The organism is Dinoroseobacter sp. PD6 (assembly GCF_028807315.1).
Taxonomy (GTDB): domain Bacteria; phylum Pseudomonadota; class Alphaproteobacteria; order Rhodobacterales; family Rhodobacteraceae; genus Dinoroseobacter; species Dinoroseobacter shibae.
Map to the genome: position 1 here is coordinate 1 of NZ_JARAMN010000003.1, position 57,671 is coordinate 57,671.

Below are 57,671 nucleotides of genomic sequence, written 5' to 3' on the forward strand. Positions count from 1 at the left end.
CGGACTCTCCGAAAATCCGGAGGAGAGTCGGGTCTCAGGTCAGCGATATTCGCCTTCCCTATTTTACCACTGACGGAAAGCAGAAATCAGTCAAGCTCGTCCGCATCGAAACCGTTGCAAAGATCTTGGACCAACGGGCGACGGACGCAGAGAAAGAGTTTCAGAAACTCTGGAGCTGATTGTATCGTCAATCGCTTTGGAGCGCGCGCAAGGTATCATTCCAGCCATGCGCGTCCTCCCAAGCCCTCGCCCTCAGAAAAAAAGAAAAGCCATAGACCCCTCGAACTCGCCATCTCGAACAATACACCCTCAGTTCTACCCAGTTACTTCCATCCGCCCTCTCACAGGAATCTCATCATCCGCCGCAAGAATCCGCTTCCTGCTGTTTCCGCCGGAGAGCCGCTCGACCGATTTCCTGATCACAACCCGAGCAGCAACGGAGATCAGGAATGCTTGCCCGCCTCAAATCCCGCTTCGGCAAGGTCGACGCCAAAGCGTCGAAGCCGGACTTTTCAGTCCCGCATGGAGAAACGGCCACTCCGCCACGAGAGCCCACGCCGCTGCCCCACGCGGAGCCGCCCGCCAGTGCCTTCCCCCTCGACTGCCTGACGCCGAAGCTCCGTAGCGCGGCAGAGGCAATCGTCAGCAAGACACAGGGGCCGGCCGCCCTTGCCGCGCAATCCGTTCTGTCCGTGGCCTCGCTCGTTGCGGGGACACCCCCGATCCGGAAAGAAGATTTCTCGGGGCCTTGACTGCCACGAACGGCGTCGACCTCCACAGGAGACCCCCATGTTCAACTTCTCGAGCAATTCCGTCCCGGCGGGCCGCGATCCCGCGCTCGTCGCAACCAGGACCTTCTTCCAGGAGCACGGCTCTGCGCTGCTCAATGCCGCCGCCTTGCTCGGCGGTCCCTCCGCGCACCGTCGCTGCCTCCGTCTTCTGTCCGGAATTTCCGAGAGCTCCTCTCTCACGCGAGCGCTCAGGCAGGAGCTGGTCTGGCTGCATCGGCTTGTCTGCCTCGATTTCGTCGGGGATCCGGAGACCGAGGAAACAGCCCGCTTCGCGATGATCGACCTTCTGGATCCGCGGGTCGAAGAGATCTGCCTCGAGGCCGACCGTCTCTACGATCTTCTCGTCGCGATTTCGGATCTGGATCCCGGGTGCGATGTAATCCTAGGCGAGCTGTTCGACCTCTCTGCTGCATGACGCAGTCGGCCCGCAAGGGCCGGCAGCTTGAAGGCGTGGCAATTCCGCCGCGACCGATTCTTCTGGAGAAAGACATGCAGACCTATTACCAGATGCCCCTCGATGAGGTGTGCTCGCTGCTGATCGGGATGACCCGGGCTTTCATCGACCATTTCCCTGCCAACGAGGTCGCCGCCGATGCGCTCGAGCGCGGATCGCTGCGCCGCACTCTCGAGGCGATGCGCGCCTGTGCTGGGCTCTCGCGTCGCGACGACACGGACGTCGAGCTCCTGTCGGCCGTCCTGGAACGGGAGCGAGAGCGAGAGACCCTGGGCACCTTCATGGTGTTCGATGGCCGTGACGATCGTGATCTCGGCGCCGTCGGGGAAGTGCAGGAGATGCTGGACCTGACCTACAGGAGACAAGCGATCGACGCATGCGTCAGGTCCCTGCGGCGCATCACGCATATCCGCTCCATCTGCCGGGCCCTGATCGACGCCTAGAAGCTGCTGCTGGGGCGGTGAGTCCACCTTCCAAAAGCGTCCCGGTGGCCGGCGGGAATGCCGGCCACAACTCGGGGGTCATGACTTGGGGCTGAGCCGGAAGGCCTTGCGCCGCTTCTTGCCGCTGATCTTCGTGCCTGCGGGAAGCTCCTGGACCCATCCATATTGCATCAGGACGGCCAGCTGCCGATCGAGGGCCTTCAACCGCCGGGAGGCGACCGGCCCGAACTGCAGAACCCGGTCGGTCGCGAACCCGTCGCCGGGCTGCAGGTTCTTCAGTAGCCAGTCGAGTAGGGTCTGGGCCTGGGCGATCTCGGTTTCGTTCGTGGCCGCGATGCACAGGAACTTGTATTGGCCAAGGTAGTATTTGACCATATCGCAGGCGGCTTTCATCACCTCGCCGGATACTGTCACGGCGTCCCGGTCCTCGAAGAGCGTCATTATCGCCGCGAGGCGACAGGCATGTTCCGGTGCCTTCCCGGCGAACCCGGAGATGTCCGCAGCCCAGCCGCCTCGGCCGAGTTCAGTCTCGATCTTGTCGTGAAACTCGACACAGATGGCCAGGGCGTCCTCCGAAAGAGTGAGAAGCCGTTCGGTGGTATCCTCCAGCGTGGTTATCAGCGCGGCCTCCACCTCGTCATGAAAGTGACTCACAGCGGCTTCGTCTTCTTTGTTCGGCCGCCGATATTTTCGGTTGCCCATGTTGCTGACGGGCCAGCACGGCAGCATCCTCGCCAGAATGCCCTGACCGATCAGAAATTCGTCGCCGTAGGTGTCACGGATCAGCGTCGGCTGGAACATGAGGTTGATCGTGGTTGCAGTGGGAGGGACATAGCCGTCGCCCTCCTGACCGGCACGCGGACGGAAGAAGTAATCGCCGTCCCAGAATTTCGACACGATGCCGCTGGTCTTCGCACGTTGGTCTTTTGACATGGAATGGCCTCCCCAGAAGCTGGCCGCTTCGTCGGTGAACCAGCCCAGGAAACCGCATCCGGACGCGATTGCTTTGAAGGCACCCTCGACCGTGGGTTCTGTCACCAGAAAGCTTGGACAGACCGGAGCCGCGGGTTTCTCTTCTCCGCGCCCGGCGCTTGCAACCTCTGACTTGTGCCGCGCCATGGCAATCTCGTGCTCCTTCCGGAGACGCATGATCACCCGGTCGATACCGGTCTTGGCGATCTTGTCTGCTGCGCTCTTACGCTCGCCCGACAATGCGATCGTGACGAAAGCTGCGGTCGCGTTCGAAGGCGATCTGAGTGTCTGGACCTTCGCCCGGCTCTTGCCGGGGTATCGTAGCAGCAGAAGAAGGGGCCGCCTGCTTGGTTGACTTCGTTGATCGCGAGGCGCCGCGTTTCCGTTGGCCGCGCTCTCGCCCCGAGGAGCGCGACCAACGGAATGACGGCGCCCATTCCCTCTCTTCACCCTTGGCTGGACGGTTCCGGACGAGGAATTGAAGAATTCGCAGTTTCGGTCCGGATGTTGCCGCAGGTTGCGGCGGAGGACGGAAAAAATTGAGAATGGGCACTTCCAACCCCGTGCGGGTGAAAAGGACCCGTCTTCAATTGAACCGGAAAATTGAAGATATTACAGTATTTTGCGGCGGTGGGCGGCGGGCCCATCAACACCTGCGATCAGGCTCAGGCACCATCATGTCCGCATGACGGTGACCACTGGGCCCCGCTGGCCGAATACAACTTGCTGGTGATCGAGCTTCCCGCCGATTTCTCGACGCAGAACCCTGGAACCACCCTGACCGCGCAGATCGTGGCGGTATCGAACGAACCGGTGGGGCCGCAAGCCTCCGGCAGCGCGATCCTGACGGTGGACCTGGCCGCCGAGGGCGATATCGAGATCACGGGGCCGGGGACCCTGGCGCTGGCGGAAAACGACGCGCCCGGAGATACCGATGAGGACACGACCTCCCAGGCGCCCTTGCAGTTTCGTCCGTTCGATGCGCTGCAGGCCACTGCGCCGGATGCGGATGGCTCCGAAGCCGTCGCGCAGGTCGATGTCACACTGACCGGCCTGCCCGCAGGCGCCACCTATTCCACCGGGGGCGGCTTCGTCGCGGTCCCGGTGGGCGGTGTCCTGCCCACTTTGACCCCGGCGGACTACACCGCCCTGATCATTCAACTGCCCAGCGATTTCTCGACCGCGTCTCCCGCCGCCACGCTCGCAGGCACGGTCACCTTCCGCACCGACGAAGCCCTTCTGGCGGGGGAGGGCGATACCGGCCCCACCGACGGGGTCGAAACCGCGGGCTTCACGGTCACCGTCACGGATGAGGCGGATGTCGACCTGCGCCTGGCCGACATCACGGTTGCCGAGGATGCGATCCTGCTCGATCCGTCCGTCTCCGAGATCCCGCTCAATATCGACGCCGTGCTTACGGATATCGACGGCTCGGAAACCATCACCGGCGCCTCCATCGCGTTCTCCGGTCTGCCGACCGGTGGCCCGACTACGCTCAGCGACGGTACGGTCCTGGCCGGCCCCGCGGCAACATGGACCGGCAGCTTCGCCGCGATGCAGGGGCTCGGTATCGCGTCATTCCCCGAACACTTCTTGGGCATTGTGACGATTACTCCGACGGTCGTGACCGACGAGGGCGACCCGGCCGGCACCAGCGCGACGTTCCTGCTGAACGTCACGCCCGTGGCCGAACCCGAGGTCACGCTTTCCGTGGACGCCACCGAGGCGCAAGTCACCGCCACCGGGCCCGACAGCTTCGCCGTCAGGGAGGACACGAGCTTCCGGCTCCTGATCGATGCCACGACCCCGGACCAGGACGGCAGCGAGAGCCTGAGCCGGATCGTGATCGACAATGTGCCCGCAGGCTGGTTGCCCGAAGGTGCGGTGCCGCCCGGCCTGTTCGAGACCGGGGGCGGCGACGTGGCAAACCCCACCGTTTCCGGCGGCCGCCTGACCATCACCCTGAACACCGGCGTTGCGAGTTTCGCGGGCGCGCTGCGCGTCACCCCGAGCGAAAACGAGGACCGCGATGTCGAGACCATCGTCGGCGCAGACCTCGCGGCGACGGTCACGGCGGTCGATACGGCGACCGGCTTGCCCGACAATACGGCGACAGCCGGGGACGATACGGATGTTGATCTCGACGCGGTTGTCGATCCGATCGATCTTGCCGTGGCGGATGCAGCGACCGACGAGAACACCGGCGGGCGCGCAACGCGGCAACTGAATATCACCAATGTCGATTTGCGGGACACCGACGGCTCCGAAGCGTTCGAGAGCGTCGAGATCACCCTGACCGTGCAGACCGAAAGCGACCCGTACGACCCCGCCACCCTGGAATTGCGGATCGGGGATGGCGGGATCAGCGGCTTCGTGACGATCACCCAGACCGGCAGTACCGCCGACACCGTGACCTACGAGGTTCTTCCGGTCGCCGGAACGACCTCTGCGCAATTTGCCACCGCCCTCGAAGCGCTCCAGGTGCGGGTGGACCAGAATTTCAGCGGCATCATCGAGACCGAAGGCACGATCTTCTGGTCCGAGACCCAAACCGGCGATACCGAGATCGAGCCGTCCGACAATCCGGCTTCGGAGGATTTTGCCACAACCATCACCTTCCGCCCCGTCGCCGAGGCGGAGCTGAGTGCCTCGGTCTTCGTCACAGACAGTGCCTTCTCCGCCGATGGCACCACGGCCGTGTCCGGCATTGCCCAAAACGCAGACACGCAGGCAAGCGGGACGCTGACACTGCTGGAAAGCACCGATGACGGCTCGGGGCAGGGTCAGGTGTCGGTCCTCGTTGGCATCGACGCCGCAACTCCCGACCCGGACGGCTCCGAGGCGCTGCAAAGCGTGGTGGTCTCGAATATCCCGACCTCCTGGATCGACGAGCGGCTGACTGGCGCCGCCCTCGACCCCAGCGCCTTTTTCATCCAAGACGGGACGGCACCGCTCTCGGCGGCGGAGTTCGCCAAGATCGACACGGCGCTCTACGACCCGGGCACAGGCGCCCTGACCCTGACTTTCGTGCCCGAAGTGACCGCGTTCGAGGCGGCGATCCTGCTGCAGCCAGCCTTGTACGAAGACTACGACTTGGACCGCGCCCCGGGGGACCCGTTTACCGCGGATGGCACCTTCTTCGCCGATGACATCTCGGTGACGGCCACGACGGTCGACGACAACTCCGCGCAGACCGCCACTGCATCCGCCAATGTCGAGCTCGATGTCGATGTCGACCCGGTCAACAACATCGCCACCATTCCTACGATCCCGCTGAATTTCGAGGATGTCGTGGATGCCGCGGGTGGGATCGCCCAAATCCCGCTTTCGCCGTTTATCCGCGACATGGACGGTTCCGAGACGATCACGGCCGTGGTCCTCAAGGACGTTCCCGATAACCTCAGCGTCTATGCCACCGACCCCGAGGATCCGACGGGACCGAAAGTGCCCGTGCTCCCGACCGAGATCAACAGCCCGCCGGGCTTCAACACCTGGAGCCTCGAGAACGGCCAGTGGCTCGATGCCGAGGTGCGCGGCGTCGCCTTGCACGCCGCAGGTGATTTCCCCATCGAGATCGACGTGGTCACAACCGAGGACGACGGGGGCGGGACCGCGGTCACGACGCTCAACACCGTTTTCCGGGTCGAACCGGTCGTGGATGGCGGCGATCCCGGCCGCAGCGTGACGGTGAACGAAGACACCGCCATTCAGGTGCCCATCGATGGCAACCTGATCGACAATCCGAGCAACTCACCCGACTCTCCCGAGGCCATCCTGGACGTGGTCGTCATCCGGGAAGTCTTTCCCGATTCCTTCGGCAGGTATCCGCGCTTTTTCGACGGCGAGCCGGTGCCCGTGCCCGGATCGCCCGGCCAGTTCACGAACGAGTTGGGGCTGACCATCCCGCTCCCGGGTGGGGCCGGGGATTTGACCCTGACCGCGACGCAAGCCAGCAACCTATGGGTTCTGCCGGGCCGGGACAGCAACGAGGATGTCTCCTTCGATGTCCAGGTGACCTATTTCGAAACCATCGAGCCGACACAGGCCACGATCGGCACCGGGCGGGTGAGCCTCGATGTCGTGGGCGTGGCCGACGACCCGATCGTCGACGCGCAGGACGCCGCCGCCTTCCCCGCGCCGGGCCAGATCGATGACGCGGTTTTCCGCCCGTCCGAGGTCGTCGACGGCACTCCGAACTCCGAGCGGGTCTATGGCTATGCCGGGTTCGATGACGGCCCGTTCCTGCTCGACAGCCGCCTGCAGGACAGCGTGATCACCTCTGGCACCCTCTTGCCCAACCCGGATCAGGTGTTCACCACAGACGGGGTCGTGCCCTTGTCGGGGACTGGGACCGAGATCCTGGTGCCCGAAAGTGACCCCGCCGCGGATTTCGACGGCTCCGAGGTTGTCTATTACGTGATCACCGGCGTCCCGGACACGGTGTCGTTTCTGAACGCGTCACCCGTGGACCTCAGCGGGGCGAGCTTTGTCGTCGGCGTTGAGCGGCTCGACCAGTTGGAGTTCGTGCCCGACCAGGGCATCAGCGAGGTAACCTATTATGACATGGCGCTGAACGTTATCGTTCTGGAAGACGACCAGGTATTACCGGATTTTACCGGCCTGACGCCGGAGGAAGTCTTTGCCGAGATCAACAGCCTGCAGGGCGGCTCGGTTCGCTCCACGGATTTCACGGTCGTTGTCGTGCCGACCCCGGGCGGCACGGGGCCAACCCCCTGCACCCCGGAACAGGACCTGCCCCTGCCGGAGTTGACGATCGAAGGCTCCGGTCCCGAAGACAGCGTCATCCCGCTCACGATCACCCTGACCCCCAATCCGCCTTTCTGGAGCACGATTGCCGATGTTTCCACCCTGCCCAACGGGGTGCAGGGCAGCCTCGGCGTGGGGATCAGTGTTCCGGCCGGTGCCGTGCTGTCCTCCTCGGTGCCCGGCGCGGTGCTGTTCGACCCGATCACCGGCCTCTATGTCGTTGATTTCGAACAGCTGGGTGTCAATCCATCGGATCCCACTCAGACTGCCGTGCCGCTCCTGTTCACCCCGCCCGAGCATGAATCGAGCCCCACCAACACTTTCGATCCCGACGATACGTTCGGCCCGGCCGACCCCTATGACGAGCTCGAAGCACTCGAATTCCAGCTGATCCTGAACAATGTCACCTGCGGCACGCAGACCAGCGGCACAGGCACCGTCGACCTGGAAATCATACCCGTCGCCGATGGCCCGCAGATCAGCTTCGCCGCCGCTGCCAGCGTGCTGGAGGACACCGACTATCTGCCGGGCATCACCATCGAAGGGATCGATCCCGGCGAACAGCCCTTCGGACAGGTTTTTATCGAGGTGGATGCCACCAATGGCGGGCAGATCTTCGACGCTGCCGGCAATGCCCTGACGGGCAGTCCGACCGCGGATGGGTTCGTGCGCTATGCCCTCGACCAGGCGGATCTGGCCGGTGTCTCGGTCCGCGCGGCGGAGCACTATAGCGGCCCGCTGGAAATCCGCGTCACCGCCGCATCGCAGGACATCAACCTCGAGACCGCCGAGACGACCGTGTCGCGGGTGATCGACATCATTCCGGTCGCGGACTTGCCCGAGTTCATCTTCGACACCTCGGAAATCGACCCGGACACCGGCGCGCCCTTCGTCGATCCCGCCCAGACCCCGACAGTGATCCAGGCGATCGAGGATGTGCCCTACAACCTGTCCACCGGGTTGCAAGCCTTTTCCCCCGACCGGGACGGGTCCGAGATCGTCTCCATCGTGATCTCCGGCATTCCGTCCTACCTGCTGGTCCAGGCCGGCGCGGGGGCCCCGGCGGGCGGCATCATCAACAACGGCGATGGCAGCTTCACCATCTCCGAAGACGCCTATCCGTTTGTCGAGCTGGTGCTGCGGGACGAACATGCCCGCACGCCCGATCCGCTCGACAGCACCATCGCGGATGGCATCCCGCTGGAGGTTACGGTCAATACGTTCGAGCTCGACAATGCCGATCAGAATACCGCCTCGACCGAGTTCATCTTTCGGGTCCGACCGGATGCTGACGTCCCGAGCCTGACCGCGTCCCTTGAGCCGGAAACCGGCGTGGAAGACGATGGCAGGGCTTTCGAGCTCGTTCTCGCAGGTACCACCCCGGACCCGCATGAGGATATGGAGTTCGTGGTCTCCCTGCCGCAGGGAGGCACGCTCTTTGTCGATGGTGTCGCGCAGACAGCGCAACCCGACGGCACGTTCCTGCTCCAGTCCGGTGTGCCCATCGCGTCCCCGGGCGGCGGGGGGCTCGTCTTCGGTGTTCCGGGCACAGTCACCATCGCCCCCCCCGCTGATTTTTCCGGCGACTTTACGGTTTCGGCTGCCGCCGTCACGCTCGATCAAAGCGTGGATGGCAGCTTCATCGACCGGCAAAGCTCCGATCCCGCCGATCTGGACGTGGTGATAATCCCCGCGGCGGACTTGGTTGTCACGCAAACCAACGATACCCTGGTGATCGACGAAGGCGATCCGCCGGATCAGCCGTCCTTCACCCCTGCCGACGAGATCACGATTGCTGTCACGGATAGGGACGGCTCCGAAACCGTCGACAGCCTCGTCTATACGCTGTCGGGCGTGCCGACCGGAACGACCTATACGGTTGGCGGTACGCAGACGGCGGTCACGGGGCCCGACCTTGTCTTTTCGGGCTCCGAGGCGGAGTTTGCCACACTGGACATCCAGTTCCCCGAGAATTTCGCAACCAACGGCGCCCCCCTTGCCGGATCTCTGGCCGTGACCACCAACGAGGGCGGGGCAGAGACCGTCAGCTTTACCGTGGATGTGACCGGTGAGTTGGACGTCGCGGTCACCGTCACCCCGACAGACCAGGCGCAGACCGGCATGGATGTGACCGTGCCCCTCGGCATCGACGCGGCCGTGATCCTGCCGCAGCCGGGGGATGTGGAAACGCTGGACGAGGTGGTCGTCACTTTCGATACCGCGCTTCCCGCCGGGGCGGTGCCCTCGGCCGGAGGGCTCTCGGGCGACCGCACAACGCTGACGGTGAGCCGTCCTGCGGCGACCAATTCGCTCGATTTCACGATGCTGGTGGCGGCGCTGGCCGTGACCCTGCCGGGCGATTTCTCCGGCCCGCTCTCGGGCGCGGTCACGGCGACGACCACGCATGGCACCTCCGCCCCGGTGGCGTTTACGGCGAACGTGAACGACCAGCCGGTCGTGTCGGACCCGGTCGATCTGGGAGAGACCGCGCAGACCACGCTGGTGGTTCCGGTCGGCACCTTCCTCGGGAATGCCAGTGATCCCGATGGCCTTGCAGGGATTTCGAACCTGGTCAGTGATGTCGGCGACGTGACTGCCATCGTGAACGGCAGCGACGTCGAGATCACCGTGCAGAACGGCTACGCCGGCCCGGTCAGCTTCAGCTACGACATATCGGACAGTGGCAGCCCGGTCGCCGTCACCCCCGCCACCGCGACGCTCGATATCACAGTCGAGTTCGCGCTTGCCTTCTCGGGGGGGCAGACCACCGGCCCGGATGGCACCCTGATCCCGGTTGCCGACGATCTGGACGGGGGCACAGGCCCGACCGATGTGGCCCTCGGCACTGCCGGGGCCGAGGCGGTGATCGTCGATCCAGCCGCGCGGGATTACGCCGGGATAGAGAGATTCTCGATGCTGGACGGAAACGACCTGGTGGACCTGTCCCAGGCGATGACGGGCTTTGCCGTCGATCTCGGGGCCGGGGACGACGCCGTGCGCGGCGGGGCCGGGGCCGACACCCTAACCGGCGGCGCCGGTGCGGACAGTTTCGCGCTCGGCGTGGCCCTTGATATCACGGACGTCATTACCGACTACGAGGCGGGCCTCGACCAGATCGACCTCAGCAGCGTCCTGACCGGCAGCGATACGCTCGACGGGCGTGCAAGCTTTGACGATACCACCGGCACCCTGACCGTGCTGGGCGAGGCCGCGGCGCAGATCACGGCGGCGGGCGGCGGCATTCCCGCCAGCGTCGAAGTTGTCTTCGAAAATGCCAGCGGCGCCCAGACAACGGCCGTGATCTGAAGCGTCAGCGCTCGCGCAAGGCCTCCGCCCGGGCCTTGCGGAATGGCTTGAGCAAGTAGTCGAGCACCTTGCGCTCCCCGGTCAGGATATCGACGCTGGCGACCATGCCGGGCCGGATTTCCAGCACCTCCTGACCGCGGGTCAGCTGGGTCTCTTCGGTCTGGATGATGATCGGAAAGAAGGTCTCGCCGGTGCTGTCGTCCTGTTCGGCATCGGCACCCACGCGCACCACATGGCCCGGCAGGGCACCGTAGATGGTGAAATCGAAGGCGGTGATCTTGACCTTGGCCGGCAGGCCCGGGCGCACGAAGGCAATGTCCTCGGGCCGCAACCGCGCCTCGATCTCCAGTCCGGTGCCTTCGGGCACGACCCGCAACACCTCCTCGCCGGGCGTGACGACCTCGCCCTGACTGCTGACATTCAGCGCCGAGACGACCCCGGTCACCGGCGCGCGCAGGGCCGCGCGGGTCACCACGTCTTCCGCCCGGCGGATCGATTCGAGGATGATCGCCAGATCGTTCAGCGTCTGGCTCCGCTCCGCGTTGATCTCGGCCCGGCGCAGCAGGTCCAGCTCCGTAAGTCGTGCCTCCGCCTCCATCAAGGCGGCCTCTGCCTGGGCGCGACGGCTGTCCAGACGGTCACGCTCGGACCGCATGCCCGTCCGCTCCCGCTCGACCGGAATGATCTGCGCCCGCGGAATGACGCCCGAATTCTCGCGGATCGCGATCTCTTCGTCGAGCAGCGCAAGGCTTTCGTCGCTGCGCGCCAGCCCGTTGGTCAGCTCGGTAATCTCCTGTCGGCGCTGCAGAACCTGCGCCTCCAGTACCGCGCGTTGGCTGACATAGGACGCCCGCCGACTGTCGAAAAGCGCCCGCTCGCGCAGCGCCAGGGGGTCATCTGCCGCCAATCCCGCTGGCGCGAAATCCACCGCCGCCGCATCGCCCAACTCGGCCTCCAGGCGCAGGGCGCGGGCGCGCAAGGCGGCGCGCCGGGCCGCAAGCTCGCCCAGATCGGCCGATGCGCCGGTGTCGTCGATCCGCACCAGTTCCTGCCCTGCAGCCACCCGGTCGCCCTCGGCCACGAGGATTTCCGCGACGAGCCCGCCTTCCAGGGTCTCGACCCCCCGCGCACTGCCCGAGGGCACCACCCGACCGTCGGCGCGCGAAACCTCTTCGATCGTCGCCCAACCGGCCCAGACCAGCCCGACCCCCGCCAGCGCGATGATCAGCAAGAGGATCGCGGTCAGCCCGCGCCGGGGCCGGGCCATGCGTGACGCTTCCGCGCCGATGGCGAACTCCTCCAGCTGCCAATCTCGCGCGTTCATGACGTCCCGCCCTTGAGCGTGGCGAGGATATCCGCCTTCGGCCCGTCCATCTGCACCTTGCCCGCCTGCATCAGCACCACCCGGTCGGTCAACTCCAACAGGCCCATCCGATGCGTGGCCACCACCAAGGTCATCGGGTGCGCGTCCAGCGCGCTCCGCAACCGGTCGATGAACCGCCGCTCCGCCTGCTGATCCATGGAAGAGGTCGGTTCATCCAGCAGCAGCACCTTGGGCCGAGGCAGCAGCGCCCGCGCCAGCGCCACCATCTGCCGTTGCCCGCCCGACATGTTCCGCCCGCGCTCGGCAATGGGCATGGCGAAGCCTTCGGGATGGCTGGCCGCGAGGGCATCCACCCCCGCCAGCCGCGCGGCGCGCAGGATCTCCGCATCGCTGGCCCCGCGTTTGCCGAAGGCGATGTTCTCAGCCAGGGTGCCCGAGAACAGGACAGGTTCCTGCGGGACCAGCTGCACATCCGCGCGCAGCTCCGCCGGGTGCAGCTGGGCCATGTTCAGCCCGTCGATCAGCACCAGCCCCTCGTCGGGCTGGTAGAGACCCGCCAGCAGCCGCACGAGGCTCGTCTTGCCCGCCCCGACCGGGCCGATCAGTGCGACCCGCGCCCCGGCGTCGATCGACAGGGACAGATCGGTGAGCGCGGGCTGAGGCGCATCGCCATAGGTCAGCTTGGCACCGCGCAACTCCAGCGCCCCGTCCGAGACCCGCTCGTTGAGCCGCCGCGCGTCCGGCGTGCCGTCCGACGGCAGCGCCATCAACTCGTCCAGGCTGCGCAGGGTGGAGACCGCGAAGCTCGCCCGCACGAATAGCGCCGCGAGCGCCGCCGTGGGCGCCAGCGCCCGACCCGACAGGATCATCGCCGCGATCACCGCCCCCATGGTGATCTGACCCTCCAGCGCCAGGTACACACCGATCACAACGATCCCGACCGAGGACAGCTGCCCCACCAGCCCGGTCAGCGTCGTTGCCACCGTCGACAGGCGTCGGGCGCGCTCTTCGGCCTTGGCGTTCTGCGTGACCCGCTGCTCCCACCTGTCCTGCATCCGGCCTTGTCCGCCCACGGATTTCAGGGTTTCGAGCTCGTTCATCGCCTCGCTGGCCACCGCCGTCTTCGCGCCGCCAGTCTGGCGCACCGTGCCCACCGCGTTTCGCAACGGGATCAGGACCAGCACCCCGAAGACAAGAACCGTCAAAACCGCCAGCGCCGGCGGCCAGGCCAGCGGTCCGCCGATATAGGCGATCACCGCGATGAACACCGCGGTAAACGCCAGGTCGGTCAGCGTGGCGACCGTTTGCGACGAGAACACATCGCGCACCTGCTCGAAATCCTTGAGCGTGTTCATCAACGTGCCTGCCGGGGCCGTGCGCGCCGACAGTCGCAAGTCCGAGACATGGCGGAAGATCTCCGACGATACGGCCAAGTCCACCTGCCGTCCCACCACGTCCACGAGCCGCGCACGCAGGGCCTTCAGCCCCGCATCGACGATCAGGGCCAGCCCGACACCGATCACCAGCGACCAGAGCGTGATCAGCGCCGCATTGGGAAACACCCGGTCATAGACATTCATGGTGAAGATCGGCACCGCGAGCGCCAGCAGGTTGATCACCGCCGAGGCGAGGATGACCTGGGTATAGGCGGGCCAATGCCGTCGCACAGCCCCCCAGAACCAGTGCCCTTGCCCCGGTATCGCGCTGCCGGGTGCCGGTGCCGCGACACCCGGCTCGGCGCGGATCAGCAATACATGTCCCATGTATACCGCGCGCAAAGCCGCCAACTCGACCGTGATCTCCTCCGACCCGCGGGAGGGCCAGAGCACCCGCACGGTGTCTCCGTCGCGCGCGATCAGCACGCAAGCATCGCGGCCCTCCAGAAACAGGACCGCCGGCAGCACCGCGTCCGGCAGGTGCGACAGACCCCGGCGCACCAGCCGCGCGGCGTGGCTTTGGGCCTCGGCGGCGGCAACGGCGCGGGCAGGCGTCAGCTTGCCATCAGCCGGTAGGGACAGGTTGGCCACCAGGGCCCGCGTCCCCACATCATGCCCGCGCAAGCGCAGAGAACCTCCCAGCGCCTCTGCGAGCGGGTCGAAAACCTGCGGGTCGAGATCCCAGTCCAGCTTTGGCGCCTGCGCGCCGTCCCGCCGCGAAATGGTCAGACGCGCGGTGTCCTTGCGGTCAGCAGGGCGCATCGAACAGCCCCTCCGCAAGCGATCCGATCACTGCTTGAGGCTCTTGCGCCACTCGGCGAAGCTCTTGGAATCCACCGCCTCGGCGGACGGCGCCGCGCCCACATCCGGCGCGCCACCCTGCGCGCGAGCGTAGGCGGCGGCATCGGTCGGCGGCTCGATCCCCAGCGTCGGCAGCAAGACGCCCATCGACGCCAGAATGCGATAGTTGATATAGGTCTGCAGCGATTTCAGGTTCGCCAGGTTGATCTGCGCCTCGAAAAGCGAAATCTGGGTGTTCAGAATGTCCAGCAGGGACCGTGACCCGACCTGAAATTCCTGCTCGTAAGAGTCCAGCACATCTCGCGACAGGCTCACCTGCCGATTCAGCAACTGCACCCGTCGCGCGGCCGCATCGCGGTTCGCCCAGCTCTGCCGCACCTCGCGCTCCACCAGCCGCACCTGGGCAAGCAGGGTGGAGCGTGCCTCGTTCACCCGGCGCACCTGCTCCTGGCGCAGTGCCCGGTTTTGCGAGCCCTGGAACTCGTAGCGCAGCAACAAGCCTACACCGTAATCCTCGACCGACCCCTCGAAGCCGTCCAGGTCCTCGCCCCGGCGGGCGAAGGCCTCCGGGTCGAGCGACGGGTACCGGTTGGCCGCCGCCTTGCGTGCCAGCGCCTCGGCCCCGCCCACATCCGCCTTTAGCAACAGGATGGTCGGGTTTGTCCGCCGTGCAACACCCAACGCGCCCTCCACCGACGCGGGGATCGTGCCGCCAAGGCCCGGAACCCGCCCGAGGTTCTGTGCATCGACGCCGACGACCTTCTGGAAAAATGCCTCGGCCTCCGCGGTGTCGAGCCGGAACACCGTCAGCGTGTCCTCGGCGAGAAAAACACGTTCCTCCACCTGTTGCAGGTCGGAAATGCCGACAATCCCGTTGTCGAACGCCTGCTGGATGCGGCGGAGGATATCCCGGTGATACTCCAGGTTCTGCTGCGCCAACCCGACCAGCGCGCGATTGCGCAGCACCTCGGCATAGACCCGCACCGCCTCCAGCTACAGAAACTCCGCCCGCTCCAGAACGCGCAGCGCGGCCCCGTCCACGCGACAGGCCTGGCGCTCGATCTCCGAGCGGGTGGCGAACCCGTCGAACAGGTTCTGCGTCATCCGCACGCCGACGCCATAGCCGGTGATCGCATCATCCCCCGCGGGCAGGGACGGGGTCGTGGTGCCATTGTTCCGGCTGATCCCGGTTTCCGCCTCTAGCGAAAAGCGTGGCACCCGGAAAGAGCGCGCCTGGTCCAGTTCGAACTCGATCCCCTGCTTGTTGGCCGCAGCTGCGCTGATCTCCGGGTTGGATTCCAGCACGTAAAGGATCGCCTCCTCGACCGTCAGCGCCGAAGCCGCCGAAGCGGAGAGAAACATCGCACCTGACACTGCCAGCCGAACATAGTACCGCGTCTTGCGTGCAAGCTCTCTGGTGCTGGACTTAACTCTTCTTAAGCCTGTTGTTTGTGCCCTGTTCACAGCCGCAGGCCGCTCACCTCGTAAAGAATGCGCCTGGGATGTCATGGCTCGTCGCAACGGTTTTGGGGACCCCGTCTTGATGAAACGCCTCTTGATCCGCCTGATCCTTGCGCCCGTGGTCCTCGTCTGGGGGGCGGTCGCGCAGGCGCAGGATCTCGGAACCGTCCTCTTCGATTTCGACAGCGCCAGCCTCGATGCCGAGGCCGCGACCCAGGTTCGGGCCATCGCCGAGGCGCTGGAGGCGACGCCGAGCTACAAACCGACCATCGTGGTGGGCTATACCGATGCCGTGGGCAGCACCGGCTACAACCTCGCCCTGGGCCAGCGCCGGGCGCAGACGGTCGCCGATGCCCTGACTGCGCAGGGCGTACCCGTCAGCCGGATCGGCACCATCGCAAGTCGCGGCGAGGCGGACCTCGTCGTCGCCGTGGCCACCGCCGAACGCCGCAACCGTCGGGTGAACGTGGCGCTCGACGACATGCTCTCGGCCTGCCGCAGCTACCGCGATATCGACCTCAACCCCGCAGGCTTCGGGGACGCGTTCCAGGTCGACCTGCAATCGCGCCTCGCCGAGGCGGTCAACGCCTACAGCCGCTTCACCGGCGATGGCCAGAACGGTCCCGCGTTCCAGATGGCCGGGGCGGCCAAGTACGATTGCGGCATCGCCGCCGGGCTTGGGCCGAACGAGGATCGCAAACTCGAATACGGCCCAAAGTGCTTTTGCAATTCCGCGCGCCTCCGCGTGGCACTTGGCGGCGCGCGCTAGGGTGCCGCTGCGCGCGGGTTACAAGCCCCTTGTCCCCAAAGCCTGGTGAGTTGAAGGCTGCGAGCCCAACTCCCGTGTGACCGCGATGGGCGATGCGTGCTCACTTGGCCGTCCCGCAAACGGTGCCAGCGCGGTGTAACCGATCCCCCGTGTGATCGTGTGCTCTTTGCCCGCCGGGCTCTTTCGCAGGCTCCGCGACCCCTCTTTGCGACCGGTCAGGTGATCGCCTGCAATCTCACGGTCGCCCTCAGCCCGCCTTCGGTCCGGTTTTCCAGCGTGAGGATCCCCCCATGCGCCAGCACGATCGTGCGCGCGATGGACAGGCCCAGCCCGACACCGCCGGTCTCGGCGCTGCGGCTGTGGTCCCCCCGCCGGAACGGCTGGAACATCTCGTCCATGCGCTCCGGCGCGATGCCCGGGCCGGTATCATCGACCGTCACGATGGCATGCCCGTCCTGACGGGCAAGCGTGACCCGCGCCGCTTCTCCGTAGCGCAGGGCATTGTCGATCAGGTTGCCGATGGCGCGGCCCAGCCCGATCGGCCGGCCCATCACCTGAACCTCGCTGACGCCGTCATACTCGGCACCCCGCTCCCCGCAGAGCTTCGAAAGCAGCCCGCCCAGATCCACGGGCTGCATGGCCTCGCTGTCCTGCCCGTGCCTGGCGTAGCTGACAAGCCCATCCGCCATCACCGTCATCTCGTCGAGTGTGCGCACCATCGCTTCGCGCTGCTTGGCGTCATCGACCATCTCGGCCCGAATGCGCAGGCTGGTCATCGGCGTGCGCAGATCATGCCCGATCGCGGCGATCATCCGCATCCGTTCGGCGTCGAACCGCGAAATCTCGGTCTGCATCGCGTTGAAGGCGCGCGCCGCCGCGCGCATCTCCCGCGGCCCTTCCTCTGGCACCCGGGCGTCGCGGTCACCGCGCCCGGCCGCCTGGGCGGCATCCGACAGGCGCCCGAGGGGCCTGGCGAGCCGCCTGGCAAACACGATCCCCACCGCCAGCACCGACAGCAGCGACAGCGCCAGGAAGGTCAGGAAGGGCCGACTGTCCACCGGGCTGGGCCGGGGCGGGCCGCCACCGGTCGTGACGTTGAGCCACGCGGCCTCGCCCTCCCGGGGGCTCAGCGGCACGCTCACCGCGATCACCCGGCCCGCGCGCGCGCCGAGCGTCCGCTCCGGTGTCGGGCGCGACGCAGGGCGGTCGATGAGGGCCACGCGCAGATCGGTCCGCCCGAGCGTTTCGGCAAGCCCGGCGGCGAGGGATGCCGACCGGCTGTCCCGGCCGGTCCGTGCCACGAGGGGCGTCTGCCCGACCCGGAACCGGGCGAGACGGTTGGACACCTGTTGCGTGAGCACCTGGCGGGTGTCGGCATCGACGGTCTCGAGCACCGGGATCAGGGCCGCGATCCGCGCGATCCAGCGGTCGTCGAGGGTCTGGCGATCGAAGCGCTGTTGTTGCAGCCCGAGAACGACCAGCCCGATCAGGTTTGCCGCAAGGATCGCCGTCGCCAAAAGCAGCACGAACCGCCCCGCCAGCGTGTCGGGCAAGAGCCGCGCGCGCCGCATGGTCATGGCGCGCCCTCCACATCCGCGGCCAACCGGTATCCGCCGCCCCACTCCGTCACCAGGATCTGCGGGTGCTTCGGGTCGGCTTCGATCTTGCGACGCAACCGGCTAACCTGGTTGTCGATGGCGCGGTCATAGGCCTTGGCCTCCCGCCCGGCGGACAGGTCCAGCAATGTCGCGCGGCTCAGAACCGTGCGCGGCTGATCGAGAAAGATGCCCAGAAGCCGGTTTTCCGCACTGGTCAGCTCGGCGCGCCGGCCATCGGCATGGGCCACGGTCAGCGCATCAGGGTCATGCACCCAGCCCGCGAAGCCCCGGCGCGCGCTCGGTGGCGCGGCGATCTCGGGCGGAGCGCGGCGCAGGATCGCGCGCACCCGTGCCAGCAACTCGCGCGGGTTGAACGGTTTGACGAGGTAATCGTCGGCGCCCAGCTCCAGCCCGACAATGCGGTCCGTCTCATCCGCCATCGCCGTCAGCAGCAGAACCGGCGGGCCATCATGGGCGACCAGCCACCGGCACAGGCTCAGCCCGTCCTCCCCCGGCATCATGATGTCGAGCACCACCAGGTGGATCGTCGCCTCGGCCAGGACCTCCCGCGCCTCTGCGGCATGGGCAGCCAGCCGCGTGCGGAACCCCTGCTTGCGCAGGTACTGTGCCAGCGGCTCGCGAATATCGCGGGCATCGTCGACGATCAGGATCTGGGGGGCGATGGGGTCTGTCACGGTCGATCTCCACGGCGGGCCGGACGCCCGCCACAGATCCTTATTGCGCGCGTCGGCACCGGGAAATCAACCGATCGGGCGGCCGTTTCGGATCTGAATTGTCGCAAGATGTATCAGGCCGGGTGCTTGCGACAGATGACGACAAACCGGGGGGCGCGCTGACAAACCTTCGCACGCAAGACCCCCTAGATGAGGGGCACGAAGCGATGAATGCTTCCCCCGAACCCGAAAGGACACGACATGAATTCCTCGATGATCTACCGCAGCGGCCTGCTCGCCACCGCCGTCCTGTTGACCGGCATGACCCTCGCCGTGGCACAGACAGCCGCCGACACCACCCCCGTCCAGGCACCGCAGGCCAAGGAGATGCGCGTCGATTTCCGCATGGAGCGCGGCGCGCGCGGCGGCGGCATGATGGGCCGGATCCTGCAACAGGCCGACGCAAATGGCGATCGCGCCCTCACCCAGGACGAGATCGACACGTTCCGCGCCGCGCTGGTGGCCAATGCCGATGCGTCGGGTGACGGCAACATCTCCCTCGACGAGTTCGAGACGCTCTACCTCGAAGTGACCCGCGCGCGGATGGTCGATGCCTTCCAGGCGCTCGATGCCGATGGTGACGGGGTCGTCACCCAGGCCGAGAGCGACGCGCGGTTCGGCGACATCGTCGACCGGATGGACCGTAACCAGGACGGCCAGATCGACCGCGACGACCGGCCGAGCCGTGCCAGCCGGGACCACGACCGGGACGGGCGCGGCCACGACCGGGATGGCGGCCGCTGGAATGAGCGCCGCGGCTGAACGCAGGGCGGCGGGGGCTGACATCCCCGCCGCGATCCCTCGGCAGCGGTTCGCACAGCGCAGAAAGGCGCGCGGCATCACGCCGGGTGCAAAGGAACTCGAAAATGGCACAGAAAACCAAAACCTTCCGGCTCAAGGACAGCCCCGCGGCATACGGGGCGATCTCCAGGGTCAATCACTGGGGCGTTGCCCTCGGCATGATTGCGTTGCTCGGCTCCGGGCTGCTCATGGCCTACGGACCGCTCACCCGCGAGGCCGTGGCCCCGATCCGGGATTGGCACAAGGCCCTCGGCGTCGTGGTCCTGATCGTCGGGCTGTGGCGGGTGGGCTGGCGCCTGGCACAGGGGGCGCCGAGACCGGCCTCCGACATGCCGCTGTGGCAGGCCCGCGCCGCGAAGGCGGTGCACTGGGGCTTGCTCGCCACGGTGCTCGCGATGCCGATCTCCGGCATCCTGATGTCGGTCTATAACGGGCGGGCGGTCACGTCGCTCGGGGTGGTTATCCCCGCCCAGGACAAGGTTGGCTGGATCGTGGATGCGGCCCACGGGGTCCACCAGTTTGCAGGCTGGGCCCTGGCCGGGCTGCTGGTCGTGCATGTCGCGGGTGCGCTCAAACACCATTTCCTGGACCATGACGCCACCCTGCGGCGCATGTTGCGCGGGGCCGCCTGAAGACCCCGCAAGCCCTGGGCGCTGGTGTTGAAAAGGGGAAGGGCGATGCCACGCATCGCCCTTTTCCCGTGACACGGCCCGCAAACCTCCGGTCCGGTGCCGACCAGCCCGCGGGCCGCTGACCGCCGGGGACCAAGGCTCAGGCAGCGCTGTAGAGCGTCCGGCGCGCTGAGGACCCCACGATCCCTTCGTCGAAGAGCCGCGCGATCTCCGTGTCGTCGAGGCCGGTGACCTCGCTCAGGATCTCCTCTGTATGGCTGCCCAGGGTGGGCGCGGGTTTGGGTGCCTCGCGCGCCAGGGCCGAAAACTCCGCCGCGTGGCCGGGGACCGGGAAGGTGCCCAGCCCCTCCTGGGCCAGCGCGGTAAAGACCGGGTTGTCCGGCGACAGGTCCGGGTCCTGCTCAACCGCTTCCTTGACGGTGCGGAACTCCGACCAGGTCAGCTTGGCATCGTCGAAGATCTCGCCGATCACGGCGGCGGGTCGCGCCGCGAACCACGGGGTCAGGATCTCCGTGATCTCCCGCCGCAGCTCCCAGCGCACGCCCTCGTTGCCCAGATCGCGCCCGGTCGCCCGGGCCAGCTCGGCCATCTCGGTCTGCGTCCCCGTGGTCTTGACCAACCCCGACCATTGCCGCCCGGTCAGCCCGATCACCATGATCCGCCGCCCGTCCGCACACAGGAAATCCTGCCCATAGGCGCCATAAAGCGCATTGCCCGACTTGGTCCGCGCGGTCTCGTTCAGCACTGCATCCCCGATCATGCCCAGATGCCCCAGCGTCGCCGCCGCCACGTCCTTCAGGGTCAGCACAACCTCTTGTCCCACACCCTTGCGCAGCCGGTGCCGCTCGGCGGCCAGCACGGAGGACGCGCACATATGCCCCGCCATCAGGTCCCAGGCCGGCAGCGCATTGGCCACCGGCGCGTCATGCCCCTCCGGCCCGGTGATATCCGGAATGCCGAGCGCGGGGTTGACGGTGTAGTCCACCTGCGGCCGCCCCTGCCGGTCGCCCAGCAGCGTGACCATGATCAGGTCCGCGCGATGCTTGCTCAGGGTCTCGTAATCCATCCAGCCGCGCACCCGCAGGTTGGTCAGGAACACGCCCGCATCGTCGCCCGGCGCGGTGATGGTGCGGGTAATCAGCTCCTTGCCCTCGGGGTGGCTCATATCCACCGCGAGCGAGCGTTTACCCTTGTTCAGCCCCGCCCAGAACAGGCTCTTGCCCGACGGCGCCAGCGGCCAGCGCCCAGAATCGAGCCCGCCCTCCAGCCGGTCGAACCGGATCACATCCGCCCCCATCTGCGCCAGCGTCATGCCCGCCAGGGGCACCGCGACAAAGGCCGAGCCTTCGACCACGCGCAATCCGTTCAGAATTCCTGGCATGTCAGTCCTCCCAGTCTGCACTTGCTGTCAAACCCATGTAGCCCGCATCGGCCACAGTGCACATTTTCAGTGCATGCGCCCCCTCGCGCACCCCGCGCAGGGTCAGCCCGGTGTCGTGAAACATCGGATGCACGCCGCGAAACCGGAACCGGTCCGGGCGGCGCCCCTTCCAGGCGGTCGCCTCCGCCATCAGCAGGTTGGCCTGCAACGGCCCGTGCACCACAAGGCCCGGATAATGCTCCACTTCCTGCGCATAGGGCAGGTCGAAATGGATCCGGTGGGCATTGAAGGTGATCGCCGAATAGCGAAAAAGCAGCGCGGTCGAGACCGGCTGCGTCACGTCGAAAACCAGGCTGTCCACGGGGCCGGGCTTCTTCGGTGGGGGTCGGAACTCCGGCGCGATGGGCAGGTAGACGATGGATTGCGTCTCGCGCACCGCGAGGCCTGCCGCCCCGCGCAACTCGTGCGCGACGGTGACGAAAACCATGCCCCCGGTGGAGCCGGTCTTTTCCTCGACGCCGGTGATGGTGGAGGTTTTCTCGATCTGCTCGCCCACGCGCAGATCGGCGTGGAATTCCAGCGCACCACTGGCCCACATCCGCCGCTCATAGGGCACCGGGGGCAGAAACCCGCCAAGGGCCGGGTGCCCGTCGGCACCCAGATCCTCCATCCCTACCGCCGGGGGGAAGGCATACCAATGCCACAGCGCTGGCAAGACATCGCCCGGGCCGGGGCAGGGGCGGCCCGCGCGCGCAAGCGTGGCGTGGATCATGGTGGCGACCGTGGGGGGCACGCAGCCCGCCACGGTCTCGGTCCGCCCGATCCAGTCGGTCAGCGGTGCGCCGTTTTCAGGCGCGTCAAGCGGCATTGCGCGCCGGGTTCAGGATGCGCGCCACGGTCTCGCCCATGGCAGACGGGTTCGGCGCCACCTCGATCCCGCAGGCACTCAGCAGCGCGACCTTCTCCTGCGCGCTCTCGCCGAAGGCCGAGATGATCGCGCCCGCATGGCCCATCTGCCGGCCCTTGGGGGCCGCAAGCCCGGCGATATAGGCCGCCACGGGCTTGGTCATGTGATCGCGCACATATGCCGCCGCCTCGGCCTCCTGCGGACCGCCGATCTCGCCGATCATGATCACCGCATCGGTCTCCGGGTCGGCCTCGAACAGCTCCAGGATATCCTTGAAGGACGAGCCGTTGATCGGATCGCCCCCGATCCCGATCGAGGACGACACCCCGATCCCCAGGGCCTGCATCTGGCTCGCCGCCTCGTAGCCCAGCGTGCCCGACCGGCCCACGATGCCCACGCGCCCGGGGGTGTAGATATGCGGCGGCATGATCCCCATGAACCCCTTGCCGGGGCTGATGATGCCCGCGCAGTTCGGCCCGATCAGGCGCATCTTGCGCTCCCGCGGGAAGCGGCGCAGGAAGCGTTTGACCCGCATCATGTCCTGGGCCGGGATGCCGTCGGTCACACACACGGCGGTGCGAATGCCCGCATCCGCGGCCTCCATCATCGCGTCCGCAGCCCCCGCGGGCGGCACGAACAAAAGGCTCGCCTCCGCGCCCGTGGCCTCGACCGCCTCGCGCACGGTGTTGAATACCGGCCGGTTGAGCACCGTGGTGCCCCCCTTGCCCGGGGTGACGCCGGCGACGACTTTCGTGCCGTACTCGATCATTTCCTGCGCGTGAAACTGCCCGATCCGGCCGGACAGGCCCTGGACGACGACGCGGGTGTCTTCGGTGATGACAATGGCCATGACTGTGGCTCCTTACTGTGCGGCGATCAAGGTGGGGCGGGCGGCAACGGCGGCCTCGGCCGCCTCGGCCAAGGTGTCGGCGCTGATGATCGGCAGGCCGCTCTCGGCGATCAGCTTGCGCCCGGCCTCCACATTCGTGCCCGACAGGCGCACCACCACCGGCAGCTCGATGCCGAGCTCGGTATAGGCCTTGATCACCCCGTTCGCGATCCAGTCGCAGCGGTTGATGCCGGCAAAGATGTTGACGAGGATCACGCTGACATTCTGGTCCGACAACACCGTGCGGAACGCCTGGCAGACGCGCTCAGGACTGGCCCCGCCGCCGATATCGAGGAAATTCGCAGGCTCCCCGCCCGCCAGCTGGATCATGTCCATCGACGCCATGGCAAGCCCGGCGCCGTTGATAATGCAGCCGATATCCCCGTCCAGGCCCACATAAGCCAGCCCGTGATCGGCGGCGAAGCTCTCGCGCGGGTCTTCCTGGCCCGGATCGCGCAAGGCCGCGACCTCCGCCCGGCGGAAGAGCGCGTTGGTGTCGAACGACATCTTCGCGTCCAGCGCCACCAGCGAGCTGTCCTCGCACACCACCAGCGGATTGATCTCCACCATCATCGCATCGAGATCGCGGTACGCCCGGTAGCAAGCCTTGAGAACGGTCACCATCTGGCCGATCTGCGCGCCCTGCAGGCCCAGCTTGAAGGCCAGCTCCCGCGCCTGGTACTCGGCCAGACCCACGGCGGGGTCCAGAACCATGCGGATCAGGCTCTCGGGGTCTTCCTCGGCGAGGTCCTCGATCTCCATCCCGCCATGGCCCGAGGCCACGATCATGATCCGCTCGGACTTCCGGTCGAGCACGAAGCCGAGATACAACTCCCGCTCGATGGCGGACGCCTCTTCGACCCAGAGCCGGTCGATCCGCTTGCCCGCGGCATCGGTCTGCTTGGTGACCAGCGACGTACCCAGGAGGCTGGCGGCGAAGTCGCGCACCTCCGCCTCACCCTCGCAGAGCTTGACGCCGCCGGCCTCGCCGCGCCCGCCGGAATGGACCTGCGCCTTGACCACGCAGCGCCCGCCCCCCAGTTCGCGGCAGCGGAAGGCCGCCTGTTCGGGCGAGAACGCCACGCCGCCCTTCGGCACCGGCACGCCAAAGCGCGCCAGAATGTCCTTGGCCTGATGCTCGTGAATGTCCATGTCGTCTCCTCCCCAGGGTTGGCTTATTCCGCCGCGACCGCCTTGGCGGCGATGGCGTTGGCGGTGTCGATCACGTTGCGGGCCATCTTCTCGCTGGCCGCGTCGATCATCTTGCCGTCGAGGCTCGCGGCCCCCTTGCCCGCGGCCTCGGCATTGCGCAGCTCTTCGATGATCCGATGCGCCTTGCTGACCTCGGCCTCCGGCGGGCTGAACACGTCGTTCGCCATCTCGATCTGGCTGGGATGAATGGCCCATTTGCCCTCGCACCCCAGCGCCGCCGCGCGGCGCGCCCCGGCCATGTAGCCGTCGGGATCGCTGAAATCCCCGAACGGCCCATCGATCGCGCGCAGCCCGTAGGCGCGGCAGGCAATCACCATCCGCGTGATCGAGGCGTGCCACTGATCCCCGGGGTAATCCGGGTTCAGCCCGCCGATATTCACGGTCCGCGCCCGCATCGAGGCCGCGTAATCCGCCACCCCGAAATGCAGCGCCTCCAGCCGCCCGCCGAACTGGGCGATCGTCTCCACATTGGCCATCCCGAGCGCGGTCTCGATAAGCGCCTCAAGGCCCACCCGGGTCTCCAGCCCGCAGGCCATCTCCGCCTGGTTGACCATCGCCTCGACCATGTAAAGGTCCGCCGTCACCCCGACCTTGGGCACCAGCAGCGTGTGCACCCGGTCGCCCGCCTGCTCCATGATGTCGACCACGTCGCGGTACATGTAATGGGTATCCAGCCCGTTGATCCGCACCGACACGGTCTTGCCCTTGGCCGCCCAGTCGATGTCGTTCAGCGCCTGGATCGCGTTCTTGCGCGCCTGCACCTTCTCGGGCGGGGCAACCGCGTCCTCCAGGTCGAGAAATACGAAATCCGCGGCACTCTCGGCGGCCTTGTCGATCATTGTCGGGTTCGAGGCGGGCACCGCCAGCTCGGACCTCTGAAGGCGCTGCTTGCGCAAGGGGTGAAGCGTATGGGACATGTCAATCTCCGTGCGTGAAAGGGCAGGGGCGGTTCATTCCGCCGCGATATGCAGGAAGGGGCGCTCCGCGGCATCGGCGGCGAACCACGCCTGCGCCGCCCCCACGCCGGAGCCGAGCTGCACCTGCATCCCCGCCCGGTAGAGCGCCATCTCCGCCACCGACAGGGCGGTCAGGCACATCGCCTCGTTCAGATCGCCGAGATGCCCGATCCGGAAAACCTTGCCGTCGAGCGGCCCCAGACCGCTCCCGAAGGAGGTGTTGAATTCCTCGTATGCGATGCGCAGAACCTCGCGGGCGTCGATCTCCTGCGGCACCCGAATGGCCGACACCGTGTCGGAATAAAGCGTGTGATGCTCGGCCACCAACGGCAGCCCCCAGGCCGCGATCCCGCGGCGCACACCTTCGGCCAGCCGGGTGTGGCGGGCGATCACGTTGTCCAGCCCTTCGGTCGCGATCCGCGCCAGCGACGCGCGCAACCCGTGCAACAGGGGCGTGGGCGGGGTGTAGGGGAAATACCCGTCCGCATTCATCGCCAGCATGTCGAAAAACTCGAAATAGGCCCGGCGCATGGTCGCCGACCTCGCAGCCTCCAACGCCTTTTCGCTGACACCCAGAATGCCCAAGCCCGGCGGCAGCATCAGACCCTTCTGGCTGCCCGTGACCACCAGGTCGACCTCCCATTCGTCCATCCGGAAGTCCAGCGAGCCGACCGAGGACACCCCGTCCACGAACAAGAGCGCATCGTGAAAATTCTCGTCCAGCGCCCGGCGCACCGCCGCGATGTCCGAGGCCACGCCCGTGGCGGTCTCGTTATGGGTGACGAAGACCGCCTTGATCTCGTCATGGGCATCCCGTCCCAACCGGCGCGCGATCTCCTTGACCGGCGCGCCTGCGCCCCAGGGAATGTCGATCAGCTCGACCTCCAGGCCCAGCCGCTCGGCCATCTGCGCCCAAAGGGTCGAGAAATGCCCGTGCCGCGCCATCAGCACCTTGTCGCCGGGATTGAGCGTGTTGGTGATCGCCGCCTCCCAGGCCCCGGTGCCCGAGCCGGGAAACAGCATCACCGTCCCGCGTTCGGTGCGCAGCACCGATTTCATCCCCTCGAACAGCCCGAGGGTCAGGTCCCCGAAATCCGCCGCACGCATGTCCTGCATCGGCACATTCATCGCCTGCCGCACCGCTTCGGGCACATTGGTGGGACCCGGAATGAAGAGATGTGTCTGACCTGTTCGCATGAGTTGACCTCCCTGATCGTCGTCTGCCTACCCCGCGCCCTTGCCATGCTGCAAAAGCATTCGGGTCCTGCTGTGAGTGCGAATGTTCACAAAGCACACAAATTGTGAACTTGTGAAATCTGTGATATGACAGGTGCATGAAGACTTTCATCGGACCCCGCCTGCGCCGTCTGCGGCGCGACGCCAACCAGACCCAGGCCGAAATGGCCAAGGCGCTGGGCATCTCCAATTCCTATGTGAACATGCTGGAAAAGAACGAGCGCAGCGTGTCCGTCCCGGTGCTCCTGCGCCTGTTCGAAGCTTACGGCGTCGATTGGCGCGACATCGCCGACGAGGACGATACCGCCACCCTCAACGCCCTGCGCGCCGCGTTCCAGGACCCGCTCTTTCACGATCACAGCCCCGATCTGCCGCAGCTGCGCGCGCTGCTCTCGCACGCGCCGGACGTGGCGCGCAGCTTTTTGCAATTGCACCACGCCTACCGCGCGGCCACCGATCAGCTGCTGGTGCTCTCCAATGCCAGCGAGACCGATCTCGACATCCTGCGCGCCTCCCCCGAGGCGATCGTGCATGATTTCTTTCGCGACAACCGCAACCACTTCCCCGAGCTTGAAGCCGCCGCCCAGGACTTCTGGGCCGGCCCCATGCCCGAGGCCGACGACATCTACGGCGCGCTCAAGGCGCGGCTGAAGGACAAGCTGGGCCTGCGGACCCGGATCGTGCCCGTGGGCGACATGCCCGAGGCTCTGCGCGAATATGACGAGGACCGGCGCGAAGTCCGTCTGTCCGAAGGGCTCGACCATCCCAACCGTGCCTTCCAGCTGGCCCATACGAGCGGGCTGATCGAACAGAGCGCGGTGATCGACGCGCTGCTGTCGCGGCTCGACCTGGACGACCCGTCCGGGCGCAACCGCTGCCGGGTGGAGCTGGCCAATTATTTCGCTGCGGCCGTGCTCATGCCCTATGACGCCTTCCGGGCCGAGGCGCTGGCCTGCAAGTACGACTTCGCCCACCTGTCCCTGCGCTTCGGCGTCAGCTTCGAGCAGGCCTGCCACCGCGCCACCACCCTGCAACGCGACGGGGCGGAAGGCGTGCCGTTCTTCTTCCTGCGCATCGACAAGGCCGGCAACGTGACCAAGCGGTTCAACTCCACCGGCTTTCACCTGGCGGAATACGGCGGCGCCTGCCCGCGGCTCGATGTGCATACGAGCTTCCGCAGCCCCGGCAGCATCGTTCCGCAATTCGTCGAGATGCCCGATGGCGGGCGATTCTTCGTCTTCGCCCGCACGGTCAATCGCCCCCGCTTCTCGCGCCACACCCAGGACAAGCGCCTGGCCATCGCCATGGGCTGCAGCATCGAGCATGTCGCGGCGATCGGCTATGCCGAGGATATCCAGCAAGGCTCCCCGCGTTTCGCAGAGGTCGGGATCAACTGCCGGATCTGCCCGCGCGCCAATTGCGACCAACGCGCCCATAACGCGATGATCCTGAACGAACCGGTGGATGTCCGCCGCCGCGGCCCGACACGCTACGCCAACTGAGGCAGCGCCCCCGGGCGGGGTGAATTCCGTAATGTCTGGTGAAATTGGAGCGGGCGATGAGATTCGAACTCACGACCCCAACCTTGGCAAGGTTGTGCTCTACCCCTGAGCTACGCCCGCGTCCTTGGGTGAGCCGTGGGATACTTCTGACACGCCGCCCCTGCAAGTGAAAAAAGCGGCCAAGGGGGAAAAACTTTGCCGCGGGGGTCGGGGCCAACCGGGCCTCGGGGTGGTTGCTTATTGTAATGTTATACTATATCGAAACGGGCAGCATTTCATAACCACAGGGCAAACCCATGCAGGACCGACTCCCCGTAACCGTGCTCTCGGGATTTCTCGGGGCAGGAAAGACAACACTGTTGAACCGCGTGCTCAACAACCGCGACGGACGCAAGGTCGCGGTCATCGTCAACGACATGTCCGAAGTGAATATCGACGCCGACCTCGTGCGCGCCGAAACCGCGCTCAGCCGCACCGACGAGACCTTGGTCGAGATGTCCAACGGCTGCATCTGCTGCACCCTGCGCGACGACCTGCTGCACGAGGTGCGCAGGCTCGCGGCGGCGGGGAAGTTCGACTACCTGCTGATCGAATCCACCGGCATCTCCGAACCGCTGCCCGTGGCCGCCACCTTCGAGTTTCGCGACGAAGCGGGCGAGAGCCTGTCAGATGTCGCCCGGCTCGACACGATGGTGACGGTCGTGGATGCGGTGAACCTGCTGCGCGATTATGCCAGCCATGATTTCCTGCGCGATCGCGGCGAAACGCTGGGGGAGGCGGATGACCGCACCCTGGTGCATCTGCTCACCGATCAGATCGAGTTTGCCGATGTCGTGATCCTGAACAAGGTCGCCGATGCCGGGCCCGAGCGCACCGATGCCGCGCGCCAGATCATCCGCAGCCTGAATGCCGATGCCAAGATCATCGAGACCGACCATGCCCAGGTCGCCGCGTCCGAGATCCTGGGCACCGGCCTGTTCGATTTCGACAAGGCCCATGACCACCCGCTCTGGGCCAAGGAGCTTTACGGCTTTGCCGACCATGTCCCCGAAACCGAGGAATACGGGGTGGCGAGCTTCGTCTACCGCGCCCGCCGTCCCTTCGTGCCCGAAGCGGCGATGGCCGTGCTCGAGGACGAGATGCCCGGCGTGATCCGCGCCAAGGGGCATTTCTGGCTTGCCACCCGCCCCGACTGGGTGGCGGAGTTCTCGCTCGCGGGCGCGCTGTCCTCGGTCCGGCCGCTGGGCACCTGGTGGGCGGCGGTCCCCGAGGCCCGCTGGCCGGAAAGCGCGGCCGCGCGTGCCTATTTCACACAGCACTGGCAGGAGCCCTGGGGTGACCGGCGGCAGGAGATCGTCTTCATCGGTGTCGGGATCGACTGGCCCGCCCTCAAGGCCCGGCTCGACGCCTGCCTGCTGCCCGAAGACTTGGCGACCGGCCCCGACACCCTGCCGGACCTGCCCGATCCCTTCCCGGCCTGGCGCCGGGCGGAGGCCGCGTGATGGACGGGGGCGGCGTTTCGCTGCACAACGGGATCTGCCCCGGGGTGATCGTGGCAACCGACCCGCAGGGGCTGCGCGATGTGACCGCGCCCACGGGCGTGGGGGCCGCGCTTTGGCTGCGGCGACCGGCGGCCAGCTTCCAGGAGTGGATCGACGGGCTCGACCCGGCGCAGCTGCCATCGGCCCGGGTGGTTTTGACCCCCGAAACCGTGCCCGCGGTGCTCACCGCGCTCTTCGAGGCCGCGGGCACGCCCGAAGGGCACCAGCGCGACCGGCTGCGCGACGATATCGCGGTGCTGGCACGGCTTTTCGCGACGGTGACCGGCGCGCCCTACCTGCGACTGCGGCTTGACGTGGTGACCACCGATGCCTGCCGGAAATTCCATCTCGACGCGGTCACGTTGCGGCTTGTCTGCACCTATCGCGGCCCGGGCACCCAGTACGGGGCGGCGGCTCGCCCGGGCACCGAGCCCGCGGAGGTGTTCGCCGCGCCCACCGGCGCACCGATCCTGATCCGCGGGTCGCTCTGGCCCGGTACGCGCGAGACCGGGCTGCGCCACCGTTCGCCGCCCATCGAAGGCAGCGGCGTTACCCGCCTGGTGCTGGTGCTCGACCCATTGACCGGGCCCGACGGGGACTGAATGGTCGCCCAAGGCGCCCGCCTTGCGCTTCTTTTGTGGCGAAATACTCCGGGGGGCGGCCCGGAACGGGCCGTGGGGGCAGCGCCCCCTCCACCGCCGGTCTCCGGGCCAAAGGTTAATCCCGGCGCGAAATCTGCGCCAAATCCGCCGACAAATTTTTCGGCGAAATCATGGGAGTCCAATGGCTTCCAGAGATTTGTTTCGCGTGCGAAACATTCCAGAATTTGAATAGGTTAACAGCCCCGGGCGCCCGCATCGCGCCGCCCGGGCGAGCGGTTCACTCCAGTTCCACCAACAGGTCCTTGGCGTCGATCTGGGCGGCGGGGGTGACGTGGACGGCCTTGACCACCGCGTCGCGCTCCGCATGGATGCCGGTTTCCATCTTCATCGCCTCGATGGTCAGCAGCAGATCGCCCTCCTTGACCGAGGCCCCCGCCTGCACCGCGACCGAGGCCACCACACCGGGCATCGGCGCGCCCACATGGTTGGGGTTGCCCAGCTCGGCCTTGGGCCGTTTCGCCACGGACGCGGCGGCCTTGCGGTTGGGCACACGGACCACGCGGGGCTGGCCGTTCAACTCGAAGAACACCTTGACCTCGCCATCCTCGTTGGTCTCGGACGCGGTCTGCATCCGCACCACCAGGGTCTTGCCCGGGTCGATCTCGACCTCGATCTCGTCGCCGGGCTGCATGCCGTAGAAGAACGTCCGCGTGGGCAGGGTGCGCACGGGGCCGTATTCGGCATGGCGGGTCATGTAGTCGGTGAACACCTTGGGATACATCAGGAAGCCGTTGAGGTCCTCGTCGTCGATATCCACCTCCAGCTGCGCGGCGAGATCGGCCCGGGTCTTCTCGAGATCGACGGGCGGGATATGCTTGCCCGGGCGCTCGGTATTGGGGGACTCGCCCTTGAGGATCTTGGCGACGATCGCTTCGGGAAACCCGCCCGCAGGCTGGCCGAGATTGCCGCGCATCATGTCGATCACCGAATCCGGGAAGGACACGTCGCGGTCGGGGTCCTCCACATCCGCGCGGCTCAGGCCCTGGCTGACCATCATCAGTGCCATGTCGCCCACCACCTTCGACGACGGCGTGACCTTCACGATGTCGCCGAACATCTGGTTCACATCCGCATAGGTCTGGGCGACCTCGTGCCAGCGTTCCTCAAGCCCGAGCGAGCGGGCCTGGGCCTTGAGGTTGGTGAACTGTCCGCCGGGCATCTCGTGCAGGTAGACCTCGGAGGAGGGGGCCTGCATGCCGCTCTCGAAGGCCGCGTATTCGCCGCGGACGGCTTCCCAGTAGTCGGAGATCTCGCGCACCGCCTTGATGTCGAGCCCGGTGTCGCGGTCGGTGTGTTGCAGCGCCTCGACCACCGTGCCAAGCGTCGCCTGGGAGGTGTTGCCCGACAGCGCGTCCATGGCGCAGTCGACCGCGTCCACGCCGCTCTCGGCGGCCGCGAGGATCGTGGCGCTGGCGATACCGGCGGTGTCATGGGTGTGGAAGTGGATGGGCAGGCCGACCTCTTCCTTCAGGGCCTTGATCAGGATCCGGGCGGAGGCGGGTTTCAGCAGCCCCGCCATGTCCTTCAGCCCCAGGATATGGGCGCCCGCCTCGCGCAGCTCCTTGCCCATGGTGACGTAGTAGTTCAGGTCGTATTTCGCCCGGTTCGGGTCGAGGATGTCGCCGGTGTAGCAGATCGCGCCCTCGCAGACCTTGCCCGATTCCAGCACCGCGTCCATGGCGACGCGCATGTTCTCGACCCAGTTCAGGCTGTCGAAGACGCGGAAGACGTCGACGCCGCTCTCGGCGGCCTGCAGGGTGAAGGCGCGCACCACATTGTCGGGGTAGTTGGTATAGCCCACGCCGTTCGAGCCGCGCAGCAGCATCTGGGTCATCACGTTGGGCATGGCCGCGCGGATGTCGCGGAGCCGTTGCCATGGGCATTCCTGCAGGAACCGGTAGGCCACGTCGAAGGTCGCGCCGCCCCAGCATTCGACCGAGAAGAGCTGCGGCAGGTTCGCGGCGTAACTCGGCGCGACCCGGATCATGTCGATGGACCGCATCCGCGTGGCCAGCAGGGACTGGTGCCCGTCGCGCATGGTGGTGTCGGTGATCAGCAGCTGTTTCTGCGCGGCCATCCAGTCGGCCACCGCCTGCGGGCCTTTTTTCTCCAGCAGGGTCCGGGTGCCGGGGGCGGGCGCGGCCTTCGGCGCGGGGGCCCTGAGCGCGCGCGGCGTGGCGGGCGGCTTGGGGCGGCCTTCGGTCTCGGGATGTCCGTTGACGGAGATATCCGCGATGTAGCGCAGGATGCGGGTCGCCCGGTCGCGGCGCTTGGGGAACTGGAACAGCTCTTCGGTCTCGTCGATGAACTTGGTGGTATACTGGTTGTTGAGGAAGGTCGGATGCTTCAGCAGGTTCTCGACGAAGGCGATGTTGGTGCTGACACCCCGGATGCGGAATTCGCGCAGGGCGCGGTCCATCCGGGCGATGGCCGCCTCGGGCGTGGGGGCCCAGGCGGTGACCTTTTCCAGCAGGCTGTCATAGTAGCGGGTGATCACCGCGCCGGAATAGGCGGTGCCGCCGTCGAGCCGGATGCCCATGCCGGTCGCCCCGCGATAGGCGGTGATCCGGCCATAGTCGGGGATGAAGTTGTTCTGCGGGTCTTCGGTGGTGATCCGGCACTGGATCGCGTGGCCGTTGAGTTGCACGTCGTACTGGCTGGCCATGCCGGTGGCCTCGACCAGGGATTTGCCCTCGGCGATCAGGATCTGGGCGCGAACGATGTCGATGCCGGTGACTTCCTCGGTCACGGTATGCTCGACCTGCACGCGGGGGTTCACCTCGATGAAGAAGAACTCGCCGGTGTCCATGTCCATCAGGAACTCGACGGTGCCGGCGCATTCGTAATTCACATGGGCGCAGATCTTGCGGCCCAGTTCACACAGCTGCTCGCGTTGCGAGGACGACAGGTAAGGCGCGGGGGCGCGTTCGACGACCTTCTGGTTGCGGCGTTGAACCGAGCAGTCCCGTTCCCACAGGTGATAGATGTTGCCCATGCTGTCGCCGAGGATCTGCACCTCGACATGCCGCGCGCGGGTGATCATCTTTTCCAGGTAGCCCTCGCCATTGCCGAAGGCGGCTTCGGCTTCGCGCCGGCCCTCGCGCACCTTCTCGGCCACCTCGTCGGGGCCGAAGATCGGGCGCATCCCGCGCCCGCCGCCGCCCCAGGACGCCTTGAGCATCAGCGGAAATCCGATCGCCTCGGCCTCGGCGCGGACCTTGTCCATGTCGTCGCCCAGCACCTCGGTGGCGGGGATCACCGGCACGCCTGCCTCGATCGCCACCCGGCGCGCGGAGGCCTTGTCGCCGAGCGCGCGCATGGTTTCGGCCCGGGGCCCGATGAAGGCGATGCCGTTGGCGACGCAAGCATCCACGAAATCCGGGTTCTCGGACAGCAGGCCGTAGCCCGGATGGATTGCGTCCGCGCCCGAGAGCTTCGCCACGCGGATGATCTCGTCGATCGACAGGTAGGCCGCGACCGGGCCGAGCCCCTCGCCGATCTTGTAGGCCTCGTCCGCCTTGAACCGGTGCAGGCAGAGCTTGTCTTCCTCGGCATAGACCGCGACCGTTTTCTTGCCCAGTTCGTTGGCCGCGCGCATCACCCGGATGGCGATCTCGCCGCGATTGGCAATCAGGATCTTCTGAAAATCAGTCATGGAGGCCCTCATTGGTAAACTTTATTGTCCGTATAGGGCGTTCAGGCCTGTCCTGAAACCCCGTAGGAGTGGGTAGCCAATTGGTCGCGGAAGTCGGCGAGCTTGGCAATGCCGCAGATTTGCATGTTCGTGACCAGGTCCTGGGTCAGGATGTGGATCAGGTGGCGCACGCCTGCCGGGCCGAGGCCTGCGAGCGCGAAATGCCAGGCCCGGCCCAGCATGACGAAATCCGCCCCCAGCCCCACGGCGCGCAGGATGTCGAGCCCGCCTTCGATCCCGCTGTCGTAGATCACCGGGCAGTCCGGGCCGACCGCGCGGCGGATCGCGGGCAGTTGGGTGATGGCGCCGGGGCCGCCCTCGAACTGCCGGGCGGAATGGTCCGAGACCCAGATCGCGTCGACCCCGGCGGCGCGCAGGCGCACCGCATCCTCGGGTCGCAGCACGCCCTTGACCACCAGCGGCCCGTCCCAGCCCGCGCGCACCGCGTCCAGGTAGGCCCAGTCCGGCGCGCCCCGGATCGCCTTGCCCGCATGGGCCATGTAGCTGGCAGCGCCCGTTTTCTCGACATAGCTCTCGGCGAGTTTCAGCGACGGTGTGCCGTGCCGCGCCATCCCGAGGGCCCAGGTCGGGTGGAGGATCATCTGGAAGATCATGCGCGGGGTGATCTTCGGCGGAATGGTCAGGTTGGCACGGCGCTGGCGCTCCCGGCGGCTGTCGGCGGGCACGTCCACGGTCAGCACCAGGGTGCCGAAGCCGGAGGCGCGGGCGCGGGCCATGATGTCGTCGCGAATGCCCGGGTCGGCGGGGGGGTAGAGTTGGAACCAGCCCATCTCGCCCGCCACGGGGCCGACCCGTTCGGGCGTCTGCGTGGCCACGGTCGAGAGGCCATAGGGAATGCGCGCGGTCGCGGCCTCCGCGGCCAGGAGCCGTTCCGCATCGGGCCAGATCAGCCCGGACATGCCCACGGGGGCGATGCCGAAGGGGCGGGCATAGGTCTGGCCGAGCAGTGGTGTTTCGAGCTCCGGCGTGATCTGCCCGTGCAGGATGCCGGGCAGCAGGTGGATCGCGTCGAGCGCCGCGCGCGTGGTCTGCACCCCGATCTCGCGGTCGCCCGTGGCACTGTCGAGATATTCAAATACGAAGCCGGGGATGCGGCGCCGTGCTGCGCGCCGCAGGTCGGAAATGGCCGGATGGGTCGTGTCGAAATCCATGCGCCCTTGCTAATCCATTCATCTGATTGCGCAATGACGGAATTGCGAACAGATGTGGAACATAGCTTTCCCCCCGGGGGGCTTCGCGCTATGGTCAGAGGCATGAACAGTTTTGACGACTCCGATGCGTTCGAGGCAGGCGCGGCCCTGTCCCTGTCGGCGCGCGCCCGAGCACAGGCCGCAGGGGCGCGGGCGGCCCCCTATCTCGACACGTTGAACCCGGCCCAGCGGCAGGCGGTTGAATCGCTCGACGGTCCGGTTCTGATGCTCGCAGGCGCGGGCACGGGCAAGACCAAGGCGCTGACATGCCGGATCGCGCATCTGCTGCTGAGCGGGACGGCGCGGCCGAACGAGATCCTGGCGGTGACCTTCACCAACAAGGCCGCCCGCGAGATGAAGGAGCGGGTCGCGACCCTGATGAACCAGCCGGTGGAGGGGATGCCCTGGCTCGGCACCTTCCACGCGATCGGCGTGAAGCTGCTGCGCCGGCATGCGGAACTGGTGGGGCTGAAGTCGAACTTCACCATTCTAGACACCGACGACCAGATCCGGCTGCTCAAGCAGATCATCGTCGCCGAGAATATCGACGAGAAACGCTGGCCCGCGCGGCAGCTGGCGCACATCATCGACGGCTGGAAGAACCGCGCCTGGGCGCCGGATGCGGTGCCCGCCGCCGAGGCGTCGGCCTTCAATTCCCGCGGGGTGGAGTTGTATGCCGCTTATCAGGAGCGGCTGAAGACCCTGAATGCCACGGATTTCGGCGATCTGCTGCTGCATGTGGTGGGGATATTCCAGAAACACGAGGATGTGCTGGCGCAGTACCAGCGCTGGTTCCGCTACATCCTGGTGGACGAGTACCAGGATACGAACGTGGCGCAGTACCTCTGGCTGCGGCTTCTGGCAGGCGGGCACAAGAACATCTGCTGCGTGGGCGATGACGACCAGTCGATCTATGGCTGGCGCGGGGCCGAGGTGGGCAACATCCTGCGCTTCGAGAAGGATTTCCCCGGCGCGCTTGTCATCCGGCTGGAGCAGAATTATCGCTCCACCCCCCATATCCTGGCCGCGGCCTCCGGGGTGATTTCCGGCAACAAGGGGCGGCTCGGCAAGGAGCTGTGGACCGATGCGCAAGAGGGCGAGAAGGTCCGCCTGATCGGCCATTGGGACGGGGATGAAGAGGCCCGCTGGATCGGTGAAGAGATCGAGTCGATGCAGAACGGCACGCGCGGGATGCGGCCCTTCGCGTTGAACGAGATCGCGATCCTCGTGCGTGCCTCCCACCAGATGCGCGCCTTCGAGGACCGGTTCCTGACCATCGGGCTGCCTTACAAGGTGATCGGTGGCCCGCGGTTCTACGAGCGGATGGAGATCCGTGATGCCATGGCCTATTTCCGCGTGGTCACCAGCCCCGAGGACGACCTGGCCTTCGAGAGGATCGTGAACACCCCCAAGCGGGGTCTGGGCGACAAGGCCCAAGCGAAGATCCAGGCGGCCGCGCGGGCCAATGGCGTGCCGCTCAAGGAAGGCGCGCGGATATTGCTGGCGGCCAAGGGGCTGGGCGGCAAGGGGGCCGCGGAATTGCGGCTGCTGATCGACGGGTTGGACCGCTGGTCGGCGGCGGCGCGGGACGGTGCGAACCATGTGGAGCTGGCCCAGGTGATCTTGGACGAGAGCGGCTACACCACCCATTGGCAGAACGACAAGACGCCGGAGGCGCCGGGGCGGCTGGAGAACCTCAAGGAACTGGTTAAGGCCCTGGAGGGGTTCGAGAACCTGCAGGGGTTCCTGGAGCATGTTTCGCTGGTCATGGACAACGACAAGGGCGATGCGGGGCCGCAGGTGTCGATCATGACCCTGCACGCGGCCAAGGGGCTGGAGTTTCCGGCCGTGTTCCTGCCGGGCTGGGAGGACGGCATATTCCCGTCGCAACGTTCGATAGACGATCAGACAGGCAAGGTCGAAATAGGCCGAGAAGCCGATGAGGAGCGCCGCTTGGCCTACGTCGGCATCACTCGCGCCGAGGAACTCTGCACTATCTCTTTCGCGAGCAACAGGAGAGTCTTTGGTCGATGGCAGGATCAAATGCCCTCGCGGTTCATCGACGAGCTGCCCGAGGCCCATGTCGAGGTGCTGACCCCGCCGGGGCTTTATGGCGGCGGCTATGGCGCGGCTGCGCCGGGGGCGATGCCGGACGGGGTGTTTTCCGGCTCGCAACTTGAGAGCAAGGCGGCGGAGGCGAATGTCTACAACTCGCCGGGCTGGCGGCGAATGCAGGCGCGCGCGGGCGTCCGGGGCACGAGCCAGCCGCGCGAGGCGCGCAACATGGTGATCGACGCGACGGCGGTGCCGGCCCATGGGCTCGGCGACCGGGTGTTCCACCAGAAATTCGGCTACGGCGCGGTGACTGGGATCGAAGGCGACAAGCTGGAGGTCGCCTTCGACAAGGCCGGGGTCAAGAAGCTGGTGGCGAAATTCGTGGTCGCGGCGGACAGGGCGGATGACGTGCCGTTCTGAGCGGCGCGCCTGCCCGACACCCCGTCCGCGCGCCGGTCAGCCGATCTGTTCGCCGATGAGCATCTGGGGCTGACCGCTGTAGAAATTCGGGATGTCCCCGACCGCAGGACCCGCGGCAGCAAGGCAGGCGTCGAGCGCGGCCTGGTCGGCGAAGGTGAAGGTGGCGACCGCGTGGAAGCCGGGCGGGGTGTCGGGGCCGCCCGCGAGGCCGCGGGTCACCAGCACGCTGTCGAAATGCGCGGACATGTGTTCGGTTACGATCTCCATGTGTTTGCCGGTGTAATAGGCATAATCGAAGCTGGTACCACCTTCGGTGGGGTAGAGCACTTGCAGGGTCATGGGCATGGGGGCTTCCTCCTCATTCGGCGGTGTGCCGACGGACATCACCGTAGCCAATCAGCGGGGCGCGACAAGCGGGACGTTCTGGTTGTCCGGCGCAAAGCGCGGCGGCTGAGGCGGGAGAAGCCGCTTCGAAGCGGCTTGGACAAGCGCCTTGGAAGGCGCTTGCAACGCGATTTGCAAATCGCGTGCTCAAGCCCGTTCGAACGGGCTTGGGCGCCGTGGCGGGATCAGAGGGAAAACACCAGCCCGGCCGCGAGGGTCTGGGCCAGAACCAGCCCGGAAAACGTGGCGAGGCTGCGCAGGGCGATCCGGCGATAAGCGGTGCGGTTTTTGGCGTCTTGGTGGCTCATGGCCTGTCTCCTGTCGGTTTGGTGTCGGGGGGTCGCCGCCCCCGCCCGGATGTGCGTCGCGGGGCGGGGGCGATAGGATCGGGCGGGCCTGTCAGCGGGTCAGGTAGCCGCCGTTGATCCAGACGGTCTGGCCGTTGATCCACTGGCTTTCGGGACTGGCGAGAAAGCCCGCGAGAGGCGCGATATCCTCGATCCGGCCCAGCCGCTGCTCGGTCGAGAGCCGCGCTGCGAAGGCTGCGCTCTGCTCGGTTTCCTGGGCGTGGAAGAACGGCGTGTCCACGGGGCCCGGGGCGATGGTGTTCACGGTAATAAGGCGCGGCCCCAACTCCTTGGCGAGCATGCGGGAATACTCCTCCACCGGGGCCTTGGTGCCGGAATAGATCGTGTAGCCCGGCGCGGCCCCGGCCTTCAGCGAGGTGCCGATGTTGATGATCCGCCCACCGTCGCGCATCCGCAGGGCGGCTTCGCGCAGGGAATAGAACAGCGCCCGGTTGTTGATCGCGTCGAGTTGCTCGAACTCGGCATCGGTGAACTCCGCCATCGGTTTCTTGAGGATGGCGCCTGCGTTGTTGATCACGATATCCACCCCGCCGAAGGCTTGCTCGGCGGTGTCGTACATGGCGCGCACGTTCTCGACCTGGCCAAGATCCCCCATGGTCAGGGCTGCGCGCCCGCCTGCGGCCCCGACCAGCCGGGCGGTGTCTTCGGCCTGGTCGAGGGTTTCCGCCCGGTGGTAATGGACCACCACGTCGGCGCCCATCTCGCCCATCTTGACGGCGAAGGCCCGCCCCATGTTGTTGCGTGCCCCGGACACGATGGCGACCTTGCCCGCCAAGGGGCGGGAGGGCGCGGTCTGGGCGGTTGCGGCGGTGACAGTGGCGCCGGTGAGCCCGGTGGCGCCGAGCCCCAGAAGGGTGGCGCGGCGGGACAGGTCAGGTCTGGTCTGGGTCATGTCGATCTCTCCTGTTTGGGCCGCGGGCCTGTTCCTGCGGCGATGATTGAGAGATAGGCGATGGGGTTTTCCCGCGGCAGCCGCGGGATTGACAACCTAATGTTGCGTATTTCACAACACCTCATGCGCAATGCGAGCGAGATGGCGTTCCTGAAAGTGGTGGAGACCGGCTCGGTCCGGGCAGCGGCCCGGGCGCTGGGGCAGGACCCGTCGGGTATCTCGCGTCGGGTGGCGCAGCTCGAGGCGCGACTGAACGCCAAGCTGGTTCGGCGCAGCGGCAATGCCACCCGGCCCACGGCGCAGGGGCGGGCCTATTACGCGCGGCTGCGGGCGATCATCGACCAGCTGGAAGCGCTGGAGGCGGAAATCGGCGGCGAGACCGAGACGCCCTCGGGGCTCTTGCGGGTGACAGCGGCGATCGATTTCGGGCAGGAGTTCCTGGCGCCCTGGCTGCTGGAGTTCCGCGCGCGGCATCCGGCGGTGGAGTTCGACCTGGTGCTGGCCAGCGGCTTCGTGGACATGGGCGCCAACGAGATCGACGTGGCGATCCGGGCGGGCAAGCTGCCCGACAGCAGCCTGATCGCCACCAAGCTGGCCGAACTGCCCCGGGTTCTGGTGGCCTCGCGGGCCTACGTGGAGGCTTACGGGGCGCCGCGGACGCCTTCGGATCTGCTGGCGCATCCCGCGATCTTCTTTGTCCCCGGCAATCGCAATGCCCCGCTGAAGCTGCGATCGCCGGAGGGGCAGGTGGTCGAGGTGCGGCGCAGCAACGGCATCGCGATCAACGCGGTGCGGTCGGCCGTGGCGGCGGTGCGCGCGGGGGCGGGTATCCATAGCGGGCCGCGATGGGCCTTTTCCGACCTGATCGCCGCGGGCGAGGTGGTCGAGATCCTGCCGGATTACACGCAGGACGCGTTCCCGCTCTATGCGGTGCGCCAGCCGGCGATTGTCGTTCCGGCCCGCATCTCGCGGTTCATCCCGTTCCTGCGCGAAAAGGTGCGCGGGGTGGGCGGCCTGATCGTGTCCTAGGCGCCGCTATCCGAACAGGACCGGCACCATCGAGGCGATGAGCAGCACCGCCATGGTCCAGTTGAAGGCGCGCAGCCGTGCGGGGTCGCGCAGCCAGCGGGCGACTTGCGTGCCCATCCAGGCCCAGACCGAAACCGAAGGGAAGTTCGTGGCGCAAAACGCCAGCGCCACCAGGGCCGCCCCCAGCGCCCCGCCCCCGGGGGCGGCGTAGACCGTCACCGCCGTCACCCCCATGATCCAGGCCTTGGGATTGACCCATTGGAACGCGGCGGCCTGCAAGAATGTGAAGGGTTTGCCTGTGCCTGCCCCGCCCTCGGGGGCGGCGGCATGGGCGATCTTCCAGGCGAGCCAGAGCATGTAGGCAAGGCTGGCAGCCTTCAGGAGGGTGTGGGCCGGGGGCCAGGCGACGAACACCTCGCCAAGGCCCAGCCCCAGCAGCAGCACCATGAAGGCATGGCCCAGGCTGATGCCCAGCAGGTGCGGAAGGGTGCGCCGCATCCCGAAATTGGCCCCCGAGGTCAGCACCATGAGGTTGTTCGGCCCCGGCGTGATCGAAGAGACCAGCGCGAAGGCCATGAGGGCGAGGAGTGTATCCAGTGTCATGGCGCAACCTTGCGCCTTGGGGCGCCGAATTGTATTGCGAAGATCGCGCGGAAACCAAAAAGTTTGCAACTCATGGCGAAACTGGACCAGATAAACGAAAGGATATTGCATGAGCTGAGCCGCGATGGCCGGCTCAGCAATCTCGACCTGGCGGAGCGCGTGGGGCTTTCGCCCTCGGCCTGCCTGCGCCGGGTTCAGGAGTTGGAGCGCACGGGAATCATCCAGGGCTACAAGGCGGTGCTGAACCGCGCGGCGCTGGGGCAGGGGTTTACCGTCTATATCGCGGTGGGACTGTCGGAGCATACAAAGGCCGACCAGACCGGGTTCGAGTGGGCGGTCGCCAATGCGCCGGAGGTGCGGGAGTGCCACAACGTGACCGGCACGGTGGAATACCTGCTGCGGGTGGAGGTGGCGGATCTCGCCGCTTACAAGACGTTTCACACGGATGTGCTGGGCACGCTGCCGCAGGTCTCCAGCCTGACATCCTATGTGGTAATGGACAGTCCCAAGGATGCGCGGGCTTGCTGAGCTTGGCGTCGGGTGGCGATCGGGCAAAAAAAAGCGGCGACGCTAGGGAGGAGGAAAGCGCCGCCGCATATTACAGAAAACCCAGGGAGGAGGAGGGGCTTTCTGATCTGGTTCGCGGCGCGTAAGCTTGGGTTTGCACCGCTGGGCTTCGAAGTTCGTCTCCTCGCCGCCCGTTGTTGAAGTTGAATATACGCGTATGCTGCGCTGCAACAAGACCTGTGACGACAAATCAGTTATGCAATTCCTGCATTACTCATTCTGCAATTCCGACTTACGGGGGCCTGCAAGCGCTTTGAATCGTGGGGTGAGGGGTGGAAAAAGCCCCGGCTCCCTTGTCTTGCGCATGCCTGTGCCCAATCTTTGACCAAACGGTTTGGGGGTTCACGTGACACGCGATGATATTCTTGCTGCACTTGCGAAGGTGTCGGTGCCCGGCGGCGGCGACCTGGTCTCACGCGATCTGGTGCGGGCGTTGGCGGTCGAGGGGACCACGGTCCGCTTCGTGATCGAGGCCGAGAGCGCCGAGGCCGCGCAGGGCTTGGCCCAGGTGCGGGACGCGGCGGAGGCGGCGGTCAAGGCCCTGCCAGGGGTGGAGGGCGTTCAGGCGGTGCTGACCGCGCATGGACCGAAATCCGCGCCCAAGGCTGCACCGGCGGGCGAGCCGCCGAGCCTCAAGATCGGGCGGCATCCGACGCCGGACAAGGGGCAGGGGCCCGCCAAGATCGCCGGTGTCGACCGTATTCTGGCCGTTGGTTCGGGCAAGGGCGGCGTGGGCAAATCCACGGTGTCGTCGAACCTTGCCGTGGCGCTGGCGCGTCAGGGGCGGCGGGTCGGGCTGCTGGATGCGGATATATACGGTCCGTCGCAGCCGCGGATGATGGGCGTGTCCAAGCGGCCTGCCTCGCCCGATGGCAAGACGATCCTGCCGCTGACCGCCCACGGGGTGACGATGATGTCCATTGGCCTGATGCTGGACCCGGCCAAGGCGGTGGTCTGGCGCGGCCCGATGCTGATGGGGGCGTTGCAGCAGATGCTGAGCCAGGTGGCCTGGGGCGAGTTGGACGTGTTGATCGTCGATCTGCCGCCGGGGACGGGGGATGTGCAGATGACCCTGTGCCAGCGCAGTGCGGTCACGGGCGCGATCGTAGTCTCGACCCCGCAGGATGTGGCCTTGCTGGACGCGCGCAAGGCGCTGGACATGTTCAACACGCTCAAGACGCCGGTTCTGGGCCTGATCGAGAACATGTCGAGCTATCACTGTCCCAAATGCGGGCACGAGGCGCATCTGTTCGGCCATGGCGGCGTGCGGGCGGAGGCCGAGGCGCTGGGCCTGCCCTTCCTGGGGGAGCTGCCCCTGAGCATCGACGTGCGGGTCGCGGGCGACGGGGGCACCCCGATTGCAGCCGGGGACGGGCCCGAGGCGGAGGCTTACGCCCGACTGGCCGAGGGGCTGGTGCGTGGCGGCATGGCTTGAGCCGGGCGGCCGCGGGCTGAAAATGGGATCACATGGGATAGTCCATGGGACGGTATGGGAAATTTCCGGCCGGCGCTGAGATCGCCGCCGGTTTTTCACGGGTTTCCGGGCCATCACAGACGCCAAAAAGCCGGTGATTCGGCCGGATCGGCCCGGATTTCGCCCAAAATCCCCTGTTAACCCAAAAAACTTTCACCGTGCCACGCGCGCGCGGCACCGGCTCGGTATGTCCATATCTAGAGGCGCTCGCCGCCCGAAGCCGCAAATTGAGACAAAATGTAGAGGTCTTAACGCATCTTTACTTGCATTAAGATCCCCGGTTTGCGACTGTTCTGGTGCTTGTTCCCAAACTTTTCCATTGCTTCCCAAGTTTTCCCATGGAATAAAGATCCCATCGAAAGCGACGGACAATACGCGGCACACAACGACCGCAGCCGACAAAAAGACAGGTTTCATACAGGCCCGCGCATTTCGAACGACGGTTGGCGCGACACGAGCAGACATCCCCCCAGATGGTGTCAGCGTTGATCACACCCAGTCTCTGGGTCGAGTGCGGCGGATCGGGCTATGGCAGCAGCACGATCCGCCGTTTTCCATTTCTGGCCCCTCGGGGTCGTCGGGGGGCAGGCAAAGGGGCGGGTCTGCGTGGCGCGCATGTTCCGAGGCGAAAGCGTCCACAAGGTGGACAGCAAGGGCAGGGTGTCGATCCCGGCCAATTTTCGCCGTGTGCTGGAGGATAACGATCCCCGCTGGACCGCCGGTGGCAACCCCGAACTGGTGATCGTCTATGGCGATCACCGTCAGAATTACCTCGAATGCTATACCATGGCCGCGATGGCGGAGGTCGACGCCAAGATCGCGCGCCTGCCGCGTGGCTCCAAACCGCGCCGGATGCTCGAGACGCTGTTCACCGGGCAGGCGCACGAGACCTCGGTGGACGAGACAGGGCGCCTGGTGCTGCCCGCCAAGCTGCGCGCCAAGATCGGTCTGGAGGGCGAAGCGCATTTCCTGGCCACCGGCGATACGTTTCAGATCCTGTCGCCCGAGGGCTATGCCGCGAAGATGGGCGAGATGGGCAACTGGCTGGACGATCTCGACGAAGATGTGGACCCGCTCACCTTCCTGGAGCCCACGCCGCCGCCGGGCGAGATGCACTAGCGCCATGGTCGCGGCGCAAGATCCCCCCAACGCGCCCCATATCCCGGTTCTGCTGGAGCCGATCCTCACCCGCTGCGCACCGGTCACGGGCACCTGGCTCGACGGCACCTTCGGGGCAGGGGGCTATGCGCGCGGGTTGCTGGAGGCCGGGGCGGACCGGGTGATCGGGGTGGATCAGGACCCTCTTGCGCTGGAGATGGCGGCGGATTGGGCTGGGGATTACGGCGACCGGCTGCGGCTGGTGGCGGGGAATTTTGAGGCGTTGGATGCCCATGCGGGCGGGCCGTTGGACGGCGTCGTGCTCGACCTCGGCGTGTCGTCGATGCAGCTCGACCGGGCCGAGCGGGGGTTTTCGTTTCTGCGCGACGGGCCGTTGGACATGCGTATGGCGCAGCACGGGCGCTCGGCGGCGGACCTGGTGGCCGAAGAAGATGCGGACATGCTGGCCGATATCCTGTTCCATCTGGGCGAGGAACGCGCCGCGCGCCGGATCGCGCGGGCCATCGTGGCGGCGCGGGCTGTCGCGCCGATCACCCGGACCTCGCAGCTGGCCGAGATCGTGGCGAGTTGCCTGCCGCGCCCCAAGCCGGGCCAGAGCCATGCCGCCACGCGCAGTTTCCAGGCCCTGCGCATCGCGGTGAATGACGAGTTGGGCGCGCTGGTGCGCGGGCTGGAGGCGGCGGAACGCGCGCTGGAGCCCGGCAGCTGGCTGGCGGTCGTGACATTTCATTCGATCGAGGACCGCATCGTGAAGCGGTTTTTCACCCAGGCCAGTGGCGGCGCCGGGCGTGCCAACCGCTATGCGCCCGAGACCGAAGACACGCCCGCCCGCTTCAGGCTGGAGCCGCGCAAGGCCATCGCGCCCACGGAAGCCGAGGTCGCCGCCAACCCGCGCGCCCGGTCGGCCCGGTTGCGCATCGGGCGGCGCACGGCCGCGCCGGCGATGCCGGCTGATCGCGCGGCCCTTGGCCTGCCGCATCTCTACACCCTGACGGAGACACCATGAGGACGCTGCTTTATACCCTCGCAATCGGCTCGGTGGTCGGTCTGGCCTACTGGGCCTACCAGGAGAATTTCGAGACCCAGCAGGCGCTGAAACGGCTCAGCGCGGTGCAGGCGCAGATCGGCGATACCCGCGAGGCGCTGGCGGTGCAGCGCGCGGAGTGGGCCTATCTGAACCGGCCGGACCGGCTGGCCGACCTGGTGAAGCTCAATTTCGAGGACCTCGAGCTTCTGCCGCTCACGCCCGGGCATTTCGGCCTCGTGGAGCAGGTGGCCTATCCGCGCCCGCCCTCGCTGGAGGGGGCGTTGATCGACACCATCGAGGTGAGTGAGCAGAACGTGGGGCGGCGGCCATGAGCAACCGTCTGCGCACCCCGCTGCGGCCGCTGGCCCGGATCCTGCATGCCCGCCAGACCGGCGGCAATCCCGACCTGATCGAGCGCGAGAACATCCGGCGTCGTCACGAAGCGTTGCGCGACGACTGGCGGGTGATGGCCGAGCAGCGGCTGCTGCTGGCGGCCTGTGTTTGCCTGCTGGTGTTCGGCCTTGTGGGCGTGCGGATGTGGGCCATTGCCTCGGAGCCCGTTGCCGAGCCCGTGGCGGCGGTGAGCGACGCGCGCATCGATGCCGCGCGGGCCGATATCGTCGACCGGGAGGGCCGCGTGCTGGCCACCAACCTGGTGAGCCATTCGCTCTATGCCCAGCCGCCCCTGATGACCGAACCGGAACGCTCCGCGGCGGAGCTGGCGCGGATCTTCCCGGACCTCGACGAGGCGCGGATGCGCGACTGGTTCACCGGCGAGCGCAAGTTCCTCTGGCTCAAGCGCCGAATCTCGCCGGAGCAGATGCAGGCGGTCCATGATATCGGCGATCCGGGGCTGCAGTTCGGGCCGCGCGAGATGCGGCTTTACCCCAACGGCGCCTTGGCGGCGCATATCCTGGGTGGTACTGGTTTCGGGCGCGAGGGGGTGCAATCGGCCGAACTGATCGGGGTCGCGGGGGTCGAGAAGGCCTTCAACGCGCGGCTGAGCGATCCCGCCACGGCCTCGACCCCGCTGGCGCTGTCGATCGATCTGACGGTGCAGGCGGTGGTGGAGGATGTGCTGGCCTCGGGCATGCGGCTGATGAATGCCAAGGGGGCCGCGGCGGTTTTGATGGATGTGCATACGGGCGAGATCATCGCCAAGGCGTCCCTGCCGGATTTCGACCCCAACTCCCGCCCCCGGCCCCTGACCCAGGGCGACCAGGGGGACAGCCCGCTCTTCAACCGGGCGGTGCAGGGGGTCTACGAGCTGGGCTCGTCGTTCAAGATCTTCACCACCGCGCAGGCGCTGGAACTGGGCCTGGTGAGCTCCGAGACCATGCTCGACACCACCAGCCCGATGACCTGGGGCCGGTTCCGGATCCGGGATTTCCGCAATTACGGGCCCGAACTGAGCGTGACGGACGTGATCGTCAAAAGCTCCAACGTCGGCACGGCGCGGCTCGCGCTGCAGATCGGCGGGGCGCGGCAGAAGGATTTCCTCGAACAGCTGGGCTTTCTCGCGCCCACCCCGGTGGAAATGATCGAGGCGCCGGGGGCCGTCCCGCTCTGGCCGTCGAACTGGTCCGACATCCACACCATGACCATCAGCTATGGCCACGGCATCTCGACCTCGCCGCTGCACCTGGCGGCGGGCTATGCCTCGCTCCTCAATGGTGGGACGAAGGTGACGCCGACGCTTCTGCGTCAGGACGCGCCGGTGAAGGGGCCGCGCGTGGTGTCGGAGCGGACCTCGCGGATCTCGCGGGAGATGCTGCACGCGGTGGTCGAGCGGGGCACGGCGAGCTTCGGGCGCATCGAGGGCTATGCCATCGGCGGCAAGACCGGCACAGCCGACAAGCCCCGCGCGGCGGGCGGCGGATACTATGACGACAAGGTGATCGCCACCTTCGCTTCGGTCTTTCCCGCGGACGATCCGGAATACGTGCTGGTTGTGACCCTGGACGAGCCGGTGGAGACCTCCGGCGAGGAGCCGCGCCGCACCGCGGGCTGGACCGCCGTGCCGGTCTCGGCCGAGATCACCCGGCGCATCCTGCCGCTTCTGGGATTGCGGCCCACCGTTGAATATCTCGGGGATCCTGAGATAACGCTGGTGAGCGACTGAGCAGGGAGCACGGGGACATGAGCGCAGGCTACGGGCCGAAATCGCTGGCGGAGCTGGGCTTCGCGGAACGCGGGCGCCCGGTGACGGGACTTGCGCTGGACAGCCGGCAGGTCAAGGAGGGCTACTTGTTCGCGGGCCTGCCCGGCAGCCGGGTGCACGGGGCGGAATTCATCCAGTATGCGTTGCGCATGGGGGCGGGGGCGATCCTGACCGATGCGGAGGGTGCGCGGATCGCGCGCGATGTGCTCGACGGCGCCGAGGCCACCCTGATCGTGGCCGAAGACCCGCGCCAGGCGTTTTCCGCCGCGGCCGCCCTGTGGTACGGCGCGCAGCCCGCAACCATGGTCGGCGTGACCGGGACCAATGGCAAGACCTCCGTGGCGAGCTTCACCCGGCAGCTCTGGCAGGGGCTGGGCCACGCGGCGGCCAATATCGGCACCACGGGGATCGAGGGGGATTTTTCCGCCGATCTCGCCCATACCACGCCCGATCCCCTGACCCTGCATGCGGCGCTGGCCGAGATGGCCGCGCAAGGCATCACCCACGCAGCGATGGAGGCGTCGTCCCACGGACTCGACCAGCGGCGGCTGGATGGCGTGCGGCTGGTGGCGGCGGGGTTCACCAATTTCAGCCAGGATCACCTGGACTATCACGAGACGTTCGAGGCGTATTTTGCCGCCAAGGCGGGTCTGTTTTCGCGGGTGCTGGCCGATCAGGGCATGGCGGTGATCAACCTCGACGACCCGAAAGGCGCGGACATGATGGCGATTGCCCATGGGGCGGGGGCCGAGTTGCTGACCGTGGGCACGCACAAGGACGCCATGCTGCGGCTGACCGCGCAGCGCTTCGATGCCGACGGGCAGGAGATGCGGTTCACATGGAAGGGCGTGGCGCACCAGGCGCGGCTCAACCTCGTGGGCGGATTCCAGGCCTCCAACGTGCTGGTGGCTATGGGGCTCGTCATGGCCACGGGCGCGCAGGTCGGGGATCTCGTACCGCTCCTGCCGCGGCTGGCCACGGTGCGCGGCCGGATGCAGAAGGTCGCGCGTCGCGAGAACGGCGCGACCGTGTTCGTCGATTACGCCCACACGCCCGATGCGTTGAAGACCGCGCTACGGGCGCTCCGGCCCCATGTGCTGGGCCGTCTGGTGGTGGTGTTCGGCGCGGGCGGCGACCGGGATGCGGGCAAGCGCCCCCTGATGGGCGAGGCCGCGGCGGCGGAGGCGGATGTGGTCTTCGTGACCGATGACAATCCCCGCTCCGAAGACCCCGCGCTGATCCGGGCGCAGGTGCGGGCGGGCTGTCCCGAGGCCACGGATGTGCCGGACCGGGCGGAGGCGATCCTGCGCGGGGTCGACGCGCTGGAGCCGGGTGACGTTCTGCTGATCGCGGGCAAGGGGCACGAGACGGGGCAGACGGTGGGCGACGTGGTCTACCCGTTCGACGACGCGGAACAGGCCAGCGTGGCGGTCGCGGCGCTCGAAGGGCGGCTGGCATGAGCGCGCTGTGGACCGCCGCCGAGGCGGCTGCGGCCACGGGCGGGCAGGCGCGGGGCGACTGGGCGGTCACCGGCGTGTCCATCGACACCCGCGAACTCGCGCCCGGCGATTTGTTCGTGGCACTGACCGCGGCCCGGGACGGGCATGATTTCGTGGCCCAGGCGCTGGCGGCCGGGGCGGGCGCCGCGCTGGTCTCCCGCATTCCGGAGGGTGTGGCCGAGGACGCGCCCCTGTTGCTGGTGCCCGATGTGCAGACCGCGCTGGAGGCGTTGGGCCGGGCCGGGCGGGCGCGGACCGAGGCCCGGGTGATCGCCATCACCGGCTCGGTCGGCAAGACCTCCGCCAAGGAGATGATGCGCGCGGCCCTTGCCAGCCAGGGTCGGGTCCATGCCGCCGAGCGCAGTTTCAACAACCATTGGGGCGTGCCCCTGACCCTGGCGCGGATGCCCGCGGGCACCGAGGTCGCCGTGATCGAGATCGGCATGAACCATCCCGGCGAGATCGCGCCGCTGGCCCGCATGGCCCGGCCTCATGCGGCGCTGATCACGACCATCGCCGCCGCGCATCTGGAGGCGCTGGGCTCGCTGGAGGCGATCGCAGTCGAGAAGGCGAGCATTTTCGAAGGGCTGGAGCCGGACGGGCTGGCCGTGATCCCCGGCGACCTGCCGCAGACCCCGATCCTGCGCGCCGCCGCCGAGGACGCCGGGGCGCGGATCGAGAGCTTCGGCACGGGCGCGGGCAATACCCACCGGCTGAGCGATGTGCAGGCGGTCGGGACGGCGGCGGTGGCGCGGGCGCAGCTTTCTGGTGCGGAGATGGCGTTGAAGATCGCCACCCCCGGCACCCATTTCCTGGAGACCGCGCTGGGCGTTCTGGCCTGCGTCGCGGGCGTGGGCGCAGACCCGGCGCGCGCCCTGATGGCGCTGGGGGCCTGGGCGCCGCCCTCGGGCCGAGGCACGCGGGAGCGGCTGCAGCTCGACCCGGTGATCGAGGCGATGTCGATCGAGCTGATCGACGATGCGTTCAACGCCAACCCGACCTCGATGGGCGCGGCCCTCGACATGCTGGCCCAGGCTGCCCCCGCCCATGATATCGGGCGGATCGCCAAGGGGCGCCGGATCGCCATTCTGGGCGACATGCTGGAGCTCGGCCCGGACGAGGCCGCGATGCACGCCGCGCTTGCCGCCCATCCCGCCATGGCGCAGATCACCCTGGTGCATTGCGTCGGGCCCCGGATGCAGGCCCTGCACGCGGCCCTGCCCGAGGACAAGCGCGGCCGCTGGGTCGAGACGGCGCAGGCGCTCGTGCCCCACGCGCATGCGCTGGTGGACGCGGGAGACGTGGTTCTGGTCAAGGGATCCAAGGGCAGCCGGGTCAGCCTTGTTGTTGACGCCCTGCGCAAACTTGGGCATCCCGCATCCCGGTATGAGAGTTAAGGATTTCTGAACATGTTGTATTGGCTGACCTCGATTTCCGATGGCGGGGACGCCTTCAACCTGTTCAGGTATATCACCTTTCGCGCCGGTGGGGCGTTCTTCACGGCGCTGATCTTCGGCTTCATCTTCGGCCGTCCGCTCATCAACCTGTTGCGCAAACGGCAACGATTCGGCCAGCCGATCCGCGAGGACGGTCCCGAAAGCCACCTGGAAACCAAGCAGGGCACGCCGACCATGGGGGGCCTGTTGATCCTGTCGGCGCTGACGCTGGCGACGCTGCTCTGGGCGCGGTGGGACAACGGCTATGTCTGGCTGGTGCTGTTCGTGACGGTCAGTTTCGGACTGATCGGGTTCATGGACGACTTCCAGAAGGTCACCAAGAACTCCCATGCGGGCGTGTCGGGGCGGGTGCGGCTGGCCATGGGGTTCGGTATCGCGGGGATCGCGGGGGCGGGGGCGCTGCTGCTGCATCCGGAGCCCTTGGCGGGGCAACTGGCCCTGCCGGTGTTCAAGGACACGCTGATCAACCTGTCGATCCTGTTCATCCCGTTCTGCATGATCGTGATCGCGGGTTCCGCCAATGCGGTGAACCTCACGGATGGTCTGGACGGGCTGGCGATCATGCCGGTGATGATCGCCGCCGGAACGCTCGGGGTCATTGCCTACGCGGTGGGGCGGGTCGACTTTACCTCTTATCTCGATGTGCATTACGTGCCGGGCACGGGCGAGATCTTCGTCTTCACCTCGGCGCTGATCGGGGGTGGGCTGGGCTTTCTGTGGTATAACGCGCCGCCCGCGGCCGTGTTCATGGGCGACACCGGGAGCCTTGCGCTGGGCGGTGCCCTGGGGGCCATCGCCGTGGCCACCAAGCACGAGATCGTGCTCGTGGTGGTGGGTGGCATCTTCGTGGTCGAGGCGCTGTCGGTGATCATCCAGGTCGCCTATTTCAAGAAGACCGGCAAGCGCGTCTTCCTGATGGCCCCGATCCACCACCATTTCGAGAAGAAGGGCTGGCAGGAGAGCCAGATCGTGATCCGGTTCTGGATCATCTCACTGATCCTGGCGCTGATCGGGCTGGCGACGCTGAAGGTGCGCTAGGCCAGTGGGCTAGTCATCCGCGTCCTTGTCGGCGCCGTCCCCGGCGTCTCGCTCCGCTGCGAGCCGCGCCAGCCTCTCGGACAGCTCGGCACTGAAGGCATCCTGACCCATTGGTGTCCTGCGCCCGTCGGGCGTGTGGGGCCGTTCGATCTGCGCACCGTCGGGCGCTTCGGCAAAGAATTTCAGGCCGGTCTGGAAACCGATGGCGTCTCTCACCGCCCTTTGGTGCCGCCTTTCCAGCCGCGCTGCGGCTGTTTTGGGCCGTGGAAAGCCGCGCCGGTTGATGTCCCGGTCACGGCGGACGTCCGCACCAACGACACCCACGTCGATATCGCTCCGGTAGTCGGCCTTGTCGAAGCCCGCCGGTTTCTTGCGCGGTGGGTTGGGGTAGTCGGCCCCGCGGAAATCGCGGCTGCCGTCCCCTGATTTTCCTGTGACGCTGCTGCCGCGCACGATGATGCTGCGATGCCGGTTGGCGACGGCCACCGGACGCGTGGCGTCCCGAAACTCTTTCATCGAGCCGAAGCCAAGCGGATAGCCGCGCTCACTCGGCGTGAGGGGGCGAAGAGGGGCAGGCGGGGGGGACGCGCGCTGGGGCGCGCGTGACCTAAGCGGCGGCGCTGTGGGGGGTGCGCTGGACCCCGCTCCGCTTGCCGGGGCCGCATCGGCCGTGGACGTACTCGCGGATGCGCTTTCCGCTTGGCTCTTGGCTGCCGCGGCCAGCCGTTTGTCGGCGGCTTCAGCTTCTTCGCGCGATTTGTAGCAGATATCGGGCGCGTAGGAGGAGGCATAGGTCCTGGGATATGCGTAGCTCGACTCCTTGCCCAGAATGACCTCCCGCTGGATGACACCGGCGGCGGGTGTTGCAAGTACCGCGCCGAACATCGCACGTTGCCGGGCGAGTTGTGCGACGACCCTTGGACTGGTGTCGAGTGCGCCGGGCGAGATTGAGCGGCGCGATCTGTGCGCCGCCACTGCGCCTGCGGGGGGTTTGACCCTGCCTTTTTGTGCCATTTGTTCCTCTCTGCCTGCGCGCCCGGCCCAAGGTGACGTGGACGGCAGCATATGCCGAGGAAACCGGCACTGTCAGCCCCGCTGCCCGCGCCGGGTCAAAAAAAGGTTTACGTTAGGGTAAAAAAAGCTGTTCAAACGAGAATTGTTGTGGAATCGTGAACTCCACAAAGTTTTTGCTGTACCGGCCCCTTCATTCGCTGCTGAGGGAGGGGTGCGTTTTCCAAAATGTAATTGACATAAGGCGTGCTCCATTATGGCGTATGCCTTGGGGGGAATAATGGCAGATACCGATAAGGACTCGGCTGCGGCATCGAAAGCCAAGACCGCGTCTGCACGCGTGGGCACGAAATCGAAATCTTCATCACCCAAACCCGATGCGTCCGCGACGCCGGATCCGAAAGCGGCCAAAGAGGCCGCCAAGGCGGCGAATGACGCCAAGCGCGCCGCGGAGCAGGATCGCGACAAGCAACAGGACGAAGAGGCCCGTGCCACGGCCGAGTTGACGCTGGAGCAGGCCGCCGCCGCCCAGACCACAGCCATGGCCGCCGCCGCCGCCGCCTACACCCAGACCACGGGGCAAGCCCAGAAGGCCAAGGCTGCGGCGGACAAGGCCGTCACCGAGGCCGAGAAGGAGCTCAAAGACCCGCAGGACGATGTGGATGCGGCCACGAGAGCCGCGCAGGCGGCCGAGGATGCGCTGCCAGACTTGAAGAAGGCGGCGCAGTCGGCCAAGGACGCGGCGGTCAAGAAGCAGGCCGCGCTCGATGCGGCCAAGGCGGCACAGACGACTGCGATTGCCAAGAACAAGGTGGCGCAGGACGCCCTGACCGCGCTGGCGGGGATCGCAAACGACGACGACCAGATGGCCGACGTCAAGGCGGACGTGCAGAAGAATGCCTATGCCATGGCCAGGAGCGTCGTGCAGGCCCAAATCGCCGTCAACAAGGCACAGAACGAGGTGGACGAGGCGGCAGCAGCCCAGACCAAGGCCGAGCAGGACTATGCCGACGGCAAGGCGAAGGCGACCGCGCTCACCGCCGATCTCGCGGCCAAGCAGGCTGTGCTCGACAAGGCGCAAGCCACTCTGGACGCGGCAAAAACCGCGGCCGAGGCAGCCGAGACCAAGCTCGGGATCGCCATGAAAACAGCCAGCAAGAAGATGGCGCTCGACAACGCCACGGCAGAGGCGGATTTCGCCGCGGCCAAGGCGACCTACGCCGCCACGCTCGCCGATATCGCTTCGAAAGCATCCTGCCGCATGGTGGCGGCAAGCTGACACGGTGGGCGCGCGACGGGTGGGGCGCGATGCCCTGCACCGGGCCCGCGCCCTGATTTCGCGCCACACCATCGGAGGTAGGCATGGCACAAGAGAAAACACCCGGCGTTTACATCAAGGAACTGCCCGCGTTCCCGAACTCGGTGGTCGAAGTGCCAACCGCGGTGCCGGTCTTCATAGGGTATACCGAGCGGGCCATGCGCGGCACGACGAATGTCACGAACATGCCAATCCGGCTTACCTCCATGGCGGAGTACATGAAAATCTTCGGCATGGGGCCGACGCCGGAATACACCTTCGCGGTGGATGATGCAGGCAAGATCACCCTGACCGCCGAGGCCAACAGCCTCTACAATCTCTTCAACGGGATGCGGCTGTTTTTCGACAATGGTGGGGGGCCATGCTGGATCGTGTCGATCGGCAACTACTCGGGCGACGAGAAGGCCGCGGACGCCTTCGGGGACAAGGTTTGGGCGGCCCTCAAGAAAGAGCCGGAGCCGACCATGGTCGTCATCCCGGACTCGGTGCTGATGCCCTCGGAGGCTGAATACAAGAAGATCTGGGACAAGGCGTTCCCCCATTGCATCGCAATGCAGAACCGCATTGCGATTCTCGATGTGTTCAACGGTTTCAAGCCCCGCAATTCCGACGACGGGATCGATGTCATTTCCGACGAAAAGGTCGGATTTCGCCAATTGATCGAGTACGACAATATGAGCTATGGCGCGGCCTACTACCCTTTCGTGAACACCAATCTATTCGGTCCCACGGACGTGAATTACCTCAACATCACGAAGGACAGCCGCAAGGATCTTGCCGATCACATCACCAAGGAGTTCTCCGGGGCGGCCGACAAGGTGGTCAAGGCGATCAAGGCATATCTGGATACGATGAACGGGGATGACACCTCCGACGGCGTTGTGACCAAGACCCACCAGGCGTTGGCCAGCATCAGCGAAACCTACAAGCAGGCGATGCTCGACCTGATGGACGCGATGAACCTGCAACCGCCCTCGGCGGCGATGGCCGGGGTCTATACCCGCACCGATAACGAGATCGGCGTGTTCAAGGCACCCGCGAACACGGGCATCATGGACGTGATGTCGCCCGCCGTCTCGATCAGCGACGAGGAACAGCAAGACCTCAACGTGCCACTGGACGGCAAGGCGATCAATGCGATCCGGTCGTTCCTGGGGCGCGGGGTGTTGGTCTGGGGCGCGCGGACCCTCGACGGCAACAGCCAGGATTACCGATATATCAACGTGCGCCGCACGCTGATCATGCTGGAGCAATCCATCGCCACGGCCGCGGAATCCTATGTCTTCGCGTCCAACGATGCGAACACCTGGCTGACCGTGCGGACCATGATCGAGAACTTCCTCAACAACCAGTGGAAGTCCGGCGCGCTGGCCGGGGCCACGCCTGCGGAGGCCTACCAGGTCGATGTGGGGTTGGGGTCGACCATGACCGGCAATGACATTCTCGACGGTTACATGCGGGTCTCGGTCAAGGTGGCCATCGTGCGCCCGGCCGAATTCATCGTGATCACGTTCCAACAGAAGATGCAGACGTCCTGACGGGCGCTTAAGGGAGGCACAGCATGGCTGATGCAGGAGACAAGCAGGGCGCCACATGGCCGCTGCCGAAGTTTTACTTCAGCGTCAATCTTGGCGATCCGGGGCAGATCCCGTTTCAGGAGGTCTCGGGCCTCGACACCGAGTCCGAAGCGATCACTTACCGCGCCGGCGACAACCCGGCCTTCAACGTCATCAAGATGCCGGGGCTGATCAAGTCCGGCAACGTGACCCTGAAGAAGGGCATCTTCGTCAGCGACAACCGTTTCTGGACCTGGTTTGAGCAGATCAAGCTGAACACGATCAAGCGCCAATCCGTGGTCATAAGCCTGCTGGATCAGACCAACAAGCCGACCATGGTGTGGAAGCTCGCCAATGCGTTTCCGGTCAAGATCACCGGCACGGACATGAAGTCCGACGGCAACGAGGTGGCGGTCGAGACGCTGGAGCTCGCCCACGAGAAGCTGACGATCGAGAACGGGTAAAAGGGTCGGGCGATGACCTATTACCCCCCTGTCGCCTTTTCCTTCACAGTGCGGATCGCGGGCAACGCGGCAGTGGTGGACCAGGGGTTCCAGGAGGTTTCGGGGCTGACGGCCGAACGGGCCATGACCCCGCTGGAGGAGGGGGGGGAGAACCGGTTCGCGCACAAGCTGCCCGGCAAGGTCAAGTTGCCGAACCTGGTGTTGAAACGCGGAATGATGCTGGCCAGTTCGCCGCTGTTCACCTGGTGCAAGTCGGTCATCGAGGGCGATCTGGGCGTGCCGATCGAGCCCAAGTCCCTGTCGGTGTCGCTGCTCGATGCCAAGGCCAAGCCGACGATGAGCTGGTCGGTCGTCGAGGCCTGGCCGGTCAAGTGGACCGTGGACAGCTTCGATGCGCAGAAGAACAGTATTGCGGTCGAAAGCATCGAGCTCGCCTACCAGCGGGTCGAACGCAAGATCAACCAGATGCAGAAGGCCAACACGCCCGGCACCTGACGGGCCGGGCCGGACGGATGAAAAGGGGGGGACATGCCGGTCGAAATTCGAGAGATCGTGCTGCAGGCGCGGATCGTGGACAGCCCGTCGCAGGAGGCCCAGGGCCATGGGGAGGACCCGCAGGCTGCGGCCCGGCTGAAGGCAGACATCCTGGCGAGTTGCGCGAGGATGATCCGCGAGGAACTGACCCGCAGCCGGACCCGGTAGGGCGGCGGCCATGCTCTCCAAGCTTCAGATCCAGGCGTTTTCTGACAATGAGCTGCGGTCGCAGACCGGCAGCTACAGCTTGCAGATCAACCCCAACTCCCTGTCGCACAGCCACTCGGCCAGCTTCGCGCCCGCCAAGGACAACGACGCGGCGGGCACTGTTCTGAAATTCCACACCCAGAACGCCGAAGAAATGTCGTTCGACTTCGTGATCGACGCCACCGGCGTGGTGCCTGGCGTGACCGATGTGGCCAAGGAAATCGAGAGCTTCCGCACCCTCGCCTATACCTACCAGGGCGCGCAGCACAGCCCGAACTACCTCAAGATCGTATGGGGCGGGCTGACCTTCAACTGCATGCTCACCAGCCTGAAGATCGCCTACCAGCTCTTTGCCCCTTCCGGCGCGCCTCTGCGGGCCCAACTCAGCGTGGCGTTCCGACAGCACCTGACGCCCGAGGACCTCGCCCGACTGGGGGACAAGAAATCCGCCGACCTGACCCATGCTCAGGTGGTCACCGCGGGCAGCACCCTGCCGCTGATGGCCTACGGGGTCTATGACCGGCCGGACCTTTATCCGCAGGTCGCGCGGGCCAATGACATGAACGACCTCGTGCATCTGACCGCGGGCCGGGCGCTGAACTTCCCGCCCTACGAGGAGAGCCGCCATGACTGAGAGCGTCTGGCTGCCGAATGCGGATCTCGTGACCTCCGAGATCAAGACCAACGGGGCGACCATCCCCGACATCGTGATGGTGTCCGGCATCAGCGTCCACCACCGGCTCAACCGCGTGCCCGAGGCGGTGATCAACATCGCCGACGGGAGCCGCGCGGAGGCCGATTTCCCGGTCAGCGCCTCGTCCACCTTCGCGCCCGGTGCCGAGATCGAGATCCTGCTGGGTTACCACAGCAAGAACCAGAGCGTCTTCAAGGGCATTATCGTGGGCCAGCGTATCCGGGCGGACCCGGGCGGGGGTACCTATCTGGAGGTGCTGTGCAAGGACAAGGCGGTCGCCCTGACCGTGAGCCGCGCGGCGGCCCAGTATCTCG

At 66.7% G+C, this 57,671-nt stretch carries 47 protein-coding genes, 1 tRNA gene and 1 pseudogene (1 of these 49 running past the window's edge); 28 read left to right on the forward strand and 21 right to left on the reverse strand.

Annotated features, from left to right (window positions below; translation table 11 throughout):
- Nucleotides 1-47: 47 nt before the first annotated feature.
- The 3 genes from PVW48_RS20115 (at nucleotide 48) to PVW48_RS05775 (ending at nucleotide 1,688) form a co-directional block, all read left to right on the forward strand.
- Nucleotides 48-179, forward strand: coding sequence for a pyocin activator PrtN family protein (locus PVW48_RS20115; protein WP_422703851.1), 132 nt, complete (start codon nucleotides 48-50; stop codon nucleotides 177-179).
- 610 nt (nucleotides 180-789) lie between these two features.
- Complete coding sequence (locus PVW48_RS05770) at nucleotides 790-1,206, forward strand: hypothetical protein (protein ID WP_012179170.1); 417 nt, start codon at nucleotides 790-792, stop codon at nucleotides 1,204-1,206.
- Nucleotides 1,203-1,688: a hypothetical protein gene (locus PVW48_RS05775; protein WP_012179169.1), complete on the forward strand. Its 486-nt coding sequence runs from the start codon at nucleotides 1,203-1,205 to the stop codon at nucleotides 1,686-1,688. The genes PVW48_RS05770 and PVW48_RS05775 overlap by 4 nt, the downstream gene beginning before the upstream one ends.
- 78 nt (nucleotides 1,689-1,766) lie before the next feature.
- On the opposite strand, the gene PVW48_RS05780 is transcribed toward PVW48_RS05775, so the two are convergent.
- Nucleotides 1,767-3,110 carry a DUF3987 domain-containing protein gene (locus tag PVW48_RS05780; protein ID WP_274580661.1) on the reverse strand — a complete coding sequence of 448 codons (1,344 nt, stop codon included), beginning with the start codon at nucleotides 3,108-3,110 and terminating at the stop codon, nucleotides 1,767-1,769.
- 153 nt (nucleotides 3,111-3,263) lie between these two features.
- Here PVW48_RS05780 and PVW48_RS05785 point away from each other — a divergent pair, with 153 nt between their 5' ends.
- Nucleotides 3,264-10,733 (forward strand): cadherin-like domain-containing protein, encoded by a 7,470-nt coding sequence (locus PVW48_RS05785; protein ID WP_274580662.1) that lies wholly within the window; start codon nucleotides 3,264-3,266, stop codon nucleotides 10,731-10,733.
- A gap of 4 nt (nucleotides 10,734-10,737) precedes the next feature.
- Here PVW48_RS05785 and PVW48_RS05790 read toward each other — a convergent pair whose 3' ends face one another.
- From PVW48_RS05790 to PVW48_RS05805, 4 genes and pseudogenes are all read right to left on the reverse strand, one after another.
- Complete coding sequence (locus PVW48_RS05790; RefSeq protein ID WP_274580663.1) at nucleotides 10,738-12,057, reverse strand: HlyD family type I secretion periplasmic adaptor subunit; 1,320 nt, start codon at nucleotides 12,055-12,057, stop codon at nucleotides 10,738-10,740.
- Nucleotides 12,054-14,255: a type I secretion system permease/ATPase gene (locus PVW48_RS05795; RefSeq protein ID WP_274580664.1), complete on the reverse strand. Its 2,202-nt coding sequence runs from the start codon at nucleotides 14,253-14,255 to the stop codon at nucleotides 12,054-12,056. Before PVW48_RS05795 ends, PVW48_RS05790 begins: the two co-directional genes overlap by 4 nt.
- Nucleotides 14,256-14,282: 27 nt before the next feature.
- Nucleotides 14,283-15,098, reverse strand: a complete 816-nt coding sequence (locus tag PVW48_RS05800; protein ID WP_338020467.1) for a TolC family protein — start codon at nucleotides 15,096-15,098, stop codon at nucleotides 14,283-14,285.
- Nucleotides 15,078-15,803: pseudogene (locus PVW48_RS05805) on the reverse strand (TolC family protein); the annotation flags it as partial. The gene PVW48_RS05800 and the pseudogene PVW48_RS05805, both read right to left, overlap by 21 nt.
- A gap of 34 nt (nucleotides 15,804-15,837) precedes the next feature.
- Here PVW48_RS05805 and PVW48_RS05810 point away from each other — a divergent pair.
- A complete protein-coding gene (locus tag PVW48_RS05810) occupies nucleotides 15,838-16,524 on the forward strand; it encodes an OmpA family protein (protein WP_274580665.1) in 687 nt (228 codons plus the stop codon).
- Nucleotides 16,525-16,739: 215 nt separating this feature from the next.
- On the opposite strand, the gene PVW48_RS05815 is transcribed toward PVW48_RS05810, so the two are convergent.
- Nucleotides 16,740-18,101, reverse strand: coding sequence for an ATP-binding protein (locus PVW48_RS05815; RefSeq protein ID WP_274580666.1), 1,362 nt, complete (start codon nucleotides 18,099-18,101; stop codon nucleotides 16,740-16,742).
- Nucleotides 18,098-18,817, reverse strand: a complete 720-nt coding sequence (locus PVW48_RS05820; RefSeq protein ID WP_274580667.1) for a response regulator — start codon at nucleotides 18,815-18,817, stop codon at nucleotides 18,098-18,100. The genes PVW48_RS05815 and PVW48_RS05820 overlap by 4 nt, the downstream gene beginning before the upstream one ends.
- 240 nt (nucleotides 18,818-19,057) lie before the next feature.
- Between PVW48_RS05820 and PVW48_RS05825 the strand changes: the two genes are divergently transcribed.
- Nucleotides 19,058-19,618, forward strand: a complete 561-nt coding sequence (locus PVW48_RS05825) for an EF-hand domain-containing protein (protein ID WP_274580668.1) — start codon at nucleotides 19,058-19,060, stop codon at nucleotides 19,616-19,618.
- Nucleotides 19,619-19,722: 104 nt separating this feature from the next.
- A complete protein-coding gene (locus PVW48_RS05830; protein WP_274580669.1) occupies nucleotides 19,723-20,289 on the forward strand; it encodes a cytochrome b in 567 nt (188 codons plus the stop codon).
- A gap of 139 nt (nucleotides 20,290-20,428) precedes the next feature.
- Here the strand turns inward: PVW48_RS05830 and PVW48_RS05835 are convergent, their stop codons facing one another.
- From PVW48_RS05835 to PVW48_RS05860, 6 genes are read right to left on the reverse strand one after another with little or no spacing between them, the layout of a single operon-like run.
- Complete coding sequence (locus PVW48_RS05835) at nucleotides 20,429-21,670, reverse strand: CoA transferase (RefSeq protein ID WP_274580670.1); 1,242 nt, start codon at nucleotides 21,668-21,670, stop codon at nucleotides 20,429-20,431.
- 1 nt (nucleotide 21,671) lies between these two features.
- The gene (locus tag PVW48_RS05840) at nucleotides 21,672-22,538 is read right to left on the reverse strand and encodes an FAS1-like dehydratase domain-containing protein (protein ID WP_012179158.1); all 867 of its coding nucleotides are present in this window, start codon (nucleotides 22,536-22,538) and stop codon (nucleotides 21,672-21,674) included.
- The gene (gene sucD / locus PVW48_RS05845; RefSeq protein ID WP_012179157.1) at nucleotides 22,528-23,427 is read right to left on the reverse strand and encodes a succinate--CoA ligase subunit alpha; all 900 of its coding nucleotides are present in this window, start codon (nucleotides 23,425-23,427) and stop codon (nucleotides 22,528-22,530) included. The genes PVW48_RS05840 and sucD overlap by 11 nt, the downstream gene beginning before the upstream one ends.
- A 12-nt stretch (nucleotides 23,428-23,439) precedes the next feature.
- Nucleotides 23,440-24,618 carry a malate--CoA ligase subunit beta gene (locus PVW48_RS05850; protein WP_274580671.1) on the reverse strand — a complete coding sequence of 393 codons (1,179 nt, stop codon included), beginning with the start codon at nucleotides 24,616-24,618 and terminating at the stop codon, nucleotides 23,440-23,442.
- Nucleotides 24,619-24,641: 23 nt separating this feature from the next.
- Nucleotides 24,642-25,595 (reverse strand): HpcH/HpaI aldolase/citrate lyase family protein, encoded by a 954-nt coding sequence (locus PVW48_RS05855; protein WP_274580672.1) that lies wholly within the window; start codon nucleotides 25,593-25,595, stop codon nucleotides 24,642-24,644.
- Nucleotides 25,596-25,628: 33 nt separating this feature from the next.
- Complete coding sequence (locus PVW48_RS05860; RefSeq protein WP_274580673.1) at nucleotides 25,629-26,831, reverse strand: pyridoxal-phosphate-dependent aminotransferase family protein; 1,203 nt, start codon at nucleotides 26,829-26,831, stop codon at nucleotides 25,629-25,631.
- 137 nt (nucleotides 26,832-26,968) lie between these two features.
- Here PVW48_RS05860 and PVW48_RS05865 point away from each other — a divergent pair, with 137 nt between their 5' ends.
- Nucleotides 26,969-28,372, forward strand: coding sequence for a helix-turn-helix domain-containing protein (locus tag PVW48_RS05865; RefSeq protein WP_274580674.1), 1,404 nt, complete (start codon nucleotides 26,969-26,971; stop codon nucleotides 28,370-28,372).
- 45 nt (nucleotides 28,373-28,417) lie between these two features.
- Here PVW48_RS05865 and PVW48_RS05870 read toward each other — a convergent pair.
- A tRNA-Gly gene (locus tag PVW48_RS05870) sits at nucleotides 28,418-28,492 on the reverse strand.
- Between the two features lie 176 nt (nucleotides 28,493-28,668).
- Here PVW48_RS05870 and PVW48_RS05875 point away from each other — a divergent pair.
- Nucleotides 28,669-29,874 (forward strand): GTP-binding protein, encoded by a 1,206-nt coding sequence (locus PVW48_RS05875; protein WP_274580675.1) that lies wholly within the window; start codon nucleotides 28,669-28,671, stop codon nucleotides 29,872-29,874.
- Complete coding sequence (locus PVW48_RS05880) at nucleotides 29,874-30,515, forward strand: DUF1826 domain-containing protein (protein WP_274580676.1); 642 nt, start codon at nucleotides 29,874-29,876, stop codon at nucleotides 30,513-30,515. The genes PVW48_RS05875 and PVW48_RS05880 overlap by 1 nt, the downstream gene beginning before the upstream one ends.
- 277 nt (nucleotides 30,516-30,792) lie before the next feature.
- Here the strand turns inward: PVW48_RS05880 and PVW48_RS05885 are convergent, their stop codons facing one another.
- Both PVW48_RS05885 and PVW48_RS05890 read right to left on the reverse strand, forming a co-directional pair.
- Complete coding sequence (locus PVW48_RS05885) at nucleotides 30,793-34,230, reverse strand: pyruvate carboxylase (protein WP_274580677.1); 3,438 nt, start codon at nucleotides 34,228-34,230, stop codon at nucleotides 30,793-30,795.
- A 41-nt stretch (nucleotides 34,231-34,271) separates the two neighbouring features.
- A complete protein-coding gene (locus tag PVW48_RS05890) occupies nucleotides 34,272-35,441 on the reverse strand; it encodes an alpha-hydroxy acid oxidase (protein ID WP_012179149.1) in 1,170 nt (389 codons plus the stop codon).
- A gap of 102 nt (nucleotides 35,442-35,543) precedes the next feature.
- On the opposite strand from PVW48_RS05890, the gene PVW48_RS05895 reads away from it, so the two are divergent.
- On the forward strand, nucleotides 35,544-37,955 hold the full coding sequence (locus tag PVW48_RS05895) for an ATP-dependent helicase (RefSeq protein WP_274580678.1): 2,412 nt from the start codon (nucleotides 35,544-35,546) through the stop codon (nucleotides 37,953-37,955).
- 36 nt (nucleotides 37,956-37,991) lie between these two features.
- Here PVW48_RS05895 and PVW48_RS05900 read toward each other — a convergent pair whose 3' ends face one another.
- From PVW48_RS05900 to PVW48_RS05910, 3 genes are all read right to left on the reverse strand, one after another.
- Nucleotides 37,992-38,300 (reverse strand): EthD family reductase, encoded by a 309-nt coding sequence (locus tag PVW48_RS05900; protein ID WP_012179147.1) that lies wholly within the window; start codon nucleotides 38,298-38,300, stop codon nucleotides 37,992-37,994.
- Between the two features lie 224 nt (nucleotides 38,301-38,524).
- Complete coding sequence (locus PVW48_RS05905) at nucleotides 38,525-38,647, reverse strand: hypothetical protein (protein WP_012179146.1); 123 nt, start codon at nucleotides 38,645-38,647, stop codon at nucleotides 38,525-38,527.
- Between the two features lie 91 nt (nucleotides 38,648-38,738).
- Nucleotides 38,739-39,599 carry an SDR family oxidoreductase gene (locus PVW48_RS05910; protein WP_274580679.1) on the reverse strand — a complete coding sequence of 287 codons (861 nt, stop codon included), beginning with the start codon at nucleotides 39,597-39,599 and terminating at the stop codon, nucleotides 38,739-38,741.
- A gap of 123 nt (nucleotides 39,600-39,722) precedes the next feature.
- Between PVW48_RS05910 and PVW48_RS05915 the strand changes: the two genes are divergently transcribed.
- Nucleotides 39,723-40,628, forward strand: a complete 906-nt coding sequence (locus tag PVW48_RS05915; RefSeq protein ID WP_274580680.1) for a LysR family transcriptional regulator — start codon at nucleotides 39,723-39,725, stop codon at nucleotides 40,626-40,628.
- A 6-nt stretch (nucleotides 40,629-40,634) separates the two neighbouring features.
- Here the strand turns inward: PVW48_RS05915 and PVW48_RS05920 are convergent, their stop codons facing one another.
- The gene (locus PVW48_RS05920) at nucleotides 40,635-41,231 is read right to left on the reverse strand and encodes a LysE family translocator (protein WP_012179143.1); all 597 of its coding nucleotides are present in this window, start codon (nucleotides 41,229-41,231) and stop codon (nucleotides 40,635-40,637) included.
- Between the two features lie 72 nt (nucleotides 41,232-41,303).
- Here PVW48_RS05920 and PVW48_RS05925 point away from each other — a divergent pair, with 72 nt between their 5' ends.
- The 9 genes from PVW48_RS05925 to mraY all read left to right on the forward strand — a co-directional run bounded on the left by PVW48_RS05925 (nucleotide 41,304) and on the right by mraY (nucleotide 51,573).
- Nucleotides 41,304-41,759 (forward strand): Lrp/AsnC family transcriptional regulator, encoded by a 456-nt coding sequence (locus tag PVW48_RS05925; protein WP_274580681.1) that lies wholly within the window; start codon nucleotides 41,304-41,306, stop codon nucleotides 41,757-41,759.
- Nucleotides 41,760-42,144: 385 nt separating this feature from the next.
- Nucleotides 42,145-43,233, forward strand: coding sequence for an Mrp/NBP35 family ATP-binding protein (locus PVW48_RS05930; protein ID WP_274580682.1), 1,089 nt, complete (start codon nucleotides 42,145-42,147; stop codon nucleotides 43,231-43,233).
- Between the two features lie 645 nt (nucleotides 43,234-43,878).
- Nucleotides 43,879-44,391 (forward strand): division/cell wall cluster transcriptional repressor MraZ, encoded by a 513-nt coding sequence (gene mraZ, locus PVW48_RS05935; protein WP_274580968.1) that lies wholly within the window; start codon nucleotides 43,879-43,881, stop codon nucleotides 44,389-44,391.
- 4 nt (nucleotides 44,392-44,395) lie between these two features.
- Nucleotides 44,396-45,397 carry a 16S rRNA (cytosine(1402)-N(4))-methyltransferase RsmH gene (gene rsmH, locus PVW48_RS05940; RefSeq protein WP_274580683.1) on the forward strand — a complete coding sequence of 334 codons (1,002 nt, stop codon included), beginning with the start codon at nucleotides 44,396-44,398 and terminating at the stop codon, nucleotides 45,395-45,397.
- On the forward strand, nucleotides 45,394-45,750 hold the full coding sequence (gene ftsL / locus PVW48_RS05945) for a cell division protein FtsL (protein WP_012179138.1): 357 nt from the start codon (nucleotides 45,394-45,396) through the stop codon (nucleotides 45,748-45,750). Before rsmH ends, ftsL begins: the two co-directional genes overlap by 4 nt.
- Complete coding sequence (locus PVW48_RS05950) at nucleotides 45,747-47,540, forward strand: peptidoglycan D,D-transpeptidase FtsI family protein (protein WP_274580684.1); 1,794 nt, start codon at nucleotides 45,747-45,749, stop codon at nucleotides 47,538-47,540. The genes ftsL and PVW48_RS05950 overlap by 4 nt, the downstream gene beginning before the upstream one ends.
- Nucleotides 47,541-47,557: 17 nt before the next feature.
- Nucleotides 47,558-49,039 (forward strand): UDP-N-acetylmuramoyl-L-alanyl-D-glutamate--2,6-diaminopimelate ligase, encoded by a 1,482-nt coding sequence (locus PVW48_RS05955; protein ID WP_274580685.1) that lies wholly within the window; start codon nucleotides 47,558-47,560, stop codon nucleotides 49,037-49,039.
- Nucleotides 49,036-50,475 carry a UDP-N-acetylmuramoyl-tripeptide--D-alanyl-D-alanine ligase gene (locus PVW48_RS05960; protein WP_274580686.1) on the forward strand — a complete coding sequence of 480 codons (1,440 nt, stop codon included), beginning with the start codon at nucleotides 49,036-49,038 and terminating at the stop codon, nucleotides 50,473-50,475. The genes PVW48_RS05955 and PVW48_RS05960 overlap by 4 nt, the downstream gene beginning before the upstream one ends.
- A 12-nt stretch (nucleotides 50,476-50,487) precedes the next feature.
- A complete protein-coding gene (gene mraY / locus PVW48_RS05965; RefSeq protein ID WP_012179134.1) occupies nucleotides 50,488-51,573 on the forward strand; it encodes a phospho-N-acetylmuramoyl-pentapeptide-transferase in 1,086 nt (361 codons plus the stop codon).
- 9 nt (nucleotides 51,574-51,582) lie between these two features.
- Here mraY and PVW48_RS05970 read toward each other — a convergent pair whose 3' ends face one another.
- A complete protein-coding gene (locus PVW48_RS05970) occupies nucleotides 51,583-52,458 on the reverse strand; it encodes a hypothetical protein (RefSeq protein ID WP_274580687.1) in 876 nt (291 codons plus the stop codon).
- A gap of 406 nt (nucleotides 52,459-52,864) precedes the next feature.
- Between PVW48_RS05970 and PVW48_RS05975 the strand changes: the two genes are divergently transcribed.
- The 7 genes from PVW48_RS05975 to vgrG form a co-directional block, all read left to right on the forward strand.
- A complete protein-coding gene (locus PVW48_RS05975) occupies nucleotides 52,865-53,863 on the forward strand; it encodes a hypothetical protein (protein ID WP_274580688.1) in 999 nt (332 codons plus the stop codon).
- Between the two features lie 83 nt (nucleotides 53,864-53,946).
- On the forward strand, nucleotides 53,947-55,440 hold the full coding sequence (locus PVW48_RS05980) for a phage tail sheath family protein (RefSeq protein WP_274580689.1): 1,494 nt from the start codon (nucleotides 53,947-53,949) through the stop codon (nucleotides 55,438-55,440).
- 23 nt (nucleotides 55,441-55,463) lie between these two features.
- On the forward strand, nucleotides 55,464-55,922 hold the full coding sequence (locus tag PVW48_RS05985) for a phage tail protein (protein WP_012179130.1): 459 nt from the start codon (nucleotides 55,464-55,466) through the stop codon (nucleotides 55,920-55,922).
- Nucleotides 55,923-55,934: 12 nt separating this feature from the next.
- Nucleotides 55,935-56,417 carry a phage tail protein gene (locus PVW48_RS05990; protein WP_274580690.1) on the forward strand — a complete coding sequence of 161 codons (483 nt, stop codon included), beginning with the start codon at nucleotides 55,935-55,937 and terminating at the stop codon, nucleotides 56,415-56,417.
- 33 nt (nucleotides 56,418-56,450) lie between these two features.
- Complete coding sequence (locus PVW48_RS05995) at nucleotides 56,451-56,624, forward strand: DUF5908 family protein (protein ID WP_274580691.1); 174 nt, start codon at nucleotides 56,451-56,453, stop codon at nucleotides 56,622-56,624.
- Nucleotides 56,625-56,634: 10 nt separating this feature from the next.
- Nucleotides 56,635-57,297 (forward strand): CIS tube protein, encoded by a 663-nt coding sequence (locus PVW48_RS06000; protein WP_274580692.1) that lies wholly within the window; start codon nucleotides 56,635-56,637, stop codon nucleotides 57,295-57,297.
- Nucleotides 57,290-57,671: the beginning of a type VI secretion system tip protein VgrG gene (vgrG, locus tag PVW48_RS06005; protein ID WP_274580693.1), read on the forward strand. Its footprint extends 1,406 nt past the window's final position; the window shows 382 of its 1,788 coding nt (coding positions 1-382); its start codon is at nucleotides 57,290-57,292; its stop codon lies off the right edge, out of view. Before PVW48_RS06000 ends, vgrG begins: the two co-directional genes overlap by 8 nt.

Coding starts and splice junctions, on each gene's coding strand:
- PVW48_RS05860 (WP_274580673.1), bottom strand. CDS start 26,831: ATGCGAACAGGTCAGACACATCTCTTCATTCCGGGTCCCACCAATGTG.
- PVW48_RS05900 (WP_012179147.1), bottom strand. CDS start 38,300: ATGCCCATGACCCTGCAAGTGCTCTACCCCACCGAAGGTGGTACCAGC.
- PVW48_RS05850 (WP_274580671.1), bottom strand. CDS start 24,618: ATGGACATTCACGAGCATCAGGCCAAGGACATTCTGGCGCGCTTTGGC.
- PVW48_RS05995 (WP_274580691.1), top strand. CDS start 56,451: ATGCCGGTCGAAATTCGAGAGATCGTGCTGCAGGCGCGGATCGTGGAC.
- ftsL (WP_012179138.1), top strand. CDS start 45,394: ATGAGGACGCTGCTTTATACCCTCGCAATCGGCTCGGTGGTCGGTCTG.
- PVW48_RS05815 (WP_274580666.1), bottom strand. CDS start 18,101: ATGACCATGCGGCGCGCGCGGCTCTTGCCCGACACGCTGGCGGGGCGG.
- PVW48_RS05990 (WP_274580690.1), top strand. CDS start 55,935: ATGACCTATTACCCCCCTGTCGCCTTTTCCTTCACAGTGCGGATCGCG.
- PVW48_RS05910 (WP_274580679.1), bottom strand. CDS start 39,599: ATGACCCAGACCAGACCTGACCTGTCCCGCCGCGCCACCCTTCTGGGG.
- PVW48_RS05915 (WP_274580680.1), top strand. CDS start 39,723: ATGCGCAATGCGAGCGAGATGGCGTTCCTGAAAGTGGTGGAGACCGGC.
- PVW48_RS05855 (WP_274580672.1), bottom strand. CDS start 25,595: ATGTCCCATACGCTTCACCCCTTGCGCAAGCAGCGCCTTCAGAGGTCC.
- sucD (WP_012179157.1), bottom strand. CDS start 23,427: ATGGCCATTGTCATCACCGAAGACACCCGCGTCGTCGTCCAGGGCCTG.
- PVW48_RS05880 (WP_274580676.1), top strand. CDS start 29,874: ATGGACGGGGGCGGCGTTTCGCTGCACAACGGGATCTGCCCCGGGGTG.
- PVW48_RS05890 (WP_012179149.1), bottom strand. CDS start 35,441: ATGGATTTCGACACGACCCATCCGGCCATTTCCGACCTGCGGCGCGCA.
- PVW48_RS05790 (WP_274580663.1), bottom strand. CDS start 12,057: ATGAACGCGCGAGATTGGCAGCTGGAGGAGTTCGCCATCGGCGCGGAA.
- PVW48_RS05920 (WP_012179143.1), bottom strand. CDS start 41,231: ATGACACTGGATACACTCCTCGCCCTCATGGCCTTCGCGCTGGTCTCT.
- PVW48_RS05865 (WP_274580674.1), top strand. CDS start 26,969: ATGAAGACTTTCATCGGACCCCGCCTGCGCCGTCTGCGGCGCGACGCC.
- rsmH (WP_274580683.1), top strand. CDS start 44,396: ATGGTCGCGGCGCAAGATCCCCCCAACGCGCCCCATATCCCGGTTCTG.
- PVW48_RS05975 (WP_274580688.1), top strand. CDS start 52,865: ATGGCAGATACCGATAAGGACTCGGCTGCGGCATCGAAAGCCAAGACC.
- PVW48_RS05885 (WP_274580677.1), bottom strand. CDS start 34,230: ATGACTGATTTTCAGAAGATCCTGATTGCCAATCGCGGCGAGATCGCC.
- PVW48_RS05830 (WP_274580669.1), top strand. CDS start 19,723: ATGGCACAGAAAACCAAAACCTTCCGGCTCAAGGACAGCCCCGCGGCA.
- PVW48_RS05840 (WP_012179158.1), bottom strand. CDS start 22,538: ATGCCGCTTGACGCGCCTGAAAACGGCGCACCGCTGACCGACTGGATC.
- PVW48_RS05905 (WP_012179146.1), bottom strand. CDS start 38,647: ATGAGCCACCAAGACGCCAAAAACCGCACCGCTTATCGCCGGATCGCC.
- PVW48_RS05985 (WP_012179130.1), top strand. CDS start 55,464: ATGGCTGATGCAGGAGACAAGCAGGGCGCCACATGGCCGCTGCCGAAG.
- PVW48_RS05825 (WP_274580668.1), top strand. CDS start 19,058: ATGAATTCCTCGATGATCTACCGCAGCGGCCTGCTCGCCACCGCCGTC.
- PVW48_RS05970 (WP_274580687.1), bottom strand. CDS start 52,458: ATGTTCGGCGCGGTACTTGCAACACCCGCCGCCGGTGTCATCCAGCGG.
- PVW48_RS05835 (WP_274580670.1), bottom strand. CDS start 21,670: ATGCCAGGAATTCTGAACGGATTGCGCGTGGTCGAAGGCTCGGCCTTT.
- PVW48_RS05980 (WP_274580689.1), top strand. CDS start 53,947: ATGGCACAAGAGAAAACACCCGGCGTTTACATCAAGGAACTGCCCGCG.
- PVW48_RS05775 (WP_012179169.1), top strand. CDS start 1,203: ATGACGCAGTCGGCCCGCAAGGGCCGGCAGCTTGAAGGCGTGGCAATT.
- PVW48_RS05795 (WP_274580664.1), bottom strand. CDS start 14,255: ATGCGCCCTGCTGACCGCAAGGACACCGCGCGTCTGACCATTTCGCGG.
- PVW48_RS05950 (WP_274580684.1), top strand. CDS start 45,747: ATGAGCAACCGTCTGCGCACCCCGCTGCGGCCGCTGGCCCGGATCCTG.
- PVW48_RS06000 (WP_274580692.1), top strand. CDS start 56,635: ATGCTCTCCAAGCTTCAGATCCAGGCGTTTTCTGACAATGAGCTGCGG.
- PVW48_RS05925 (WP_274580681.1), top strand. CDS start 41,304: ATGGCGAAACTGGACCAGATAAACGAAAGGATATTGCATGAGCTGAGC.
- PVW48_RS05960 (WP_274580686.1), top strand. CDS start 49,036: ATGAGCGCGCTGTGGACCGCCGCCGAGGCGGCTGCGGCCACGGGCGGG.
- PVW48_RS05875 (WP_274580675.1), top strand. CDS start 28,669: ATGCAGGACCGACTCCCCGTAACCGTGCTCTCGGGATTTCTCGGGGCA.
- PVW48_RS05955 (WP_274580685.1), top strand. CDS start 47,558: ATGAGCGCAGGCTACGGGCCGAAATCGCTGGCGGAGCTGGGCTTCGCG.
- PVW48_RS05810 (WP_274580665.1), top strand. CDS start 15,838: ATGAAACGCCTCTTGATCCGCCTGATCCTTGCGCCCGTGGTCCTCGTC.
- PVW48_RS05895 (WP_274580678.1), top strand. CDS start 35,544: ATGAACAGTTTTGACGACTCCGATGCGTTCGAGGCAGGCGCGGCCCTG.
- PVW48_RS05770 (WP_012179170.1), top strand. CDS start 790: ATGTTCAACTTCTCGAGCAATTCCGTCCCGGCGGGCCGCGATCCCGCG.
- mraY (WP_012179134.1), top strand. CDS start 50,488: ATGTTGTATTGGCTGACCTCGATTTCCGATGGCGGGGACGCCTTCAAC.